We start from the raw sequence: 41,419 nt of genomic DNA, 5'->3' as shown, positions 1-41,419 counted from the left end.
TGTTTGAGACGATTAGCACGCCATTTTTTACTTCAGCCCATGGTAATCGTCCGGGATGCGACAGTTAATCGTACGCATCACCATATCCACTAAAGCCCTCGGCTAGCCAGTAGTGCTCCGATGCTTTGTGGTTGGTCATTTTTTCTAAGAAATCGACCAGCGATTGTGCAATGATCAGGCTTGAGCCAGCGATGCCGTATCTATCAATAAAGCTGTCATAAACCTGGCCCTGGCGTTGCGAAGCCAAATCGTAGGAGAGGTACTCACCGCTGCTTCCTTGGGCGAGTATGTACCATTCGTTGGAAATATCTTCTGGATGACTCTCACCTAAGATAACGTCGTTGGATGGTAGGAACGAGGCGCTCTCTACTATTGCAAGTGGGTAATCGCTGTGGGTGTTGAAAACAATGCCGTCGCACAGGCTATAAAAAACCTTGATTTCATGGTGATCGGGCAGCGCCAATACAGTCTGGTTGGTGATGGCTTTGGGCGCTCGTACCAGGTGCTGAGGTTTGGCTTGTATGGAGTCAATCAGTGCTTTCATTGTGGAAATTCCTTGCAGCCATTGGCCTGGTATTTTTCAAACGCGTCGTAATAATTGTCTCTGGCTTCTTTGGGTACGTCTGCTGCGTCAAACATTTTTTCGCTCAGCGCGGTGGCTTCTTCGAGACTGATTGTGGTCCAGTCAATTTTTCCGCCCACACGTCTGCCGGTTTTCTCTTCCAGCCAGTCTCTGTAAATGCCTTTTGTCGCATCGTGAAGATCAGGCTCTAAAGCCATGGTTGGGTTGTGCGATGCACGGCTTTTATAGCCTTCAATGTTATGCGTTGCCCACACATCCATCACGCCATGGTGATTTTCAAGACCAGGAATGGTCGGCCTGTAGGGAACAATGTCATAGCATTTTTTCTTCTTGTCCAACCCTAGCGGGTCTACCCACTCGGTCGGATTGGGCGCATAGTGGTAGAGGTTGTAGCCTCCGTACAAGCCAATCGGATCCTGAGAGAGATACCTGCCACAGTCCGGATCATAGTACCTGAATCGGTTGTAATGCAGCCCCGTCTCCTGGTCCGCATACTGCCCTTGGAAACGCAGGTTGTGCTCGGGGCGGGAAGACGCCTCCTGATCGCGCCACTGCGTTTGCAGGGTATTGCCGCTTTGGATGGTTTGCCTGGTGGCAGGGTAGTCAATCGCCTCGACTTTGCCCCAAGCCCGGTAGCGGGCGCTCCAGACGATTTGGCCGCTGTGGTCGGTCAATTCCTTGGGCGTGCCCAAGTGGTCGGTGTGTACATAAAGAATTCGGCTGTCGATCGCTTGCTTGGCCTGGTCTGTGCCCGTTTCAATGCCTTGCGCGCTGAGCTTGGCTTGCAGCTTTTTGAGCAGCGGCACCACGTGTTGATTCCAGGCCGCGGGATCTGTCTGGGCCGTTTGGCTGATTTGTTGCAAGAGGGGGTTGTGGCTGGGTAAGTCCTTGGCTTGGCCATCGCCTGCCCAAAGGCTTTCAATCTGTGCTAGCGGCACAAAGCTTTCTGGTGCATACACATACAACCGGTGCTGGTAATGCGCCACGGAATTGTTTGGCTTTGTGGGTGTTGCAGCGTTCGTTTGCACGCGCGCGGGCATGCAGGGCGAGTATTGGGCCAGCAGCCGATTGCCATCCCAGCTGAAGTGGGTGATGGTGTTGGTCTGTGCGGCTGGCAGTTTGCCAGAGCTTTTTGGCTCTTGGGCTTGCCACTTCGCAATGCGCCTGCCAAACGGGTCGTAGGCGTAGTGCCAGCGTTCGTGCCGGCCGGCTTGCTGCTGTTGGTTCTGGATCGTGACGCTGACGAGCTGGTGCTCACCATCCCAGACCAGGTGTTGCTCTTGGCGTGGCCCGCTTTTCTTATGGATGCAATTGCCCCAGCGGTCGTACTGGTAGCGGTGTTCTTGCCAGACCCGCAGGCGGTTGCTGTTGCTCTGGCTCCATTGTTCTGGGCTCGCTTGCTTGTCGTTGTCTGAAGCACTGGTTTGCAGTGGATTGAACGCGGGGTTGTCGAAGTGCTGCCTGACGTATTGGGCCCATTGCGCTTGGTTTTGTGCTTGCCAACCGGGGTTATCGGCGCCATCGGCAGGTGCTGAGCCCGCTTGGCCCTGGTGCGCTTGGGGTGGCAGGGGGCTAATCAGGTTGTGCGCAGGATCGAAGTCAAAACGCTCGTTGCCGCTGGGCGCAAGCGCTTGTGTCAAGCGGCCAATCGCATCGTATTGGTAGTGGGTCGCACCGCTGCGGCTGTCATCGATGCGCAGCAACTGGCCTGCTTGGTCGTAGTGGTAGCGCCTGGCGATGCTGGCTGAGGTGGGCTGGGCTTGGCGCAGCGTCGGTGATTGGGCTTGGGGTTGTGCTTGTGTTGCACTGGCGAGCAACCGCCCCATGGCATCGAGTTGGTAGTGGCTGGCCAGCAGCCCTTGGCTGCGCGATGTTTCCCGGTGCAAGGCATCGCGCTCAAAGTCGCAGATGACTTCGCCATCCAGATGGATCTGGTGCACATGGCCTGCGCCATAGTGCAGGTTGTTGAGGCTGCGGCCATCGGGCAAGCGCGTGCTGGTGCGGTGGCCCAGCGCGTCATAGCGATGCACCAGCGGGCTGTGCTGGCCCCAGCGTGTCTGCAGGACTTCGCTGCTGATCTGGCCATTGGCGGTGTAGTGCAGTTGCACGCGCGCCTGGCTATTGCGTGCCAAGGTGAGTTGGCCGGCTGCATCGTACTGAAAGCGCGTGCGTTGGAGTTTGGGTGTGCCAGGCGTTGGCTGCAGCCCCGGCTGATGGACCAGGCGCTCCAGCAGCCGGCCCAGGGCATCGCGCTGGTAATGGCTGCGAATGGCCTTGGCGCTTGGGGCCATCCAGGCGCTGCCTTGCGGCATGCCATCGGCCATCTCCAGCAAATGGCCCGCGCTGTTGTAGCGGTAGTCGATGCGCCGCCCATCAAAGCCTTGCTCGGCCAGCAGCCGGTCCAACTTGTCCCAGGCAAAACGGTAGTGCGCGCCGTTTTCGTTGGTCAAAGCGGCCAAGCGGCCAAAGCCATCGTATTGGTACTTCAGGCTATGGCCCAGGGCATTGGTGCGCGCCAGCGGTTGGCCTGCGGGATTGAGCCGGTAATGGGTGCGCTGGCCCAGTGCATCCTGGTGCAGCGACAAGCGACCGGCTGTGTCATAGGCAAAGCGCTCGCTGCTGCCATCGGGCAGGTGGTGGGCCACCAGGCGCAGGCGGCGGTTGATGCGCTGGTATTCGGAGCGCGTCATGTGGCCCAGCGCGTCCGTGCGGCTGACAAGCTGGCCTTCTTCGTTCCAGCACAACTCTGTGGTTTGCCCAGAGCAGTCGGTGTAGGCAATCAGCTGGCCGCGCCGGTTATAGCGCAACTGTTTGGTTTTGCCTAGCGCATCGGTGATGCGGATGGGCAGGCCGCGGCCATCGTAGTCGTAGCTGGTGGTATGGCCTTGAGCATCGGTGCTTTGCACCAGGCTGCCCAGCGCATCGTAGCTTCTGCGCACGGTCTGTCCCAAGGCATCGGTGATGGCAGTTGGCTTGCGCAAGGCATTCCAAACCAGCGTGTGTGTGGCACCATCGGCTTGGCTGCGCTCAAGCAACTGGCCGTGCAGGTCGTAGCGATAGTGTGTGGTATGGCCTAGCGGGTCTGTTTGCTGCAGTATCTGGCCATAGCGATCGCGCTTGGTGTGGCGCGTATGGCCCAAGGCATCGGTTTGGGCAATCAGGTGTTTGTCGGCATTGAAATTGTGGCTGCTTCGGCGTGTGAGACTGCCAGCTTGCTCTTGCACGACAGTGGTGTAGGCGCAGGCGTTGGGCGCATCGGCGCTATGGAGCGTGGTATCGACGGTGGTGTAGTGCAGGCTCCAGTGCCTGCCACTGGAGGCTTCAACCCGCATGACCTGGCCTGTGGGGCGGTGCTCGCTCCACAGATAGCGGGTGCTTTGGCCGCTGATGTCGTGCTCGGCAACCAGCATGTGCTGGTGGTATTCAAACTGGCGGCACACTTGCTGCTCTGCATCCAGCACGGCCACCAGATCGCCTGCGGCGCTGTACTGGTATTGCACCAATAATTGCTGCGCGGGGCTCAGTCCTAATCGGCTGTGATCTGAAGCTTCGGTCAGCAGGATGATGGACCGCAAGCGGGCCGCGCCTGCGCTGCTGTGGTCAAAGCGCAGTTGCAATCGGTCGCCACTGGTACAAACCAGTTGCACGGGCAAGCCCAGCCGGTCGTACTCGATGCTGAAACCGTTGCGGTGGCGGTCGGTGATGTGCTGCAGTGGCAAATGGCGCTGGCGGGGCGTGCCGATCTGCGCTGCAGCGCCTGTACCTTCTGGCCGGGGCTCCAGTGGCGAGCTGAAATGCAGCGATGGCCGTGCCGCAAAGCCGAGCTGGATGCCGCTGGGCAACATGAGTTCATACTGGCTTGGTCCCGTTCTTTGCAAGTGCGTGAGTTCGTAGGGCGAAAAGAAACCGGCGCCAATCTCTAATGCCGGAAACTGCGTGCGCCTGCCTTGCAGATCGACAAAGTACAGCTTGTCATCGGCCACTTCCAGTGCATACGATAGGGGCGATGACCAGCCAGGCCCCAGGTAGCTGTTGCTGCCAGGGTGGGCATTGGCCGATGCGTAGACACGCTGCCAATGCAAGGGCATGATGCCGTCCAGAACAAAGTCCAGATCAGACGAACTTCGCAAGATACAAGCGCCTGTTGCCAGTTGCACGCTCTCAGGTAGGTGGCTCATGGGGTCTTTCTCTTCGCAGGTGGACTAGCAGGCACAAGGGCCATCGGCTTTGCCATCGTCGGATTTGCGCTTGCCATCCACACGCCCGCCGGCATTGCCAGCAGGGACGTCATCGGCTTTTTTGGCGGCAGCGCCAGCGGCGGTGTCTGCTGCTTCGCGACCGCCTTTGACGGCCGCTTCTGCGGCCGTCGTGGCCGTACGCGTGGTGTCTACGGCGTCGCCCACGCGTTTGGCCGCTTTGGCACCCGTGGCGGCCCAGCCCGCAAAAGGAATCGCTGCGGCCGCGCTGATGGCGGCGTTGGTGTAATCGCCCTCGGCCGCATAAACGGCGGCATTGGCCAGGTCTGCGACTTCACCAAAACCCGGCACCAGACCCGCTACATCCAGCACGCCATGCAATACGCCTGAGCCCCAGCTGCCCCACCAGCCTTGCTCGGCTGCGGTTTCTGCGCCGCCAGACGGGTTGCTGCTCGCCCCAGGCGCTGCGGCCTGGGTTTTGGGGGTGATCAGGCCCGTGGTATTGGCATTGGGGCCTGGCTGGGGATAGCCATTGGGCTGGATGCTGGCCTGCGTCTGCTCGGCCCATTCAATCGGCTCGACTTCTGGCAAACCAGGGTGGAAGCTGCGCAGGCTTTCATAGCCTTCGAGGGTATAGTCGACTGGGCCCACATCGGCAAAATCAACGCGTACGAGGTCGCTGCCAAGCACGTAGATATTGGCAGAGCTGCCATTGCTGAGCACGCCTGTCATGGCGGCTGCACTGTTGCCGTTACCAGCCATAAGAATCAAGGCTCCTTGTTGCTGACAGGGGATGAGGGGGCCACTGCGATGCGCGCCCGCCTGTGCCGAGTTCGCATCACAGACGCAAGAATGGCCATGGGCATAGTGCGGCTGGGCATGTCGGGGGCACCTTGCTTAGCGCGCAGGGTTTTTCGGCATCACCACTTTGTCGCCCCTGGCTTGCATTTGCACGCGCACTTGCGCAGGCGCCAGGGGGGGCCATGTCTCGCCTTGGCGAATCAAGCGCTCGCGCAACTGCTCGAACTGCGCGCGCACAGGCTGGCCCGGGCGTATTTCTTCAATCGACTCGTGGATTGACCAGGCAGGGGTGACGCCATTGACGGTGGGGGCATGGATGTCTGCGCCTTGCTCGATCAGGTAAGCGGCGATGTCCGGTTTGATGCGGCTGATCGCCTCGTACAGTGCGTTGGCGCCAATGCTGTCCTGGTCGTTGATGCGCGTGCCACGCGCCAGCAGTAACTGGACATGGGCAAGGCCCGCTGCCACGCCGCGCTGCAGCATCAGTTTTCTTTGCGGATAGCGATGGTTGGGGTCCAGCCCGCCATCGAGCATGGCCCGCAAAAAACGTGTGTCATTCTGCTTCTGGAAGGCCGCCTCCAGCGCGCTGCCAAGCCCTTGGGCAATCTGCGCATCGGGATTGACACCCAGTGCGATCAGCGCACTGATCGCGTCGAACTGTTCGCGCAGGATGGCAAACCACAGCAAGTCCATGTCCTGCTCGCCTTTGAGCGAGAGGTCCTGGCCCTGGGCCAGCTGCTTGAGGCGCGCCATATCACCTGCTTCAATGGCCTTGGCCATTTCCAGGTAATGGCCACGAAAGAAGTCTTCTGCTCGGTACTGTTGGGACATGAATCGGTTTCCTTGACTGGGAATGGGCAGGCAGGCGGTCAGCAAGGCCGCCAGTGTGGCCAGCATGCCGCGGCGCTGCCAGCGTGGTTGTTTGGAGGATGGTTTCATCCGCATGTCTTTCCTGTTGCCGTGGCAATGGTGGCCTGGTCGGCGGTTTTTTGCGCTTCGATGCCATCAATCACCTGGTCCATGCCGTGTCGATCAATCGGATTGATGCCACTGCCATCGATCGGGTAGGGCGTGCCAGCGGCATTGGGCATCAGTCCCGACAAGCCCCATTGGGCCAGTACGCCGACTGCAGCGCCTTTGATACCGCCAACGGCAAAGCCCGCGCTGGCCACGGCGGCCGTGCCCCTCCAGCCAGACTCCTGCACGCCGGTGAGGATTTCGCCATCGACCCGGTACGCCTGGATTTCAGTGGGGTGCACGCTGGCACCGTAGCGCTCGACCGTGCTGCGATGCAAGCCCGCGGCATTAAAGGTCGTGGCCGGCATGCCACTGGCCTGCGAAGCCGCGGAGGCCAAACCGCCGCCCAGTGAGTGGCCGGCGATCTCGACACTGGCGCCAGAGCGTTTGATTTTTTTGCCAATGCCGACTGCACTCTCATAGTAGTTGGAATGCATATTGACGCCTTGGGCGAAGTTGTTTTTCCAGTCCTCGCCCTTTTGGGTGCCCTTGAACACCGCCATCGAGGGCATGTCGTTGCCAAACACTGCAGGATCGGGCTCATAGAGCTTGGCGCGGAAATTCGATCCTTCCTGCGCCAGATCGGCTTGCTCCAGCCCATATTGCTGCAGCTTGTCTGGGTCGTTGCTAATATCGGTCCAGCCCTCAGGCGTGGCACCGCTGGGCGTATCCGGGCTGTAGACATCCTGTGCGAGCCGGGCTTTTTCAACCGCCACGTTGTTGCGCTCAAAGCGTTCGGTGGCCTGCTGGAGCTGGTCTTTTTGCGGGCCCGCTGGCATGTCGACAAGCTGGCTTTTGGCTGCGGCAATCTGGCCTTTGCGGCATTGCCAGCGGGCCTTTTTGCCACGGCCTGCATGGGGCGCGCCTGCGTTGCCGGGCGAGGCGCGGTTCATCCAGACCTGGTCGCCCGTGCGCACCAGCGGCCTGCCATTGATGAACACGCTCTTGCTGTGTTGTTCGCTGCGGCTGATCGTGATATGGGTGCCAGACACCACGCCTTTGCCTGCCCCTGGTTCATCGCCTTTGACACGATCGACATAACTCTCGTCATGCAGGTAGGCGGGATGGCCGCGAAAGAACACATTGGGCGAGCATTGCCGGCTCTGGTCCATCGCATGCATGATCGGGTAGGGGATGGGCTGGCCATTTTTGCTGGGAGTCAGGCAAACATCCGGCAACAGGTTGATTAAGACAAAATCACCATCTTTGGCGGTCGCATTTTCTGTGGCCATGACTCAGTCCTCTTTACGCCGGATCTCCAGCACTCGCACTCCGGCATCGGCGGCAATCAGCATGCGGTGCACGCAGCTCAGGGTCATTGTGTGCATGTCAAACAGCAGCGTGTCCAAATGCATGCTGCGCGGCAGAATCGGGCCCGCATGCAAGCGCGCCAAGGCATACGGCGGCTGGTCTGGCAACTTGGCTTTGAAGCGCCCGCCGCCCGGTGTCAGGCCCGCCAGCAGAATCTCTTCACCGCCCTTAGGCCAGGCGATTTGCTGGTCTTCGGGCGCACAGTTCCAGTAGGCGGGGTTGGCATCTTTAGGCAATCTGGGCCAGCGATGCTCCTGCCACACCGCGTCATAAGTGCCTGTCAAATCCACCCGTGGTTGCCACCAGCGACCAATGGCGCCAAGCCCTACTACCGGGTAGTTTTGGCGGGCCAGTGCCGCGTCATCCAGCGCCTGGTTAAAGACTTCGATTTGCGGCGCCCGCATTGCGGCCTGCTTGGTTTTTTGGAGTCCTGCCTTGCCAAGCCAGCCACAGCCAATTGGATTGGGCAGGTACATGGCCTGCGCCCCGGCGAGCTCGGTTGGCCGCGTTGGATCTGGTTGTTGCGCACCGCCAAACGCCAGCTCATAGCGCAGCGGAACCTGAATCGCCGGGGCTGGCTCGCTGAGCTTGTAGCCCATCAGGCCAGCTGCCATGGTGCGCGGCCCACACACCATCAGCAACTTGCTCCAGTCGCCAACGCGCACGCCCACCGGCCAGCGCTGGACTGCTTGTTCGCCTGGCGCGTAGGCGTTGGCGTGGGCAAACACAATGTCGCATTGCGGCTTGTAGGGCGCAAAATCGCTCTCTTGAATCAGCGCGCTGGTATTGGGCTGGCCATAAAACTGATCGGCTTGCACCAGGGGTGTTTGCGTTTTGGCCAGGCGCGGCATGGCGTTGGCATCGAGGTTGAGCAAGTCGTAGCTGACGCGGCTGACCAGCACATGGAACAGATGGTCGTCGCTGTCCATCATCTGAAAATACTGGCTGGGAAACTGCGTGTGGTTGCGGATCTCTGGCAGCGCGGCCGCTTGAATGCCAGATTCGAGAACGTAGGGCGGCTTGGTCATGCTTGCGGCCCTCTCAATTGAGATCAATGCGTTCGGACTCCATGCCAATGTGCTTGGAGCCGACCACATCGATTCGCTTGCCATTGACCGTGATGCTGCCATCGGCTTGCAGGACCATCACACTGGCACCGACCTTGAAGCGGATGGTGCTGCCATCCAACGTGATCGACGCGCCACCGGCATCGCCTGCGGCACTACTGCCACTACCACCGCCGCCACCGACTTTGAGCTCGTACATTTCACCCACTTGGATATGGTGGGTCTTGCCAATCGTGTCTTTGCGGCTTTGGCCGACGTTGGTGATCATCGTCATGCCCACATTGAGGTTGTAGGCGATGCCGATATTGACCATTTTGGCCATGCCGACGTTTTGCATATACGCCAAGCCAATGGTCTCGGTTTTGAAGCGCCCGACATTGATCGACCAGTTGCGGCCAATGCTGTCCTTCTCGTGCTTGGAGACATTCTTGGTGCGCGATTGGCCGATGCTGACGTTTTCATTGAGGTCCACCCGACGGCTGCGGTTTTTGTGCACCGTCAGCGTTTCATCCAAATCGACTTCTTCAGTGCGCCAGCCATGGACGTTGATCTTCTCGTTGCGGTCTACCACCTCGGTGCGGTCGCGGTGGATGGTATTGAATTCATCCCGGTCAATTTCCTTGCGCCTGTCATTGCCCACCCACTTGTCCTCATCGTTCTCAACTTCGGTGAGCTGGTCTTTTTGCGCATGCAGCCACAATTGCTCCTGGCCCTTGGCATCTTCAAAGCGCAGCGCATTGGCATCGCCCGTGCCATCGCGCAGGCCATCGCCAGCTGCGCCGCCAGAGGTGGAGCGGGTTAAAAAGCCAGACTGGGTTTTGTTGGCTGGCAGCCCCCAGGGCGGCATTTGCCCTGCGTTGTAGACACGGCCTGTGATCAAGGGCCTATCAGGGTCGCCGTACTCGTAGTCAACAATGACTTCTTGCCCGATACGGGGAATGTGGATGCCGCCAAAGTTGCTGCCCGCCCAAGTGCTGGCCACACGTATCCAGCACGAATCCGTGCCGTCCTTAGCGCCATAGCGGTCCCAGTGGAAGTGCACTTTGACGCGGCCGTATTCGTCGGTGTAAATCTCTTCCCCGGCTGGGCCAACAACGACGGCCGTTTCTGGTCCTCGGGCTCTGGGCGCTTGTCTGGGCGTGATGGGCCGGAAGCCGCGATCGGCTGGTTGGGCTTCTACTTCGACAAAGAAGTGCACGCCCAGGCTGTCGCCCCGGCTTTCGTAGTCGTTGTCTTCTGCCTCATAGCGGGCTGAGACAATCAGCAAGTCGCGGTTCTGGTCTTGTCTGGGGTGACGCCACAGGCCGAAGCGGTGGCCTGGCGTGGCGCCGCGTACCTTGCCGCGCAGGNGAAGCGGTGGCCTGGCGTGGCGCCGCGTACCTTGCCGCGCAGGATGATGCGGTCTTGTGCGGCTTGCCAGGCTTCCAGCCGGGCGCTGGCGTATTGGCTGCCGTCCGCAGGCTCGGTGTAGTTGCCGGGGTATTGGTAGATTTCGTACTGGTCAAACAAATGCCCACGCGGGTCATTGCTTTCGGTGGCGAGGTTGGTGCTGGGTTTTTTGAAGTCGTAGTCGCTGTGGCTGAGCTTGCCGGGCTCAGGCTCGCGCGCCATGTGCCAGTCCCAGTAATGGTCCTCGTCTTCACGCGCTTCGTCGGGCGGGTAAAAGGGAATGTTTTCGTAGCCTCCAAACGGCTCTGGTGTGGTGAAGTGGTCAGCCAGCACCAGGTTTTCGCCAGCCTGGCTGTGCTCAAACCAGTAGTAGATGCCTTCGTGTTCGAGCAAGCGGCTAAGAAAGTCCAAATCGGTTTCGCCGTACTGGACTTTGTATTCCCAGTTTTTGAGATTTTGCTTGATGCGCCATTCGTACTTGATGGCGTTCTTGCCGAGGATTTCGTCGGCGATGTCCTGGACGGTTTTTCTTTGCCAGATTTTGAAGTCGCTCTGCCGACCGGCATGCCAGAGCTTGGGTGCCAGCTTGGCTTCATACAGCCAGTGTTTGCCGCGTTTGCCCAAAGCGGCAAAGCGCACCATCTGTCCGCTGAAGAAGCGCCGAACGCCGTTTTGCGCTTCGAGCTCAATGCTGGCGACCTCGCCAATCAAAGCCTGGCAATCGATGTTGGCGTTGTCGCTTTTAAAGCCGATGGTGAATTCATACAGCGTGCTCAGCGCCTCTCGGCCTATGAGGCTGTAGGCCCATAAGTCTTGCCCCAACGGCGTGTGGGCCACTAAAAAGCGATTCATCCAAGCTCTCCATTTATCTAGGCAGTTGCCATGCCCAGGCGCGAGTGTGGGGGGGCAGATCGAGCGTAAGCCGCAGCGAAGGCCGGCGGCTTATTGGCAGCGCAAAGCACCTTTTGCTGCTCATTCGTCTGTAGCGGGAGTGTGGGCAACGCCGCAGTGCGTTTTGTATGCCTTGTCCTTCGGGGTGGAGCCCAAAAGGCGCACTGCTTTGTTAAAAACTCTCGCCGGGCAGATAGCCCGACTGCGGTTTTGCCCCACACCGTCCCTTTTGGGGCTCCAACGCGGCTGCGTGGAGGTGATGAACACGTTCTTAGGCCTGTACGTTTTGCTTGACGTCCCAACCTCCGGTTGTGGCTGCGCCCAGCGAGCCATTGGCGTTCTGCTCTTTGACTTCTACTTTGATCTTGGAGTAGGAGATGCCGACCGTCTCTTTGACGCGCGCATCGTCGGTCGAGCCCGATGGACCGGCATGGGTGATGATGGCGTCAGTGAGGGTGATGATGAAGTAGACCTGTGAGCCATCGCCCACTTTGGCCGCTTCCAGTTTGACTTCACCGATGTGTTTGCCCGACGCGCAGTACTGCATCAGGTTCGGCGTGGCTTTGTCGGCATAGTGCTCGAACACCAACGCATCAAAGGATGCTTTACCAACGCCTGCGCCACCGCCAGTGAAACTGGAGCTGGACTGCGATACGCCGTAGCTGAACGACAACACGTCGATCCAGCCTGCATGCTTGGAATCTTTGGACTCGCCGCTGATGCCATCAATCTTGATAAAGAAGTCTTGTAACGATGCCATTGCCATTCTCCTGTAAATAAATGAACGAAGAAGTGCAGTAGCATAGCGGGCCAATGTGTCAATTCATTGACAATCAAGACTGTGTCATTTTGTGAAATTTAAGGATTATCCTACCATCAATCAATTATTTGTATTAGGATTTGCCTTTCAATTTTGAAGATGTGGCCGCTACAATGGTCAATTTTTCCTGTAATCCAGCCGCTATAGCACAAGTGCTGGATAAGTTAGTAAAAAAATAGACCGGTAGAGTGCTAGAGTAATGAGGGCGAGGCGTCTGGCGCTGTCCGTGCTTATGCGGAGTAGAGTCGCTAAGATGATTAAGCGTCTACTTGATCCGTTGTTGCTCCTGTTGGATTAGGTCTTGAATAGACCGTTTAATATTAATGGTCATGGGTGAGGGTAAATGGCTTCCATTTTTGATCTGCAAATTACACACAACAATTTGATGGAAGACGGCTCTGAATGTGGGCCTGATCTTGAATATGCGCCGACTTTTATCGCATTGCTCACTGCTGCTGCCGGTCAACAGGAGAGACAGGTTGGTGGCAGCGTGTTGCCTGCGCGTGAGCCAGATTGGAATGAGGTTTTTTCACTGGGCTCGGCCCTGCTGGCCAGCGCGCGTGATTTGCGTGTATTGACTGTCACCGCGCAGGCTGCAACGCATAAATACGGGGTGCAAGGATGGTCCGAATCCCTGGCTTTGATGGCCGATTGGTTTGAGCGCTACTGGACGGGCGTTCACCCGCGCCTGGAAATTGACGGTGAGTTCGATCCTTTGCTGCGGGCCAATGCCGTGGCGGCTCTGTCTGATGCCAATGGCGTGCTGCGCCAATTGCGCCGTGCCACCTTTCTGTCCACGCCGGTAGGCGCTATCACAGTCGGCGATGCCGAGCGTTTGCTCAAAGGCCGTGATGTGGAAGAGGGCGCGCCAGTGCGCTCACTGCCAGAGTTGCAGCAAGCCATTGCCAGAGAGTCGCAGGCCAGCCAGGCGGTGTTGCAGCACATCCAGGCTGCCAGCCAGAGTGTGGCGGAGATTGAGCGCCACTTCAATGACAAGCTCGATTCCGAATACCGGCCCAATTTAAGCCAATTGCGCAGTTTCTTGGATGCCTTTGCTGATTTGGTTGCGGCCAATGCGCCAAGTTCTGTAGTGGAGCAGCCGGTGGTTTCTGCCGAGTTGGAGCCTGCCAGTGAGAAACCCGCGGTTATTCATTCTCCTCAAACTCAATTGTTTGAGGGCCTGCCCAAAGAGTTGGCATCGATGTCTGATGCGTTTTTGGCATTATCTTTGGCAAGACAATATTTTGAGAAGTACGAGCCTTCTCACCCCGCACCTATTTTGATTCGAAGAATAGAGCGATTAAAAGGAAAGGATTTTCTGGCTATTGTGAAGGAGTTGGCGCCTGATGGTGTCAATCAACTGCAATTGATTGCTGGCTCAGAAGATGCTGGTGCATCTTCCTAATATAGAGGCAGTGTTATTCCTGTTGTAAGGCATATATATTGTGAAGGGGTTGGACAAATGGCAACTAGAAATGATGTGGCAAAAGGTAAAAGCGGTCAGAAATTCATTGGGCGCAATCGTGCGCCACGGGTGCAGATTGAATATGACGTGGAGCTTTATGGCTCGGAGAAAAAGATTCAGTTGCCATTTGTGATGGGTGTGATGTCCGATTTGTCGGGCAAGCCTGCCGAAGACCTGCCTGCGGTCAGCGATCGAAAATTCCTGGAAATTGATATTGATAATTTTGACGAGCGCATGAAGGCCATCAAGCCCCGCGTGGCGTTCATGGTCGAGAACACCTTGACAGGTGATGGCCATATCGCGGTCGACATGGTGTTTGAGAGCATGGATGACTTCAGCCCAGCTGCCATCGCAGAAAAAGTCGAACCCTTGAAAAAGCTGCTGGAAGCACGCACCGAATTGAATAACTTGCTGACTTACATGGATGGCAAAAGCGGCGCTGAAAACTTATTGGCCGAAGTGCTGGGTGATGCGCAATTACTCAAGGCCTTGGCCTCGGCGCCTAAAAACAAGGCATCGGAATCTTCCACTGGCGGTGAAAAAGGAGACGAGTAATGTCTGAAGCAAAAGAACTGCTGTCCAAATCGACGCTTGAAACTGCCAGCGGCAGTGATTTTTCTGCATTGCTGGAAAAAGAGTTCAAACCTAAAACCGATGAACAAAAATCTGCCGTCGAGACGGCAGTGCGTACTTTGGCGCAACAAGCCATTGGTTCAGCGGTCAGCTTAACGGGCGATGCGTATCGCGCCATTGAGGCGATGATTGCAGAAATTGATCGCAAAATGAGCGAACAGATTGATCTCATCATCCACCACAAAGAGTTTCAGCAATTGGAATCTGCGTGGCGCGGACTGCATTATCTGGTCAACAACACCGAGACCGATGAGATGTTGAAGATCCGTGTGATGAACATCTCCAAAAAAGAACTGCACCGTACTTTGCGCAGGCACAAAGGCATTGGCTGGGACCAAAGCCCGATTTTCAGACGTATTTATGAAGAAGAGTATGGCCAATTGGGCGGCGCGCCCTATGGCTGCCTGGTCGGTGACTACCATTTTGACCACTCTGCACCCGATGTGGAGTTGCTGGCAGAAATTGCCAAAATCTCTGCTGCCTCGCATTGCCCGTTCATTTCCGGCGCCGATCCTGGGCTGATGCAAATGGATTCCTGGCAAGAGCTGGCCAATCCGCGCGATCTCACCAAGATTTTTGAAAACACCGAATATGCGCCATGGCGCAGCCTGCGTGATTCTGAAGATTCGCGCTACATCGGTCTGGCCATGCCGCGCTTTTTGGGCCGTTTGCCTTATGGCGCCAAATCCAATCCGGTTGATGCGTTTGATTTTGAAGAAAGCGTCGATGGCTCCAACCACCAGAAATTTCTCTGGCTGAACGCAGCCTACGCGATGGCGGTGAACATCAACCGCAGCTTCAAGCTCTATGGCTGGAGCACCTCGATCCGCGGTGTTGAGTCCGGTGGTGTGGTCGAAGACCTGCCATGCCACACATTCCCTACCGACGATGGCGGTGTGGACATGAAGTGCCCAACCGAAATCGCCATTTCCGACCGCCGTGAAGCCGAGCTGGCCAAAAACGGTTTCATGCCGCTGATTCACCGCAAAAACACCGACGTGGCGGCCTTTATTGGCGCGCAAAGCCTGCAAAAACCGGCCGAATACTACGACGCCGATGCCACGGCCAACGCCAATTTGTCGGCCCGCCTGCCGTACCTGTTTGCCTGCTGCCGTTTTGCGCACTACCTCAAATGCATTGTGCGCGACAAGATCGGTTCGTTCAAAGAGCGTGAGGATGTTGAGCGCTGGCTCAACGACTGGATCATGAATTACGTCGATGGCGACTCGGCCAACTCCAGCCAGGAGACCAAAGCCAGAAAACCACTGGCCGCAGCCGAGGTGTATGTCGAAGAAGTGCCCGATAACCCAGGTTATTACGGCGCGAAATTCTTCCTGCGCCCGCACTACCAGTTGGAAGGTTTGACCATGAGCTTGCGACTGGTCTCCAAACTGCCATCTGTCAAAGAGAACAAGTCCTAACCCCTCTATCTGCAGCATCTACAGCATGGTCAAAATGTATAAGCTTTTTGCAGTGGCAGGAATGTCCTTGAGTTTGTGTGCTTGCGCCTTGTTTGAGCAAAAGCCGCAAGAGGCAGCCGTGGCCGAGGAGGTGGTGCAGACTTCGGCCGTGGACTGGCAGTCGCAAATCCCCCCTTCCGAAAAATACTCGGTGGTGCGCACCGATCGGGGGCTGACGATTCGCTCCGATGCGGCCGCGACGTTTCGCGTTGGCCGTGCCGACTTGCTGGAGCAGTCGGCCGGCTTTTTTGATGAGGTTGCCGTCATCCTCAACGAAACCGTACCAGCTGACAAGCAGATCCTGATTGCCGGGCATACCGACAATGTGGGCGCCAAAAGCACCAATGTACGACTGTCCTTGAAGCGGGCTGAGGCCGTGATGGCGGCGCTCAGCAGCCGCGGAGTCGATGCTTCAAGAATGCAGGCCAAAGGCTTCGGCTTTGACGAGCCGATTGCGGACAACCGCACGAAAGAGGGCCAGGCACTCAACCGGCGGGTCGAAATCACCATTCTTGGCCAGAAGGCCAGCCCGCAGTGCCGCTGTATGGCCTTTGAATAATTGGTCAATTGGGACTTGTGAATGCACAAGCAAGGAGCGCAGATTTCTATGGTGTTAATCAGAACAGTCCTTATTGCTTTCATTGCGCTATGGGGCGCTGGTTGCAGCAGCTTGTTGACTGGTGGCTTGGGCACATTGGGAGGCCTCAGCGGCCCCAGGCAGGAGTTGCCGGTTCCTTTGGAGATTACCGTTTACGCAGCAGAAAACGTCAATCCCGCCGAGAACCAGCGGCCATCGCCCGTGTTGGTGAGCGTGTTTGAAATGACCGGCACTACCGCATTCCAGTCCGCTGATTTTTTTGCATTGCAGCAATCCGACTCTTCCGTTCTTGGTGAAGAGCTGATTCACAGTGAGCAGCAGGTCTTGCTGCCCGGTGAAACCAGAGTGATTCGCAGAACCGCTGCACCGAATAGCCGCTACCTGGGCGTGGTCGTGGGTTTTCGCGATCTGGAGGGCAGTGTTTGGCGCGCCGTTGCGCCCCTGCCTGCGCCTTATCTGGCTGGGCGGGTGATCTCTGGAGGCGTTTCGCCAACGGCCAAGCTGTATGTGGTCGTCACCGATCGATCGGTGGTGGTTCGTGATGCGCAAAACATGCAATAAACAAACCAGGTCGCCGCAGCGACCTGGAATCAAGGGACGGATATGGGTTACGAAAACAAGGTGATTTGGTCTGAGGGCATGTTCCTTCGGTCCCAACATTTCCAGCAGCAAGAGCGCTATGTCGAGTCGCGTTTGTTTCAGTCCATCACAGCCCTGGTCGGCTTTCATTGGGGTTTTAGCGTATTAGAGGTGGATGAGGAGGCGCTGCGTTTGGGCACCGTCCTGTTGCGCCGGGCCCAGGGCATCTTGCCCGATGGCACGCCCTTTAAAGTACCCGGTGACGATGGCAAGCTGCAAGTGGCCTTTGATGTGCCGATGCACTTGCGCGATGCCAAACTGTGCCTGGTCTTGCCGCCGATGCGCACGGGCGCTGAAAGCGTTATTTTTACAGAGGACAGTACGAGCGGCGCGCGCTATATCGCCGACTCGATTGAGCTCAGAGACGGCAACGAGGCCGGCGCCGGGCTGTCTGAAATCCAGGTCGGTCTGCCCCGCTTTCGCCTGATGCCAGAGGCCGAAGTGCCACACGGTTGGATGGCCATGGGCGTGGTGCGTGTCGTGGAGCGCCAGACGAACAATGTCTGCCGCCTCGATGACGAGTATGTGCCGCCGTTTTTGCGCTGCATGGGCCAGGAAGTGCTGGCCGGTTACTTGCGTGAAGCGATTGGCCTCTTGCACCAGCGCGGTGAGGTGCTGGCGCAGCGCCTGTCTGCGGCCGGGCGCGGCTTGTCCGAGGTCGGTGAGTTTTTGCTGCTCAAGGTCGTCAACCACTGGCAGCCACTGTTGCAGCATCTGGAGCGTGTGGAGGTATTGCACCCTGAGCGCTTGTACTCCGAGTTACTGGCGCTGGTGGGCGAATTGGCCGCCTTCACGGCCACCAGCCGCAGGCCGGTGAATTTCCCAGCCTACCGCCATGATGACCTGGAAAACAGCTTTCGCCCGTTGATCATCGAGCTGCGCCAGGCCTTGTCTGTGGTGCTGGATCAGAAAGTCGTGCGCATTGAGCTGCAAGACCGCAAATACGGCGTCAAGACGGCGCTGATTCCTGACAAGACCTTGCTCAAAAATGCCTCGTTCGTTTTGGCTGCCCATGCGAATTTGCCGGCTGAGCAGGTGCACACGCGCTTTCCCACGCAAGTCAAGATTGGCCCGGTCGAGAAAATCCGCGACCTGGTCAACCTGCATTTGCCCGGCGTTGTACTCAAACCATTGCCGGTCGCGCCGCGCGAGTTGCCCTACAACGCAGGCTACAACTATTTTGAATTGGATACCCAGCATGTGCTGTGGCGTGAGCTGGACAAAAGTGCCGGAATGGCCTTGCACATCGCAGGTGAGTTCCCAGGCTTAGAGCTTGAGTGCTGGGCCATTCGCAAGTAAAGGCTGAGGCAGCATGCAACAAGACAACTATGCACGACGTGGGCAGCAGCAGCCTGGCAGCTCGCCAAACGCTGCGGCCCACAGCACCAATCCGCTGGTCAAAGCCGCCGCCAGGCTGATCAATCTGATGCTGCAAATCCGCGAGATCATGCATTTGCCTGATCCCTCAGCGCTGCGCAAAAAGCTGTTGGTGGAAGTCAAGGAGTTTGAACGCCTTGCGGCTGAATACGGCGCCTCGCATGAAGAGATTGTGGGCGCGCGGTATTGTTTGTGTACCGCTTTGGATGAAACCGCTGCCCAAACCCCTTGGGGCAGCCGAGGGGTCTGGGCCAAGCACAGCCTGCTGGTCACCTTCCACAACGAAACATGGGGTGGAGAGAAATACTACCAACTGCTTGGACGCCTGGCGCAAAACCCCGAGCGGCACATCCATTTGATCGAATTGCTCTACTACCTCAACGCTTTGGGCTTTGAGGGACGGTTTCGCATCGTCGACGACGGTTATTCACAGCTGGAGATCTTGAAACGCCGCATTGCCGCGATTTTGCACCGCGTCAACGGCGGTTATGAGGCCAGGCTGTCTCCGCACTGGCAAGGTGTGCAATCGGCTGCGCCCACCTGGCGCATGGTGCCGCCTTGGGTGGTCGCTTGTTTGTGCGCGTTTATCGCCGCCTGCATTTATGTGTGGTTCCTGTTCAGCTTGGGGGACCGCTCGGATGTGACCTATGCGCGCTTGGCCGGGCTGCAGATTCCCGCCACGCAAGCGGCCGCTTATGTCAATCCACCTGTTGCACCGCGGTTGCGCCGTTTTTTGGAGCCCGAGATCAAGGCGGGCTTGCTGGAGGTCAACGACATGCTCGACCGCAGCGTCGTGACGCTCAACGGCGATGGTTTGTTTGACTCCGGGCGTGTGGAAGTCAAGCAGCAGTACTTGCCGGTGCTGGGGCGCATTGCCGCGGCATTGACCGAGGTCGATGGCGAGGTGGTGGTGACCGGCTTTACCGACAATGTGCCGATTCGCAGTGTGCGCTTTGCCTCCAACTGGGATCTGTCGCAGACACGGGCCGAGTCGGTCAAGAAAATCCTCGACGGCTACCTGGGCCAGTTCTCTTCCGGACGGGTGCGCTTTGAAGGACGTGGCGAGGCCGATCCGATCGGCGACAACAGCACGCCCGAAGGGCGCTCGCGCAACCGCCGCGTTGAAATCACGGTGCTGATGTCGGCTGAAGAAATTCACCGCCAACTCAACCAGAACGCTGCCCAAGCGCCAGCCATTCCAACAGGTGCTGCACCAAGGAGAGCACCATGATTTCATCTCTGTTATGGCGAATCTGGAGCTGGATTCGCTCCAAAGCGCTGTGGGTCACGATTGGCCTGATCGTGCTGATTGCACTGATTTGGTACATCGGTCCGCTGTTTGCATTTGGCGATTATCGGCCGCTGGAGTCCGCGCGGGCGCGCTACTGGTGCATTGGCATCTTGCTGGGCTTCGTACTGCTGCGCTGGCTGATCAAGCGCTGGCGTGTGAGCAAACTCAATGGCCGCATGGCCGACATGTTTCGCGGTGCGCTGAGCAAGGAAAGCGCCGCGACCGCCCAGCCCGATGCGAATATTGACAAGCTCGAAGAAACCTTCGGCGAAGCCTTGGATATTTTGCGCAAGGCCCGTTTTGAGCAAAGCAGTGGCGCGTCCTTTTTAGGCCGCATCATGCGCCGCAAGCGCTATGTGTACGAGTTGCCCTGGTACGCGATCATTGGCGCGCCGGGCGCGGGCAAGACCACGGCCCTGGTCAATTCGGGCCTGTCATTCCCACTGGCCAAACAATTTGGCAATGCGGCCGTGCGTGGCAGTGGCGGCACGCGCCATTGCGACTGGTGGTTTACCAATGAAGCCGTGTTCATCGACACGGCAGGGCGCTACACCACCCACGACAGCGACAGCCAGGCAGACAAGGCTGAGTGGCAGGGTTTCTTGAGTTTGCTGAAGAAAAACCGCCCGCAGCAGCCGATCAATGGCGTCGTGGTCACGCTCTCGGTGGCTGAGCTATTGCAGCAAAATGCGCAAGAGCGTGCCACGCATGCGGGTGTGATTCGCGCACGGCTGGAAGAGCTACGCGCCGGTCTGGGCGTGTCTTTTCCGGTCTATGTCTTGGTGACCAAATGCGATTTGCTGTTTGGTTTCGATGAGTATTTTGCCGATTTGGACCGCGCCGGGCGCGAGCAGGTCTGGGGGCTGACCTTGCCACTGCCTGCCAGCAGACAATTCCAGCTCGACCAAGCCCAGATCAAGCAAGAGATGGACTTGCTGTGCACCCGCATCTACGACGGTTTGGTCGATCGGCTGCAGGCCGAGCCCGATCTCAACCACCGTGGGCGGATCTTTGGCTTTCCTCAAGAATTCGGTGCGATTGCCGCGCTGGTTGAAAGCACCGTGACCCATATTTTTGTGGACTCGCGCTTTGCCAAAGCGCCGTTGCTGCGGGGCATTTACTTCACCAGCGGTACCCAGGAAGGCGCGCCGTTTGACCGCATCATCTCCTCGATGGAGGCGGCCGGTGAGGCGCGCCATAAGCCACGCACCGAAGCGGGCAGTGGCAAGAGCTTTTTCCTGCACGAGCTGCTGACCAAGGTCGTGTTTCCCGAGGCCTATATCGTCGGCTCGGACCCCAAAGCGGAGCGGCGCGCCAGGGCCACGCACATCGCCGTGTATGCGCTGTGCCTGTTGCTGCTGGCAGCCGCTGTCACGGCCTGGGCCATCAGCTACCGCAACAACCAGACCTATATTGCCGAGGTGGACCACAAGGGCGACAGTTTCGCCAGCACCTTGCCGGCCTTGCCTGCGCAAGTGGACAGCAATCTTTACGCCTTGCTGCCGTATTTGAATGCGGCCGAGCAGTTGCCTGACAGCGCGCAATTCAAAGTCAGCCAGCCGCTGTGGCCGTGGACCTTTGGGCTCTACCAGGGCGAGAAAATCAACGCGGCCTCCAAGCCACTCTACGACGCCTTGTTGACGCAGCGCTTTGCGCCCACCATCAAAAAGCGTTTGGAGCAGTTGCTGCGCACCGTCGCGGTGGATGATCTGGAGTTCGCGTTTGAGATCCTCAAGGCCTATGTGATGATGCATGAGCCGCAGCACTTCAAGGCCGACGCTTTTGTGGCCTTCATGCTGGCCGACTGGGACTACAACATGCCGCAAGGCGCAGGCCAAGCCGAGCGCCAGGCGATCGAGAAGCATGTGCGTGCCCTGATTGCGATTGATGGCGTATTGCCCACGACCTTGATGGATGCGGCCCTGGTCGATGCCACGCGCGCCAGGCTCTCGCAGTACTCGATCTCGCAGCGCATCTACCGGCGTTTGTCGCGCCTCTTGGACAACAACCGCCTGCCGGTGTTTTCGGTTGCGGCGCAAGTGGGGCCGCAAGCGCCACGCGTGTTTCGGCGGGTCAGCAACCAGTCTTTGACCGATGGCGTGGCTTCGCTTTACACCTACCGTGGCTACCACGAGCTGTTTGACAAAGAGGTTGAGCGGGCCGTGCGCAGTGCCGGCGAGGACGACTCGTGGATTCTCGGGGTGTCGGAGTCGCAAGCCAAAGACCGGCTCAAAGCCATTGCGTCCGGTGAATTGGCGCTGGAAGTCAGGCGCCTGTACATGTGGGACTACGTGGCCAAGTGGGAACAGTACCTGGACGACGTGGTGCTGGTCGAGCCCAGCAATCTGGCCGAAGCGGCGGAGTTGGCCAGCATGCTGTCCTCGCCGGATTCACCGCTGATGCGCTACATGCAAGCGGTCGTGCAAGAAACCCAGCTCAGCCAGGTCAACAAAGAATCCAGCAGCGACCGCTCCTTGCTCGACCGGGCCAGACGCTCGGTGCAGGCCACGCATGAGGACATCAACCGCATCGTCGGCCCCAGTGCCATGCCCGCTGAGCTGTCGCCGCAAGAGCGGCCTGAGCTGATTGTCGACAACCGCTTTGAAGCACTGCGCAAAGCGGTGGGCACGGCAGATGACAAATCCGCCGCCCCACTGCTGATGGCCGCTCAATCGTTTGGTGAGTTGCATATGTACCTGGCCGCTGCAGAAGCCGCGCGGGTTGGTGGCTACCCACCACCTGAGAGTGATCTGCCCAATCGCTTGCGCTCACAAGCCGCACGCCTGCCGCAGCCCAGCAAAAAACTGCTGGAAACCCTGGCCGACAACAGCCGCCAGTTGGTCGTGCGCGAGACGCGCCGAGCCAAAAGCAATGAGCTGGTCGGCATGGTCACCCGTGCTTGCCGTGACGCCATTCAAGGCCGCTACCCGCTGGTGCGCAACGCCACGCGCGAAGTCGCTCCCGATGACTTCACTCGCATCTTTGGCCCCGGTGGCCGAATGGATGAGTATTTCCAGAGAGAGCTGGCCAGCTACGTCGACATCTCTGCCAAGCCCTGGCGATTGCGCGAGGGCGCGCAGGGCGGCTTGGGCGGTGGTGTCGCTATTGCCGCTTTTGAGCAAGCCAGCGTGATCAAAGACGTGTTCTTCAGAGGTGGCTCGGGCGCGCCCAAAATCACTTTGGCCATCAAACCGATGGTAATGGACTCGACGATCACCACGATGACCCTGGATGTTGATGGCCAGATCGTGCGCTACCAACATGGCCCGAATGTCTCGCACACCGTCAGCTGGCCGGGCACACGTGGCAGCAACCAGGTGCGGCTGTCGTTTGAGCCGCCGCTGCCGCAAGGCGCCTCAGGCGTGGTGACCGAAGGCGCGTGGGCCTTGCACCGCCTGTTTGACCAGGCACAAATTCTACCGGGCGCAAGTCCAGAGCGGTTCACTGCCGAGTTGGATGTGGGGGGACGCAAAGTGCGTTTCGAGATCACTGCCTCCAGTATCAAGAACCCTTTCCGCCTTCAGGAACTCACCGGCTTTGTCTGCCCGTCCGGACTGTAATCGTAGGCAACAACTATAAAAAGAGTGCACAGATGGATGCGAGGTTTCTAGACTATTACAACCGAGAGCTGGCCTACTTGAAGGAGTTGGGCGGGGAGTTCTCTGCCTCGTTCCCCAAGGTCGCTGCGCACTTGGGCATGCATGGCAATACGGTCTCGGACCCTTATGTTGAGCGGCTTCTGGAGGGCTTTGCGTTTTTGGCCTCACGCATCCATTTGAAGATGGATGCGGAGTTTCCGCGCTTTTCCCAGCGTTTGCTCGAGGTGGTGTTTCCGCATTACCTCGCGCCAACGCCATCGATGGCGATTGTGCAGATTCCGTTTGATTTGACCGAGGCGGCCAAATCCACCGTCAACGGCGCGGTCTTGCCGCGCGGCAGTGTGCTGACCAGCCGCGCCATTGCGGGGGTGAAAACCCGCTGCAACTTTGTCACTGGGCATGAATTGGAGTCCTGGCCGCTTGATATTGTTGAGGCGTCGGCGGGCATGCTCGCTGGTGATATGCCGGGTCTGGGGCGTCAACTGCGTGGCAAGGAAGCCAAGGGCGAGGTGCGGCTGCGCTTGCGCTACCAAACCCCGGGCGCTGCCGGGCGGCCCAACCCCGACAAACTGACCTTCTTTTTGGCCGCTGACGATGCACTGGCCACACTGATGTATGAAAAGCTGATTGGCCACACCGTTGGTGTGGTGGTCAGTGTGCCAGGCCAGGCCGGTCAAACCATGGTCTTGCCTGCCCAGGCGCTGCAGCCGGAGGGCTTTGCCGCCGACCAGGCACTGCTGCCCAACGATCCCAGGGTGTTCCAGGGCTACCGATTGCTGCACGAGTACTTTGCCTTCCCGCAGCGCTTCATGTTCTTTTCAATTGCAGGCCTCAAAGCGCCATTGGCCAAACTCGACACCGATGTGTTCGAGCTGACCGTATTGCTGGACTGCGACCCTGAGGGGCTGGTGGGCACGGTCGACAAAAGCAGTTTTGCGCTCAACTGCGTACCCGTGATCAATATCTTCCCACGCCAGGGCAACCGGCTGCTGGTCACGCACGATGGGGTCGAGCACCACGTCGTTGCCGATCGCACCCGCCCTCTGGACTATGAGGTTTACCGCGTCGATATGGTCGATGGCTATGACCGGGGCAATAACCCGGTGACCAGTTTCGTGCCGTTCTACCGCCATGTGGGCAACCAGTACCCTGGCGCGCAAGCGTATTTTTCGACCCGCCGAGAATCCCGGCGCATGTCCGAGACCATGATGCGCCATGGCGGGCGCTCAAGCTACCTGGGCTCTGAGGTGTTCATTTCGCTGGTCGATGCCCAAGAGGCGCCTTGGCCACATGCGATTGACCAGCTCTCGATTCAGATGCTGCTGACCAACCGCGATTTGCCACTGCTGATGCCGGTCAACGGCGAGCGTGATGTGGAAGTGGAAACAGACCAGGCGATGCGCTGGGGCCGTGTGCTCAAAGGTCCATCGACGCCGCGCTTTGCGATGGCTGACCGTGAGGTCACTTGGCGACTGATCAGCCATCTGTCATTGAACTACCTGGCACTGCGCGACCAGGATCCGCAAAGCGGGGCGGTGGCCTTGCGTGAATTGCTCAGCTTGTATGCCGACCTGGCGGACCCGATGGTGGCCAAACATGCCGAGTCGATCATCGCGATGGCATCGAAGGCCGTCACGCGCCGCCTGCCGGTCAGCGGGCCCTTGGTCTTTGGCCGTGGCATTGGCATTGAGGCGACGATTGATGAGATGCACTTTGCCGGCTCCAGCCCCTACCTGTTTGGCAGCGTGCTGGAGCAGTTCTTGTCGCGCCATGTGTCGATGAACGTGTTCTGCCAGATGTCTCTGCACAGCGCCAATCGTGGCCAGATTGCCACTTGGCCGCCACGTTGGGGAGGGCGCCCGGATGCTTGATGCTGCTCGCACAGCGGTCGTGCCAACCGACGCTGCCAGCCCAGCGGTGCCACTTACGCCGCGTGCCGCCGTGCATGTAGAGGCGCTGGAGCAGCTGCAAAAAACGCCGTGGGCGTTTGACTGGTTTGCGCTGCTGCGGCGCATTGAGGCGCACAACCCCAGTTACTCGCGCTTTGGCGAAGCCGTGCACCCACAGGATGAGCCCGTGCGCGTGGGGCAAACGCCTTCGCTGTCGTTTGCGTCGGCCAGCCTGAGCTCGGCAGACTTTAACCAGCAAGGGCGCTTTGGCATCGAGCAAACCGGCTTTGGCCTGTATGGCCCCAATGGGGCCTTGCCGCTGCACATCACCGAGTATGTGCGCGAGCGTATTGCTTATGACGACGACCAGGCGCAAAGCGCATTCGCCAATATCTTCCACCACCGCTTTGCAATGCTGTTTTACCGGGCCTGGGCCAGCGCACAGGCTACCAACAGCCTGGACCGCCCGGACGAGGACCGCTTTGCCAATTATGTTGGCAGCCTCTCTGGCTACGGCAGCCCCGCGATGCAGGCACAAGACAGCGTGCCAGACCATGCCAAGCGCTTTTTCTCAGGCCATCTGGTGCGCTTGACGCGCAACCCTGAAGGGCTTGGCGCGATCTTGCAGAGCTACTTCGATTGCCCGTTCAAGTTGCAGGAATGGATGCCCCAGTGGTTGAAGATGGAAGAGAGCGAACAAACCCAGCTGGGCCATCAGGGCCCTGCCGCCCAATTGGGCATGGGCGCCGTGTGCGGTGCTTCGGTATTGGATCGGCAGCACAAATTCCGCTTGCATGCAGGGCCGCTTAGCTTGCAGGCCTACGAAGATTTCTTGCCGCAGGGCCGCCATTTCGTGGTGCTGCGGGACTGGGTGCGCAACTACATAGGCTACGAATTTTCCTGGGACCTGCGCTTGGTGCTCAAACGCAGCGAGGTCCCGCCGCTGGTATTGGGCTCTGGCGTGCGGCTGGGCTGGACCACGTGGCTGGGCAAGATTGAGAGTGCGCAAGACAGAGGGGATCTGGTCTTGCAGCCTGAAGCGCAAAGCTGAGTTCGGGCGTCTGGGGCGTGCTGGCACGCTGTCAATGAATGGATTAATAGACAGAGTTAAGGAAAGAGAATAGCGATGGCAAAAATCAACCGAGTATCCCTGTTTGGAAAATTGAATCCGGTCCTCTACAAGGCCATTGAATCGGCGACGGTATTTGCCAAATTGCGCGGCAACCCTGTGGTGGAGCTGGGCCATTGGCTCTACCAGCTCGTTTTGATGGACGACTGCGACCTGCACCATATTGCCCGCCACTACCATCTCGATGGCGGCAAGCTCTCCAACGATTTGCTGCAAGTGCTGGAGCGCCTGCCTAACGGCGCTTTGGCGATTGAAGACCTGTCTGGCGATATTGATCTGGCGACTGAGCGGGCCTGGATCCAGGCCTCACTCGTCGATGGCGCAAGCGCGGTGCGCAGTGGCCATCTGCTGATCGCCTTGCTCAACCACAAGGCCTTGCGCCAAACCACGCTGCATTTGTCCAAGCAATGGGCGCAGATTGACGTGGAGGACCTGCAGGCGCATTTTGCCTCTATCGTCGCCAAAAGCCCGGAATCCGCACTGGGCACGGCCGCCCATGGCGAAGCCGCGCCGGGCCAGGCCTCGGGCGCGATGTCTGCGCCCGCTTTAGGCAAAAAAGAAGCGCTGAACAAATACACCGTGGACCTGACCGAGAAAGCGGCGCAGGGCGAGCTCGATGCAGTGACTGGGCGCGATGAAGAAATCCGCCAGCTGATCGATATTTTGATGCGCCGCCGCCAGAACAACCCGATCCTGACGGGGGAGGCCGGTGTTGGCAAAACCGCCGTCGTCGAAGGCTTTGCCTTGCGTATCGCAGAAGGCGATGTGCCGCCAGCCTTGCAGGGCGTGCAATTGCGCGTGCTCGATATTGGCTTGCTGCAAGCGGGCGCGAGCATGAAAGGCGAGTTTGAGCAGCGCCTGCGCCAACTCATTGAAGAAGTGCAGCATGCCGAGCCGCCGATCATCTTGTTCATTGACGAGGTGCATACCTTGGTCGGCGCTGGCGGCGCTGCGGGCACCGGCGATGCGGCCAACCTGCTCAAGCCCGCACTGGCCAGAGGCACATTGCGCACCATTGGCGCCACCACCTGGGCCGAGTACAAGAAGTACATTGAAAAAGACCCGGCGTTAACGCGCCGCTTCCAAGTCGTGCAAGTGGCCGAGCCAGATGAAGCCAAGGCGATTGCAATGCTGCGCGGCATTGCCACGCCCTTGCAGCAGCACCATGGCGTGCGCGTGCTGGACAGCGCGATTCGCGCCGCCGTCTCCCTCTCGCACCGCTATATTCCGGCGCGCCAGCTGCCAGACAAGGCCGTGGCCTTGCTCGACACCGCGGCCGCCCGCGTGGCCGTGAGCCAGCACACGACCCCGGCGGCGCTGGAAGACTGCAAGCGCAAGCTGCATATCCTCAACCATGAATTGCACATGTTGCAGCAAGAGCAGGCCGCAGGCATTGCCAATACCCTGCGGATTCAGGACATTGAAAACCAGCTGCAGCAAGGGGCCGCGCAAGAAGCCGAACTCACCGAGCGCTGGGCCCAGGAAAAGGAGCTGATTGCGCAAATCGTGCAACTGCGCGACCGCCTGGCAGGCAGTGTGGTGAAAAAAGCACCTGCTGAGCAAGAGCACAGCACCGAGAACGCTGTTAACGACAATGCTGAAGCACTCGCCGATGAAGCCGGTGAATCTGCTCAAACCGCGCCAGAGCCCCTGAGCCAAGCGCAAATGCTGCTGCAAGTGCAAAGCCTGGAGCAGCAACTGCAGGGCATTCGTGGCGAAGACTCGATGGTCTATGCCGCCGTGGATGAGCAGGTCATTGCCGCGGTCGTGGCTGACTGGACCGGCATTCCGGTGGGCCGCATGCTGCGCAATGAAGCGCAAGCCGTGCTCGAATTGGCTGAGAACCTGGAGCGCCGCGTGATTGGCCAGCGCCATGGCTTAGAGGCGATTGCCAGACGCATCCAAACCTCACGCGCCAAGCTGGATAACCCGGTCAAACCGATTGGCGTGTTCATGCTGTGCGGCCCCTCTGGCGTGGGGAAGACCGAAACCGCGCTGGCGCTGGCAGAGTTTCTCTACGGCGGCGAGCAAAACCTGATCACCATCAATATGAGTGAGTTCCAGGAAGCGCACACCGTCTCGACCCTCAAAGGCGCGCCACCAGGCTATGTTGGCTATGGCGAAGGCGGCATCCTGACCGAAGCCGTGCGACGTCGCCCGTACAGCGTTGTCTTGCTGGATGAGGTGGAAAAGGCCCACACCGATGTGCACGAGATTTTCTTCCAGGTGTTTGACAAAGGCCGCATGGAAGATGGCGAAGGCCGTGAGATCGACTTCCGCAACACCGTCATCATCCTCACCTCCAACGTCGGCACCGACGTCGTCAACAGCCTGTGTGCCGACCCTGAGCTGATTCCGCAGATCCAGGCGATTGACGAGGCCTTGCGCAAACCCTTGCTCGAAGTGTTTCCTCCAGCGTTACTCGGGCGCTTGATCACGGTGCCGTATTTGCCACTCAGCCCAGACACCCTGGCCAATATCGTGCGCCTGCAGTTTGAGCGCATTCGCGCCCGCGTCGCTGCCGCACACAATGCCGAGTTTGTCTATGACCAGTCGGCCATTGATCTGGTGATGGCGCGCTGCAATGTCAGCGATGCCGGTGGCCGCATGATTGACGCCGTGCTGACCAATTCGGTCCTGCCTGAGATCAGCCGCAAACACCTGTCGGGCGTGATGCAAGGGCAGGGGCTGGCGCGGGTGGCAATCAAGGCCGAGGCGGGCGAATTCATCTACGACTTTGTCATGCGGGCGCTGGAGCCTGCAGCGGCAGACCCGCGCCTCTTGGCGGATGTCCTGGCCAACCCAGGCGACGCGGCCGATGCCAAGGTGCCGTCAGCGGCCAACCCAGACCATGCAACCACGAAAGAGCAGCACAGCCATGGCGCTTAATAACGACAACCAAAGCATGCCAACACCAGCGCCTGCCAACAGCTTGCCAATCGGCACGCGCATGCATGAGTATGAAATCAAGGCCGTGATCGGCGAGGGCGGTTTTGGCATTGTGTACCTGGCCACCGACACCTTGCTCGGCCGCGAAGTCGCGATCAAAGAGTACTTGCCGCTCAGCCACGCCATAAGGCTGGACAAGCACCAGGTCCAGGCCCGCTCGCCAGAGCATCAAGAGCTGTTTGAGAAGGGGCTCAAAAGCTTTGTCGCCGAAGCCAAGATCCTCGCGCAGTTTCGCAACCCCAATCTGGTGGAGGTCATGCGGTTCTGGGAGGGCAATGGCACGGCCTACATTGTCATGCCCTACTACAAGGGCAAGACCTTGCGGCAACTTCAGCAAAAAGGTTTTCGGGCCACCGACCAGGTCAGCCTGCTGAACCTGCTGATTCCGCTGCTCAATGGCCTTCAGCAAGTGCACAAAGTGGGCTGCTTTCACCGCGACATCTCGCCAGACAACATTGTGGTCTTGCCTGATGGCTCGCCTTTGTTGCTGGATTTTGGTGCAGCCCGCCATGAGATCATCAACCAGGCTGACGCCTCCACGGTCATTCTCAAGCCTGGCTTTGCCCCGATTGAGCAATACGGCGGCAAGGAGACGGCCGACCAGCAAGGGCCGTGGACCGATATTTATGCGCTTTCAGCGGTTGGCTACCAACTCATCACCGGCGTGATGCCGCCATCTTCCGTGGCGCGCATCATGCGCGATCCTTTGACCCCATTGGCTGAGCAGGCCAGCGGCTTCAACATGCCGCTGCCCATACTGAAGGCCATTGATGCAGGTTTGCAAGTGCAGGCCCAGGACCGCCCTCAGTCGATTGCCAAGTTCCGAGCCATGCTGCTGGCCAAAGAACCCGCTGCGCCAGCTGGCTCCGATGAGGCCCGTGTGCACCAGCAGTCGTTGGCTAAAACCGTGGCCAAGCCACCTGCCGCTGCGACAGCGGCGGCCAGTGTGGCGGCAGCTCCAGCCACTGCGCCCAAGCAGCGCATGAGCTGGTTATGGCTGGCTTTGATTGCGGGCGTGATTGGCTTGGCGCTGGCGGTCTTCATGTTTGCCCGAACCGAGCCGGCAACACCAGCAGTGCCAGCAGATCCGATTGCAGTCTCCAATACGCAAGCACCTCAGACGCCGCCAGCAGTGCTTGCGCCCAGCTCTGATGCAATTGCCAATTCCGATGCAGAGACCAACAGCAATGCCAATGCCAATGCTGCAGGCGCGGCGCCGCAGCAGGGCGAAACCACTGCACCGGTTTGGCAAGAGATGGTCGTGCCGCGAGCCGATGGCAGTGCCCCAAGCAACACTGCCGCAGTGCCGCCAGGTCAGGCACCAACAGGAACTGCGGTCTCACAAGACCCCAGCAGCGCAGTTCTGACAGACCAGCCAGGCGCGCAAGCAGGTCAGGCCATGTCGGGGGCGATGAGCAATGAAGCATCGCTGCAAGAGAATGAATCCCTGGTGCCTGATGCATCCTTGGTTCCTGGCCAAACGAGCCCAATCGATCCACTGAACACGGCAGAAGGCGTCGATCCCTTGCCAGAGACTGAGCCAGAAGAGCTGCCTGTGCCCACCGTCGGTTTTGTGGTCGTGCAAGCCCAGCCCTGGGGCGATGTCTACCTCAATGGTGAACTGGTCGGCACTACGCCGCCGAGCCTGCGCATCGAGGTACCGCTAGGCAGCAACACCATTGAAGTGCGCAATGACAGCGCCGCCTCGCATGTGCGCACCTTTAATGCCCAAGCGGGGCAGACCGTGCGCATCAACCACAACTTTGCGCCCTGACAAGGCAGAAGGAGCCAGCATGGCCGCTCTCATTGCGCAACACCGAGTCTGCATTGCGGCCCTGGCCGCGCTGGCGCTGGCTGGCTGCAACACCTTGTTTGATGCGCCCGCTGGCGCTGCAGGGGGCGATGCACTTTCGCCGCAGACCATTAGCGATCTGCAAGCCATTGCCCAGGGCCAGGCATTAGAGGCGATGGGCAGTGTACCCAACAGCGACAGTCTCAATGCGATGGCGCAAGGAGCGGCGCAAGGGGCCGTGCAAACTGGTGTGGACCTGGGCGCCAAAGTCGCAGCCAGCCTCAGCTCAGCGAAAGTGCAGCGCCTCTCGCCTGCGCAAGCGCGCGAGCCGGCCATTTATTTCGAAAAAATATCCAGCCCCATGCCGCAACTGGTGGTGCTCTCTGCAGGCACAGCGGCGGTGCGTTGGAACGACAAACCGCTGTTGATGCCAGAGGGCAATTCCAGCCATGTGATTTTGGTGCCAGCAGGCAAACACACTTTAACGATCGAGTACGCCGATGCGCAGCCATTCAAGGCCGAAGTTGCCGTGGCTCGATATGAACGTTTGACACTCAGAGTCGATGCGCCAGCCAGCAAAAGCTCCGAGAAGAAACAGTGAAAGGTACCATGCTAGAGATACAGGCCCTGACCTACAACGATTTGGCCCCAGTCGTGCCCATTGCCGGCGTTTTGCCCGCAGAGGGAGGCACGATTGGCCGAGGCCCGCAAAATGCGATCGTGCTACCAGATCCGATGCGGCTGGTGTCCAGACAGCATTTGAATATTGTTCCTGAAGCCCATGGGCAGTACCGGCTCGTCAATATCAGCGGTGCGAACCTGGTGTATGTCAACTCTGAAGAATTGCCCCCGGGCATGGGCTTCATGATTAAGCCCGGCGACAAGATCTACGTCGGCGGCTATGTATTACTGCTTGTTCAAAAAGACCAGCACAGCAGCGCATCAGCGGCCGGTGACCTGGCGCCGGCCGCGCAGCACACAGCGGTTGCCGGCGTGGCTGTCAGTAGCCTTGCCAAGACAAATGACAGCGTGCTTGGCAGCGTAGCTGACACTGCGCCGGAGTCTGATTTACTCGCAGGGCTTGGCCAAGCGTCGCAAGTGGCCGATCCAGCCCAGGCCGGTGCCAAGCCGCAAGCGGGTGAAATGGACGACTACCTCAGCGTTTTGTTCAGCGACAACCCGGTCGGCCGCAGCGGTAATAGCCAGGCCATGGAGCCGAGTCCAAGCCCCGGCCCAGGCGCGCACAGCGATGAGGTGCTGGACATGCTGATGCAAGGCACGGCTGCGCGCCGCCAGGATCTGGTTCAGTCATTGACGCAAGAGGGCGTTGACTTGCACTCGTTCACCGGCAAGGGCGACAGCTTGATCAACAGCGGCGATGCCACCGACCATTCTGCAGAGTTGATCGCAGAGCATGGGCAAGGGCGCATTGATGCATTGATGGGGGGCAACAACGTTGACCCCTTGGCCTTATTTGGCAACACGCCAGCTGAGAACGATGTGTTTGAGAGCCTGAAAATGGGCGCGGCCTCGCCGGTGAGCACTTCGGTTAACCACGGCTCGGAACTCAGTGGCTTGTTTGAAACACCCCGATTTGCGCCCAGCCCTACAACAGAGATTTCTGCGCAAGCAGCACCGTATGCGCAGCAACTGCCCGATGACTTTGATGCGTTTCTGAGCCCATTGGAGACGGACTCCAACGCTTCGTCTGCACCGCCCACACCGCCAAACCATGCCGTGATCGCAGACGCGCCAGCACTAGCCGCCGCTGCACCGGCGCTGGAGCCCATCGCAACTGAGCGGGAGCCTGTGCAACAGGCCAGCCCCATGTCCTTGGATGACTTGCTTGGCTCAGAGTCTGCCAGTGAAGATCCGTTGGCAGCGCTGTTGTCTGCGTCTGAGGAAGAAGACCGCTTCAAGCCTGGCCGTGCGGTGGAGCCCCCAATTCAACCACCAGCTCAACCACCAACTCAACCACCAGCTCAGCCACCAGCTCAGCCACCAGCTCAACCGCCGGTGCAGCCACCAGTGGAGCCGCAGAGTCCACCACTGCAAGCAGTCATTGCAACACCCGGGCAGGCTGGCAGTGCCGTCCCGCAGGCCGCTGCCATGGTTGCTGCTACAGCGACTGCCACTTCAGTACCAGCACCAACGCCTGTGGCTGCTGCCACAGACAACAGCGCGGCGTCACATCCAAACACCAGCCAAAATACCAGTCAGGATGCACAGCTGTACCAGGCGCTTCTGCAAGGCCTGGGGCTCAAGGAAATACCCGACCGCAACCAACTCGATGCCAATTTCATGTACCTGATCGGTCAGCTGCTGCGCTGCACGTCGCAAGGCACGGTGGACTTGATGGCAGGTCGTGCCGTCGTTAAGCGAGAGGTCAAAGCCAATGTGACGATGATCGCGCCTGAGCGCAACAACCCGCTGAAGTTCTCCCCGGATGGCGAGGTGGCCTTGATGTATTTGCTCGGCCGCACCTATCCCGGCTTCATGCAGCCGGCAGAGGCCATGAACAATGCCTACCTGGATTTGCGGGCCCACCAGATCGGTCTTGTGTCGGGCATGCGCTCAGCGCTGGGGCATGTGCTGGACAAGTTTGATCCTGCCAATATCGACAATGACACGATTGATGCTGGCTTGCTCGGCGGCTTTGGCAATGGCCGCAAAGCCAAGCTATGGGATGCCTACGGGCGCTACTACCAGGCCACGCGCGATGAGGCAGAGGATCGATTCCAGGAGTTTTTTGGTGCGGCCTTCTTAAAAGCCTATGAAGAAGCCACCGCCTCACTCAAGCTCTCTGAACCACCACCACAGAACCAATGGGGTGCCCAATGAATTTGTCAGTTGCTAAATACAGCCACCGTGGCGGGCGTTTGGTCAACGAAGACTACCTCGGCTTCTGTGCCAACGACTCCATTGGCTGCTTTGTTTTGGCCGATGGCACTGGCGGCTACCAGGGCGGCGCGCAAGCCTCTGAGGCCGTGGTCAAGCACATCCTTGATGTGTTCGCTATCCAGCCTGCGGTGACTCCAGACATGATTCATGCCAGTCTTGGCCTGGCGAAAGAGGCGCTGAATGCGGTCAAACGCCAACACCCTGAGTTCACGCACATGAACACCACGGTGGCGACCTTGATGCTCGATGCCCACCGCAGAATTTCCTATTGGTCACACCTGGGCGATAGTCGGATCTACTTGTTCCGCCATGGCCGGGCGCGCCAGCTCACACGCGACCACAGCGTATTGCAGTCGATGATTGATGCGGGCTTTGCCAGTGGTTCCTCGCGCGGCAATACCGAGCGCAATACCTTGTATGCCTCCGTAGGCAGCGTCGAGGTGCCGCAGCAAGCGGTCAGTGCCAGTGCGCTAATGCTCGAATCGGGCGATGCCTTTTTGCTGTGCAGCGATGGTTTTTGGGAAAGCGTCGATGAGAACTGCATGGAAAGCGCCTTGCGCCAAAGCGGCAGCTCTGCGCAGTGGCTCGATGAAATGGTGCGCACCATCACCACCATCGACGATGGCAGCAGAGACAATCTCAGCGCGATGGCGGTTTGGGTCGGTGAGCAGGAAGAAACGACCCGCATCCAAACCTTCCCAGTGCACGAGGGCCAGTAACCATGGTAGCACCGGCACAATTTGTGGGCTGGCTCGGCAAACTCCCGGCCGTGGGGGACTTCGCCTCGCGGGGCTTGGAGCCGCATTTGCAAAGCACCATCCACCAGTGGATCTCGCAGGGTATGCGCGCCTTGTCCGTGCGCGACCCTGATGAATGGCAACATGCCTACCTGGTTACGCCCGTGTGGCATTTTGTGATCAATGCTGGGGTCTGGCATCCGCATGCCTTGCAAGGCTGCTTGGCGCCCAGCCTGGACAAAGTGGGCCGCTACTCACCGCTGTTGATGCTGCGCTCATTTGAGCACCAGAGCCTCTCTGAGGTGCTGCCGCCTGCCGATGACTGGTCTTACCGCGTCGATGCCAGGCTGCGCCAGGTCATTGGCCAGCGTTTGCCCGTTGAGCAAGTCGCAGAGGGTGTGCATGAGCCCTTCTCCCAGCGGCAATTACAGCAGCAGGCCCAATCTGCCGCAGGCATCCTGAATGCGCTGGGCATCACAGAAGACAGTGCCAGCCGCCCATCAGGCAAACGCTGGTTTTCATGGCCAGACTTGAGCCACCTGTTCGCCAGCAGACAGCACCGCAGCTACTGGTGGGCCGAGCCATCGCCCAAACAGCCGCCGCGCCAAATCATTCACAGCGGGCAGCCCGATGAAGAGCTGTTTGTGTTACTCATGGGAGGGGCACTGTTTGTCGCAGGAACTTAAACCCAACGGCCTCTTTATGCCGACCCTGCTGGACCGTTTGAATGCCAGCACCAGCCAGGACAAAAGCGGCCGCCATCTGAGTCGCCAGGCTTACAGGCAGTCGGTGCTCAGGGATTTGCAATGGCTGCTCAATTGCGCCAATTTGGATGCGCAGCTGGCATTGCGCGCGCATCCGCATGCGCAAGCCTCGGTGCTCAATTTTGGTATTCCATCGTATGCCGGCTCCAAATTCACCCAAAGCGATTTACAGCGTGTGGCCGACTCCATCAAAACAGCCGTGCGGCAGTTTGAGCCGCGCATTATTCCCAGCACCTTGGAGGTCAAGATCATCCGGGATGTGGACGACGCCGCCTTGTGTGGCCAGCCGCTGTTTCGGATAGAGGCCTCGTTGTGGTTTGAACCTTACCCGATTGAGCTCGTCATTCGGGCCCTGTGGGATAGCGAGAATGGATCGATGAAGCTCTATGACAGCTAAGCGTGTGCATCGGCGAGAGCCTTTGCAAACTGCCAGTAGGCATTTGGCAAAGGCGCCCAGGCAGCAGCCAAGGATGGTGCAGTGCGTGTGAATACAGACTGCAAACGCAATAGTGTGCGAATAGTGCGCGGCGACACATGACCGCAGTATGCCGTTATCCAGATGCGAATCGGATAGCGCTCTTACCAACGATAGGTAGTGAACGTATGGTTTTATCTCTGAATCCAGCCAGTTTGAATCGCGAAGCCGAGGCCATTGTGGCCAAAGTCAAGGCTGAGCCCTTGCAAGCAGGCCACCGCGTAGCACTGGCCAATGTGCGCTTGCTCCAAGGCCAGTACCACAAGGCGTTGCAACAAATGCAAGTGGCCTGCCAAAGCGATCTGGAGTGGGCGCCTCAGGCCCAGTTGGTCAAGATGCTGGTGCAGTCTGAAACCGTGCGCCAGGCCGTTTTTGCAGGCAGTATCCAGGCCGACTTGATGGCCCCCGCACCCGTTTGGCTAGAGGCCATGATGCAGGCGCTCAGAAGCGAGCCGGCAACTCAAGCTGCTGAGCTGCGCCTGCAAGGGCTGGCGCAAGCGCCTGAAACAGCGGGCGTCCTCAATCACAACACGGCGTTTGAGTGGTTCAGCGATGGCGATGAGCGCTTGGGTCCGGTGCTGGAGCTCTACACCGCCTCGCGTTATTTTTGGCTGCCGATCGAGCAAATCGCCACTGTGCAATTGCAGCCCCAGGGCGATGTGTTGGATTTGCTCTGGCTCAAAGCCAGCGTAGTGCTGGGCGGCGCGACGCAGAAAAAACTGACCGGCTATGTGCCTGCACGCTACCCCAGCAACCAAGGCAAGCAAGAGCAGGGCAGTGAGGGGGAGGGTGAGTTTGAGACGGAGTGGACCCCTGGGCTTACAGAAGACGGCTGGCATGGGTGCGGCCAGCGCGTCTGGTACATGGATGGTGAAGCAGCGCCGATCACGGAGGTGTCGCACTTGGCATTCAATCCCACAAATTAGCAGAGCCTGGGGTGTTTTGCAGATTCTTTTGAAGGCAGTGAAGGCCACCCTCAATGGCGCTGGACCTTGAATCAAGGCGAGCAGTGCGGCCCTCTCACACGATGGTTTCTTTATTGGTAATACGTTGAACTAGGATGGAAAAAATGAAATTGAAAAATCTCTTCTTGTTGTTGGCCCCGACCGTCTTTCTGGTCGCTTGTGAAACCACGCCACCGGTAGAAAAAGCCGCTGAACAAACGGTTAGTTCCCAGCCTGAGATCCAAGAGAATCCTTGGGTTGCCAGCAAAGCCGTGCTGTTAGAGCAGTTGCGCCTGAACCCGCATTTGCGCGTTCAGGAGCCTGATGACCAGAGCATCTACGTCCAAATCCGCTCGACCAACTCCTTCAATTCGAGCGGCACAACGCCGTCTGCGCAATTGTTGGAATCCTTGGACGGCATTGCCAATGCACTGGAAGGGCTAGAGCAGATCCAGGTCGAGGTCGCAGGCCACACGGACAACGTGGGCAACCCACAGAAAAATCTGGAGCTGTCTGCAGCCAGAGCGCAAGTCGTGGTTGACTACCTGGTTGCCAAAGGCCTAGCCATGCCGATCACGGCTGTGGGCTATGGCTCTGAGAAACCGGTGGCGAGCAATAACACCAGAGAGGGCCGCTCCGTCAATCGCCGCATCGACTTGCTCATTACCCCGCAGCCCTAAATCGGCATTAGCCAGGCATGGCTCCATCTTGTGACCTGGCCACGCGTGTCCAGGTCCAAGTGATGACAACTGTAAATAGACCTGCTAGGTTTGGCCTAGCCATCAGTCTCACTAATTTGTTTTTTAACCACCAAAGAGGAAGTAAAAATGGCATCGCTACAAGACTTTTTTATCAAAATTGATGGCATCAGCGGCGAGTCTAAAGACTCCAAGCATGCAGGCTGGATCGACGTGTTGTCGTTCAGCTACGGCGTATCGCAGTCCAGCTCCAGCTTCACTGGCGGTGGCGCAGGCGTTGGCAAGGCCAACTTCGACGCGCTGGTGTTCGAGCACTATGCCGACAAGGCCACGCCAAACCTGATGCAGTATTGTGCGTCGGGCAAACACATCGGTGAAGTCAAACTGGAAGCGGCCAAGGTGGGCGACGGCTCACAGGTCTACTTCATCATTACCCTGACGGACGCCATCATCACCCACGCTGGTCCATCGGGCTCGACCGACGATGCGCGCGTCAAAGAGACTGTGGGCATCTCCTACGCCAAGATCAAAGTCGAAGTCAAAGAGCAGAACGCCAATGGCTCGCTGGGCGCAGCCACAACCGGTGGTTGGGACGTTAAGCAAAACGTGCAAGCCTAACAGCCAAGCACTGCCTTCTGGCCATTTGGTTCTAGATCTAGAGCCTTTTAGCTTTGGCTCTCTGACCTCTCTGGCTTTCTAGCCCATTGGCTGGATGGCCAAAGTGGCTCAATGCCAAGCACTTCGCCAAAGCCCCCCAAACCGCCTTGTGGAAAAAAGGCAAGCAAGTCCAAGGTCATATTTCGTTAGCCGCAGGCACAGCCATTGCCACATTTGGCGCCAATGGCAAGGCCGCGAAATTCAGGCCCGCCCCATCCTCTTGAGAGGATGGGGCGGCGTTTCTAACGATGGGGACCAGTTTTATGTCATCGACTAAGCGCGTTCTGACCACGCTGGCACCAGCGTTGCATCAATGGCTTGCCCACCGATGGCGATGTAGCCGTGGCGGCGCAGTTGTAGCTCAGCGCCTTCAAATAAAGCCGTTGCGCCATCAATGCCCAAGAGTTGTCCAAAGCGCCAAATGGTATTGCGGTCTGGCACATTGAGGCTGTGCTCTAGTAGGCAAAACCGCTGGTAGCTCATGCGGTCAAGCAGCTGGTACTCCATCTGTTCGTCACTGAGGTTGTAGAGCTGCTTGAGCACCAAGATGCGGACCATTACATCCACTGGGTAGGCTGGTCTGCCGCCTTTACTGCCATCGCCTCGACCAAGAAATGGTACAACCAAAGCCGCTAGCGCATTGAAGTTGATGTGTTTGGCTATGACCTGCAAGGGATCACCCACCTCTTCAAGCTTGCGATGGCGCCCTGCCTGGGCGAAGAGGTTGAACTTGGAGGCGCTGCGTGGTGTGATCATGGTTGCAATTTAAACCATCTCGGCTTTCGTTGGGTTTTGAGAGGTTCCCAAAAGCATAGCAAAACAGGGCCAAAAGGCCCTGTTTGAGATGATTAGCACGCCATTTTTTAATTTAGCCCCTGTTTAGTTTTGAATCGTGCAGAGTTAGACAGGGTTATGAGAGGTGCCCTATTGCACAGCTCCCAGAAAACAGCATTTGGTGAATATCTTACTGAGAGTTTATGATCGCAATAAGCATGCGCAATGCCGCTCTGGGATTGGGAGTGAAGGATTTATCAGGGACGACTAATTATTTCTCTTAAATACCAGCCACGAGGGAACGGGCCTGTGAGAGCCATCGGGTTGAGTGACGGGAGAGCACCAGAGACCCGATATATTGCACGAGGAATCAGGCCGTGATCGACCTTTAAGAAAGAACTGATTGTTGGCAAGCGCCAAAGAGGCTGATCCTCCGCCATCGAGCTCCAGGGCTCTTGATACGCCCAGGGCATTGAAAAGGTTGCTAATGTCTAGTCGGCTAAATCCATTGTCGTAAGCGCCACCTTGAAAGATATAAAGTAGATTGCTATCGTCCGATAGCGCAAGACCAATTCGAGTTGTGTCTTTTGATCCAGTATCTGGTGTTGGATCTGAGGACGTTGCCCTGAGTGGCAGGCCAGAGCCTGATACAGCGATAAACTGGTAGCCGGCCTTAATTAAATCTAATGCGTATTCTTCAACGGCCTGATCTGTTGGGCTGCCTTTGTGAATTAAATCAATATATGTATTTCTATTGGTTGTCCAAAAGAGTGTGTCTAAAGGGATTTGACTGCCATCGCTACCGATGTAATTTTGAGGGCCAGGAAATAAAACGTTGGGTTCGTTATGTGTTCCATTGGTTGGTCCATCGGGCACATTGTCAAAATACATGCCTAATGGCGTAGAGCACCGGTTATTGAGCCAGGTCGTATTATTTCCTTGTGCCCTGGTATCAAAATAATTGGCATTCATCAAAAGTAATGCGTCGTTACTCATTTTGTTCCATGCTTCCGAAACAGTGAGTATTTCCGCGATTTGCTTGGTTCCATCTGAGGTAACGGCATTAGGGTTTCCTTCGCAACGCGCCGCATCACCTTCATGGGTATCACCTAGAAGATGGGGGACAACGAATTGCCGATCTTGCCAATTAAAGGGCATAACAACTAAACTCGCATCATTGGCAGAACTGTAATTTCCACCATTTGAGCCAGGCTGTGTCATCGGAACTTCATATCCGGAAGAAAAATAGATGTGGCTGGGCTGACCCAATCTTAAGGCTTCACTTTTTGCCTCCTCAAATAATGCAAGCAATTGCGCATTTGTCGATGTTTGTGCGACATGCCCTGTTCCTTGACGTGAATCATCATCCTGGATAACAAACTCACCAGTTGGGAGACCGTTTCGTCTAAAGATCAGTTTCATTGCGATTACATTAATATCATAATCTCCAGATCTGATGGCTGGAAATGAGTTTCTTGCGCTGTATTCCCCGCCGTTTCCAATATTGGTTTGTCTAAAGCTATTGATGACACTTTGAGTGGCACCTGTGATTTTATGTGTGACGCTCAATTCCAAATCATAGTGGATTTCATCAAAAGAGCTACTCATAAAAATTTCATGAAAATAGACATCGATTAACAAAGGTCTTAAATCATCTCGTACACACACATCTGTCGATAAGCTTAGAATATCGTTATTGCCAGAGTGCGGGTCCCTGACTTGCATAGCGACACGCTTCCATCCCCAACAAGACCAATCGGCACTTGGTACTATTGGATTTTCGGACTCAAGTAAGTTATCTTCGATATTTGCTTCATATAGGTGATCCTTCTCCTCATAGGAGCGCGATTCTAATGCGTATGATATCGATAGACAAAGAAAAAATATGATTCCAATTAGTTTTTTAAACATAATAAACTCCTACCTATATATGATTTAAATAGAATATAAACTCAAAAAGTTTTATTATATGAAACCTATGGGGTAAATAGTTGATTATTATTGTTTGGAATTATTTTTAAGAAATTTTCGATATAAAGCATTCCCCAATAAATGCTTTACTTAAAGTGCATGTATCGATGATTTGATGCATGCACTTAGATTTTACGGTGTGGCTATGCTATTTGTAAGTCCTAAAAAAAATGTGGATTTCATTGAAATGTTTATTTTTTAAAAAAATAATCCATGAATAAGCTGTAAGCTCTGGAAATGGATGGATTTGTTGAGTTCTGTTGCAAAGTCTTTGACCACGAACGATAAGCTCCAGTGATGGATGGACCCATAGGGAGCCTCGTAAAACCCAACGAAAGCCCAAATGGTTTAAATTGCAGCCATGATCACACCACGCAGCGCCTCCAAGTTCGACCTCTTCGCCCAGGCTGGGCGCAATCGCAAGCTTGAAGAGGTGGGCGATCCACTACAAGTGATCGCCAAGCACATCGACTTCAATGCGCTAGCGGCCTTAGTGGCACCATTTCTTGGTCGAGGCGATGGCAGCAAAGGCGGCAGACCCGCCTAGCCAGTGGATGTAATGGTCCGCATTTTGGTGCTCAAACAGCTCTACAACCTCAGTG

General features: G+C 57.8%; 31 protein-coding genes and 2 pseudogenes. 22 read left to right on the top strand and 11 right to left on the bottom strand.

Translation table 11 applies throughout. From position 1 onward, the window contains the following. Positions 1-64: 64 nt before the first annotated feature. The 9 genes from E8K88_RS16235 to E8K88_RS16200 all read right to left on the bottom strand — a co-directional run bounded on the left by E8K88_RS16235 (position 65) and on the right by E8K88_RS16200 (position 12,015). On the bottom strand, positions 65-544 hold the full coding sequence (locus E8K88_RS16235) for an SMI1/KNR4 family protein (protein ID WP_136407726.1): 480 nt from the start codon (positions 542-544) through the stop codon (positions 65-67). Next, the gene (locus E8K88_RS16230) at positions 541-4,761 is read right to left on the bottom strand and encodes an RHS repeat-associated core domain-containing protein (protein WP_136407725.1); all 4,221 of its coding nucleotides are present in this window, start codon (positions 4,759-4,761) and stop codon (positions 541-543) included. Before E8K88_RS16230 ends, E8K88_RS16235 begins: the two co-directional genes overlap by 4 nt. A 24-nt stretch (positions 4,762-4,785) precedes the next feature. Beyond that, positions 4,786-5,541: a hypothetical protein gene (locus tag E8K88_RS16225; protein ID WP_136407724.1), complete on the bottom strand. Its 756-nt coding sequence runs from the start codon at positions 5,539-5,541 to the stop codon at positions 4,786-4,788. 135 nt (positions 5,542-5,676) lie between these two features. Then, positions 5,677-6,519, bottom strand: coding sequence for an ankyrin repeat domain-containing protein (locus tag E8K88_RS16220; protein ID WP_136407723.1), 843 nt, complete (start codon positions 6,517-6,519; stop codon positions 5,677-5,679). Beyond that, the gene (locus tag E8K88_RS16215; protein ID WP_136407722.1) at positions 6,516-7,829 is read right to left on the bottom strand and encodes a Tle-like phospholipase domain-containing protein; all 1,314 of its coding nucleotides are present in this window, start codon (positions 7,827-7,829) and stop codon (positions 6,516-6,518) included. Before E8K88_RS16215 ends, E8K88_RS16220 begins: the two co-directional genes overlap by 4 nt. Before the next feature lie 3 nt (positions 7,830-7,832). After that, complete coding sequence (locus E8K88_RS16210; protein WP_168797368.1) at positions 7,833-8,936, bottom strand: DUF2169 family type VI secretion system accessory protein; 1,104 nt, start codon at positions 8,934-8,936, stop codon at positions 7,833-7,835. Between the two features lie 13 nt (positions 8,937-8,949). Continuing rightward, complete coding sequence (locus E8K88_RS18495) at positions 8,950-10,278, bottom strand: type VI secretion system Vgr family protein (protein ID WP_276606679.1); 1,329 nt, start codon at positions 10,276-10,278, stop codon at positions 8,950-8,952. Further along, a complete protein-coding gene (locus E8K88_RS18490) occupies positions 10,236-11,216 on the bottom strand; it encodes a type VI secretion system Vgr family protein (RefSeq protein WP_276606678.1) in 981 nt (326 codons plus the stop codon). Before E8K88_RS18490 ends, E8K88_RS18495 begins: the two co-directional genes overlap by 43 nt. A 310-nt stretch (positions 11,217-11,526) precedes the next feature. Then, positions 11,527-12,015, bottom strand: coding sequence for an Hcp family type VI secretion system effector (locus E8K88_RS16200; RefSeq protein ID WP_168797367.1), 489 nt, complete (start codon positions 12,013-12,015; stop codon positions 11,527-11,529). A gap of 403 nt (positions 12,016-12,418) precedes the next feature. On the opposite strand from E8K88_RS16200, the gene tssA reads away from it, so the two are divergent. The 21 genes from tssA to E8K88_RS18645 all read left to right on the top strand — a co-directional run bounded on the left by tssA (position 12,419) and on the right by E8K88_RS18645 (position 38,296). Then, entirely contained in the window at positions 12,419-13,480 is a 1,062-nt protein-coding gene (gene tssA, locus E8K88_RS16195) for a type VI secretion system protein TssA (RefSeq protein WP_136407719.1), read from the top strand. 57 nt (positions 13,481-13,537) lie between these two features. Further along, positions 13,538-14,095 carry a type VI secretion system contractile sheath small subunit gene (tssB, locus tag E8K88_RS16190; protein WP_205880109.1) on the top strand — a complete coding sequence of 186 codons (558 nt, stop codon included), beginning with the start codon at positions 13,538-13,540 and terminating at the stop codon, positions 14,093-14,095. Beyond that, on the top strand, positions 14,095-15,594 hold the full coding sequence (tssC, locus tag E8K88_RS16185) for a type VI secretion system contractile sheath large subunit (protein WP_136407718.1): 1,500 nt from the start codon (positions 14,095-14,097) through the stop codon (positions 15,592-15,594). The genes tssB and tssC overlap by 1 nt, the downstream gene beginning before the upstream one ends. A 61-nt stretch (positions 15,595-15,655) precedes the next feature. After that, positions 15,656-16,192: an OmpA family protein gene (locus E8K88_RS16180; protein ID WP_205880108.1), complete on the top strand. Its 537-nt coding sequence runs from the start codon at positions 15,656-15,658 to the stop codon at positions 16,190-16,192. 48 nt (positions 16,193-16,240) lie between these two features. Then, positions 16,241-16,792: a type VI secretion system lipoprotein TssJ gene (gene tssJ, locus E8K88_RS16175; protein WP_168797366.1), complete on the top strand. Its 552-nt coding sequence runs from the start codon at positions 16,241-16,243 to the stop codon at positions 16,790-16,792. Between the two features lie 42 nt (positions 16,793-16,834). Continuing rightward, entirely contained in the window at positions 16,835-18,169 is a 1,335-nt protein-coding gene (tssK, locus tag E8K88_RS16170) for a type VI secretion system baseplate subunit TssK (protein ID WP_136407715.1), read from the top strand. Positions 18,170-18,182: 13 nt separating this feature from the next. After that, positions 18,183-19,478, top strand: a complete 1,296-nt coding sequence (locus E8K88_RS16165; RefSeq protein WP_136407714.1) for a DotU family type VI secretion system protein — start codon at positions 18,183-18,185, stop codon at positions 19,476-19,478. Continuing rightward, positions 19,475-23,098 carry a type VI secretion system membrane subunit TssM gene (gene tssM / locus E8K88_RS16160; protein ID WP_136407713.1) on the top strand — a complete coding sequence of 1,208 codons (3,624 nt, stop codon included), beginning with the start codon at positions 19,475-19,477 and terminating at the stop codon, positions 23,096-23,098. Before E8K88_RS16165 ends, tssM begins: the two co-directional genes overlap by 4 nt. A 32-nt stretch (positions 23,099-23,130) precedes the next feature. Next, the gene (gene tssF, locus E8K88_RS16155) at positions 23,131-25,008 is read left to right on the top strand and encodes a type VI secretion system baseplate subunit TssF (RefSeq protein ID WP_136407712.1); all 1,878 of its coding nucleotides are present in this window, start codon (positions 23,131-23,133) and stop codon (positions 25,006-25,008) included. Next, entirely contained in the window at positions 25,001-26,077 is a 1,077-nt protein-coding gene (gene tssG, locus E8K88_RS16150) for a type VI secretion system baseplate subunit TssG (protein ID WP_136407711.1), read from the top strand. The genes tssF and tssG overlap by 8 nt, the downstream gene beginning before the upstream one ends. A gap of 75 nt (positions 26,078-26,152) precedes the next feature. Beyond that, the gene (gene tssH, locus E8K88_RS16145) at positions 26,153-29,044 is read left to right on the top strand and encodes a type VI secretion system ATPase TssH (protein WP_136407710.1); all 2,892 of its coding nucleotides are present in this window, start codon (positions 26,153-26,155) and stop codon (positions 29,042-29,044) included. Then, positions 29,034-30,878, top strand: coding sequence for a serine/threonine-protein kinase (locus E8K88_RS16140; RefSeq protein ID WP_168797365.1), 1,845 nt, complete (start codon positions 29,034-29,036; stop codon positions 30,876-30,878). Before tssH ends, E8K88_RS16140 begins: the two co-directional genes overlap by 11 nt. A gap of 19 nt (positions 30,879-30,897) precedes the next feature. Next, positions 30,898-31,497: a hypothetical protein gene (locus E8K88_RS16135; RefSeq protein WP_136407708.1), complete on the top strand. Its 600-nt coding sequence runs from the start codon at positions 30,898-30,900 to the stop codon at positions 31,495-31,497. An 8-nt stretch (positions 31,498-31,505) separates the two neighbouring features. Next, the gene (gene tagH / locus E8K88_RS16130; RefSeq protein WP_136407707.1) at positions 31,506-33,737 is read left to right on the top strand and encodes a type VI secretion system-associated FHA domain protein TagH; all 2,232 of its coding nucleotides are present in this window, start codon (positions 31,506-31,508) and stop codon (positions 33,735-33,737) included. After that, positions 33,734-34,516 carry a PP2C family protein-serine/threonine phosphatase gene (locus tag E8K88_RS16125; protein WP_168797364.1) on the top strand — a complete coding sequence of 261 codons (783 nt, stop codon included), beginning with the start codon at positions 33,734-33,736 and terminating at the stop codon, positions 34,514-34,516. The genes tagH and E8K88_RS16125 overlap by 4 nt, the downstream gene beginning before the upstream one ends. Positions 34,517-34,518: 2 nt before the next feature. Further along, positions 34,519-35,220, top strand: a complete 702-nt coding sequence (tagF, locus tag E8K88_RS16120) for a type VI secretion system-associated protein TagF (RefSeq protein WP_136407705.1) — start codon at positions 34,519-34,521, stop codon at positions 35,218-35,220. Continuing rightward, positions 35,204-35,695 (top strand): type VI secretion system baseplate subunit TssE, encoded by a 492-nt coding sequence (gene tssE / locus E8K88_RS16115; RefSeq protein WP_168797363.1) that lies wholly within the window; start codon positions 35,204-35,206, stop codon positions 35,693-35,695. The genes tagF and tssE overlap by 17 nt, the downstream gene beginning before the upstream one ends. 206 nt (positions 35,696-35,901) lie before the next feature. Next, positions 35,902-36,699, top strand: coding sequence for a type VI secretion system accessory protein TagJ (locus tag E8K88_RS16110; RefSeq protein WP_168797362.1), 798 nt, complete (start codon positions 35,902-35,904; stop codon positions 36,697-36,699). 143 nt (positions 36,700-36,842) lie between these two features. Then, positions 36,843-37,397, top strand: a complete 555-nt coding sequence (locus E8K88_RS16105) for an OmpA family protein (RefSeq protein ID WP_168797361.1) — start codon at positions 36,843-36,845, stop codon at positions 37,395-37,397. 147 nt (positions 37,398-37,544) lie between these two features. After that, positions 37,545-38,033 (top strand): Hcp family type VI secretion system effector, encoded by a 489-nt coding sequence (locus tag E8K88_RS16100; protein ID WP_136407701.1) that lies wholly within the window; start codon positions 37,545-37,547, stop codon positions 38,031-38,033. Between the two features lie 86 nt (positions 38,034-38,119). Continuing rightward, entirely contained in the window at positions 38,120-38,296 is a 177-nt protein-coding gene (locus E8K88_RS18645) for a BPSL0067 family protein (RefSeq protein ID WP_168797360.1), read from the top strand. 67 nt (positions 38,297-38,363) lie between these two features. Here the strand turns inward: E8K88_RS18645 and E8K88_RS16095 are convergent. Then, positions 38,364-38,825, bottom strand: a pseudogene (locus E8K88_RS16095) (transposase); the annotation flags it as partial. Between the two features lie 288 nt (positions 38,826-39,113). Continuing rightward, complete coding sequence (locus E8K88_RS16090) at positions 39,114-40,757, bottom strand: phosphodiester glycosidase family protein (RefSeq protein ID WP_136407700.1); 1,644 nt, start codon at positions 40,755-40,757, stop codon at positions 39,114-39,116. Between the two features lie 421 nt (positions 40,758-41,178). On the opposite strand from E8K88_RS16090, the pseudogene E8K88_RS18535 reads away from it, so the two are divergent. Next, positions 41,179-41,361, top strand: a pseudogene (locus E8K88_RS18535) (IS5/IS1182 family transposase); the annotation flags it as partial. Between the last annotated feature and the right edge of the window lie 58 nt (positions 41,362-41,419).

This window comes from Lampropedia aestuarii (assembly GCF_004803635.1).
Taxonomy (GTDB): domain Bacteria; phylum Pseudomonadota; class Gammaproteobacteria; order Burkholderiales; family Burkholderiaceae_C; genus Lampropedia; species Lampropedia aestuarii.
Note: the sequence above shows the minus strand (reverse complement) of the source record. Positions and strands in the feature narration are given on the sequence as shown.

Excerpts from the sequence above, each read along its gene's own strand:
- E8K88_RS16235 (WP_136407726.1), bottom strand. The coding sequence starts at position 544 with ATGAAAGCACTGATTGACTCCATACAAGCCAAACCTCAGCACCTGGTA.
- E8K88_RS16230 (WP_136407725.1), bottom strand. The coding sequence starts at position 4,761 with ATGAGCCACCTACCTGAGAGCGTGCAACTGGCAACAGGCGCTTGTATC.
- E8K88_RS16225 (WP_136407724.1), bottom strand. The coding sequence starts at position 5,541 with ATGGCTGGTAACGGCAACAGTGCAGCCGCCATGACAGGCGTGCTCAGC.
- E8K88_RS16220 (WP_136407723.1), bottom strand. The coding sequence starts at position 6,519 with ATGAAACCATCCTCCAAACAACCACGCTGGCAGCGCCGCGGCATGCTG.
- E8K88_RS16215 (WP_136407722.1), bottom strand. The coding sequence starts at position 7,829 with ATGGCCACAGAAAATGCGACCGCCAAAGATGGTGATTTTGTCTTAATC.
- E8K88_RS16210 (WP_168797368.1), bottom strand. The coding sequence starts at position 8,936 with ATGACCAAGCCGCCCTACGTTCTCGAATCTGGCATTCAAGCGGCCGCG.
- E8K88_RS16200 (WP_168797367.1), bottom strand. The coding sequence starts at position 12,015 with ATGGCATCGTTACAAGACTTCTTTATCAAGATTGATGGCATCAGCGGC.
- tssA (WP_136407719.1), top strand. The coding sequence starts at position 12,419 with ATGGCTTCCATTTTTGATCTGCAAATTACACACAACAATTTGATGGAA.
- tssB (WP_205880109.1), top strand. The coding sequence starts at position 13,538 with ATGGCAACTAGAAATGATGTGGCAAAAGGTAAAAGCGGTCAGAAATTC.
- tssC (WP_136407718.1), top strand. The coding sequence starts at position 14,095 with ATGTCTGAAGCAAAAGAACTGCTGTCCAAATCGACGCTTGAAACTGCC.
- E8K88_RS16180 (WP_205880108.1), top strand. The coding sequence starts at position 15,656 with ATGTCCTTGAGTTTGTGTGCTTGCGCCTTGTTTGAGCAAAAGCCGCAA.
- tssJ (WP_168797366.1), top strand. The coding sequence starts at position 16,241 with ATGGTGTTAATCAGAACAGTCCTTATTGCTTTCATTGCGCTATGGGGC.
- tssK (WP_136407715.1), top strand. The coding sequence starts at position 16,835 with ATGGGTTACGAAAACAAGGTGATTTGGTCTGAGGGCATGTTCCTTCGG.
- E8K88_RS16165 (WP_136407714.1), top strand. The coding sequence starts at position 18,183 with ATGCAACAAGACAACTATGCACGACGTGGGCAGCAGCAGCCTGGCAGC.
- tssM (WP_136407713.1), top strand. The coding sequence starts at position 19,475 with ATGATTTCATCTCTGTTATGGCGAATCTGGAGCTGGATTCGCTCCAAA.
- tssF (WP_136407712.1), top strand. The coding sequence starts at position 23,131 with ATGGATGCGAGGTTTCTAGACTATTACAACCGAGAGCTGGCCTACTTG.
- tssG (WP_136407711.1), top strand. The coding sequence starts at position 25,001 with ATGCTTGATGCTGCTCGCACAGCGGTCGTGCCAACCGACGCTGCCAGC.
- tssH (WP_136407710.1), top strand. The coding sequence starts at position 26,153 with ATGGCAAAAATCAACCGAGTATCCCTGTTTGGAAAATTGAATCCGGTC.
- E8K88_RS16140 (WP_168797365.1), top strand. The coding sequence starts at position 29,034 with ATGGCGCTTAATAACGACAACCAAAGCATGCCAACACCAGCGCCTGCC.
- E8K88_RS16135 (WP_136407708.1), top strand. The coding sequence starts at position 30,898 with ATGGCCGCTCTCATTGCGCAACACCGAGTCTGCATTGCGGCCCTGGCC.
- tagH (WP_136407707.1), top strand. The coding sequence starts at position 31,506 with ATGCTAGAGATACAGGCCCTGACCTACAACGATTTGGCCCCAGTCGTG.
- E8K88_RS16125 (WP_168797364.1), top strand. The coding sequence starts at position 33,734 with ATGAATTTGTCAGTTGCTAAATACAGCCACCGTGGCGGGCGTTTGGTC.
- tagF (WP_136407705.1), top strand. The coding sequence starts at position 34,519 with ATGGTAGCACCGGCACAATTTGTGGGCTGGCTCGGCAAACTCCCGGCC.
- E8K88_RS16110 (WP_168797362.1), top strand. The coding sequence starts at position 35,902 with ATGGTTTTATCTCTGAATCCAGCCAGTTTGAATCGCGAAGCCGAGGCC.
- E8K88_RS16105 (WP_168797361.1), top strand. The coding sequence starts at position 36,843 with ATGAAATTGAAAAATCTCTTCTTGTTGTTGGCCCCGACCGTCTTTCTG.
- E8K88_RS16100 (WP_136407701.1), top strand. The coding sequence starts at position 37,545 with ATGGCATCGCTACAAGACTTTTTTATCAAAATTGATGGCATCAGCGGC.
- E8K88_RS16090 (WP_136407700.1), bottom strand. The coding sequence starts at position 40,757 with ATGTTTAAAAAACTAATTGGAATCATATTTTTTCTTTGTCTATCGATA.